Source organism: Idiomarina aquatica, assembly GCF_004362895.1.
Classification (GTDB): Bacteria; Pseudomonadota; Gammaproteobacteria; order Enterobacterales; family Alteromonadaceae; genus Idiomarina.
This window is the reverse complement of the sequence record NZ_SNXI01000020.1, coordinates 1-43,955: the sequence shown is the minus strand read 5'-3', so window position 1 is coordinate 43,955 and position 43,955 is coordinate 1. Positions and strand designations below refer to the sequence as shown.

Genomic DNA, 43,955 nt, shown 5'->3' with positions numbered 1-43,955 from the left:
GTGACCCCGTTCTTTAACTGGGTGCACCTATGGAACACCGGTGCCGCATTCAGTCTTTTTGCGAATGGTGGAGGCTGGCAGCGCTACTTTTTTATTGGGGTTGCTCTGCTAATGTCTGTGGCTTTAACGAGGTTGATCTTTAATAAAGTAAGTAAACGGGATGGCATTAGCTACGGGCTGATTCTTGGGGGGGCGGTTGGGAACCTCATTGACCGACTGTTTCGTGGCTATGTTGTCGACTCCCTTCATCTAGGTTGGCAAACGTGGCAATTGCCAGTTTTTAATATTGCCGATATTGCAATTACCCTAGGAGTTATCCTATTACTGTTAAGCAACTTGCAGGTCTCAATGATACCGAATCTACCGGGTTCTAAGTAAATAGTAAGTATAATAATTAATATGGCCGAGCTTATTTTGGATGGATTAGGAATTTATATTGAGTGGGGTAATTGAATGAAAATATCTTGGTTTTTAATACTGACTGTGCTCATTCATAGCTCTTTTGCCTGTGCTCCTGTGGCTGGTACTTTCAGTCAGTCTTCAATAAAGAGTGCAGGAGTTGCGTATGACTTAGTCTTAGAAATTGAGCGTGAAAATCAAGACTTAAATAAATCAATATATGATAGTAAACAACAAACACAACCTCATATTAGTTGCATTACTGGTTATAACCTCTTAATTTCAGCCGTGCCTGTTATTTTGGCACCCAACTCAAACTCGGTAGGTTTTGACCAAAGCCTGACTCACCAACCCCCTGTACCTCCACCAAACGCGTAACCGTTAACTTAGACTTTTTAAAACCTATAAGTTAATGGAGAAGCAACATGAAGTATTTATACTTCGTGGCAGCCTTTTGCTTAGGTGCGCTAGTGCCTGTGGCGACGGCTGCGACGACAGATTTAAAGCTGAAAGAAGCGTTACAAAAAACGATCAAGAATAACCCTGAGTTACTGGAGTATGATTATAAAATACGAGCTGCAGGAGCACTGATAGAGCAGGCTGAGTTTTCAGCGAACCCAAGGGTATCTGCGGAAATAGAAAACTTTGCCGGCTCAGGACGGCTAGAAGGTATCAGTAACTCACAATTGACCGTATCCTTTTCTCAGCTCATAGAGTTAGGGGACAAACGGCAGTTACGAGTTAAAGCTGCAACCGAAAAAGAGAAAGCTCAGCGAGCAGAGTTTGAGTATCGTCAAATTGAGGTTTTGGCAGAAACCACACAGCGTTTCTATGACATTTTAAAACTTCAGCAAGTCGCGCATACCAGCGAGCGTCAAATTCAGCGAACTGAGCGACTGATAAAAGTGGCACAGGAGCGTGTAGAAGCTGGCGCGGTGCCTAAATCCGAGGTTATTCGCATTAAATTACAGTTAGAGCGCCAATACGCTTTCTCTGACGAGTTGAACGGTAAACTGAAAAAGCAACAAGCTGAACTGGCTTCAATGTGGGCAGGCGAGCTCAATTTTACGCGCGTCTCTGGAGACTTTACTTTTCCGCTAAGCCTCCCGGAAAAAGCCAACGTGTTATCGGCTGTTAATCGGGCGCCGGAGTATTTGCGTTTACTGGACTCTGAGCAACTTCTACAAGCGCAAGCCAGAGCGTTAGCAGCGGACTCAAAGTCGGATATTACCGTTGGTGTCGGGGCTCGCTACAATAATGAGTTCGATGATGTAGGTTTAATCGTCCAGGCATCGATGCCATTGCAGTTCACTGACCCTAACGTCGGTCGCATAAAACAAAGCCGATTACTGCATCAGTCTATCCTGGCGCAGCAAAAACAGGTTCGGCAGCAACTAAAATCACTGGCTTTATCGCTAGTGCACAGTTTGCAAACTCACCAAAGTTATCTGCAAAAGATAAATCAGCGACTGATGCCATTATCTGAGCAATTACTTGAAAAAACTCAACAGGGTTACGCACGCGGAACGCACTCTTTGTTGCAAGTGTTAGACGCGCAAACAGAGTTAGCAAAAATCGAGTATGAAAAAATCTCCCGTCAACATGCGATTTACAGCGACATCATCGAATTAGAGCGCATGACCGGACAGCCGTTTTTAGGAGTACAACAATGAAACTCAACACATTGATTACAATTATCTGCATTGCCAGTTTTTCACTGCCCGTATTGGCTTATGAGAAAAAACACGAAGAGCATGAAGCACCCCATACCAATTTAAGTGATGCAGCAATAGAAAACGCGAAATTAACGTTGGCAACAGCGAGCGCTCAAAGCATTCGAGTAAAGCAAACAATTTTCGGTGTAATAGCCCCCAATAATAACAATATTGTGCATATCGGAGCGAAGTACAAAGGTATTGTTACGTCACTAAAGGCCAATATCGGCGATGCCATAAAAGCCGGGCAAACTCTGGCTGTTGTTGAGAATGTTACGACAGGCACGGCATTTGAAGTCATCAGCCCAATTAGCGGAGAGGTAACTGCACGTTTTACCAATGTTGGTGAAGTGGTTGAGCAAAAGCCATTATTTGAAGTCCTGGATCCATCATCGGTCTGGGTAGAGCTTTCAGCGTTCCCGGAGAACATTGAGTCGTTAGAAGAAGAGCAAACGACCTATGTGTACGACTTGCATCATCATAAAACCGTCGAAGGAACTGTGTCTTATATCTCGCCACAAATGACTGGCGGACATATTGCACGCGCACTTATCGAGTTGCCCAATCAGTCGGGGCATTGGCGACCGGGAATGCACGTAAAAGCGGATGTCGTTACAGACAGCTTTAACGCGAGCTTGGCGATAAACAATGATGCTGTTCAACGTTTAGAAGATAACCCCGTTGTTTTTATTAAAGAGGGTAATCGTTTCGAAGCCAGGGAAGTTGAGTTAGGCCGAACTGACGGTGAATACACCGAGGTGTTATCGGGTATTGAGAATGGCGAAAGTTATGTCGTTGAAAACAGCTACTTGATAAAGGCTGACATTCTAAAACAAGGCGCAGGCCACAGCCATTAGGGAGAGTAAACAATGATAGATGCACTCATTCGCTTTGCTGTTGATCGTCGATGGCTGGTGCTTGCCGCAACCTTGTTAGTAGCAGCTGCGGGCGTTTATAGCACATTAAAGCTACCCATCGATGCTGTGCCGGATATTACCAATGTTCAGGTACAGATAAATTCAGAAGCGCCAGGCTATTCGCCATTAGAAACCGAACAACGTATTTCTTATCCGGTGGAAACCGCGATGGCAGGTTTACCAAAGCTGGACTACACCCGCTCGATCTCACGCTATGGGTTGTCGCAAGTTACCGTGGTGTTTGAAGAGGGCACCGATATTTACTGGGCTAGACAGCAAATCAGTGAGCGATTGCAAAAGGTAAGGGGAGAAGTACCCGACGGTATCGAGCCGACGATGGGGCCAATAGCCTCCGGCCTTGGTGAAATTGTTAATTATGTAGTACGCGCGAAAGAGGGGGCTACCAATGCCGATGGCGAGGCGTATACGCCCGAGCAGTTGCGTACCATCCAGGATTGGATCATTAAGCCGCAACTGGTCAAGGTGCCCGGTGTTACCGAGATTAATAGTGTGGGGGGTTATGAAAAGCAATACCAGGTGGCTCCCATCCCCGGTCGTATGCTGGCCTATAAAGTGACCATGCAGGACCTTTTGGCAGCATTGGATCTTAACAATAGAAACGCTGGTGCCGGTTATATCGAGAAAAATGGTGAGCAATGGTTGGTGCGTTCGCCTGGACAGCTTAAGACACTTGACGATATTCGTGATGTGGTCGTGACAAAACGTGATGATGCACCGGTGCGCGTGAGTGACGTGGCTGAGGTCAAACTGGGAGAACAATTACGCACTGGCGCTTCAACCTCGGGCGAGAGCGAGGTGGTATTGGGCACGGCCATGATGCTTATTGGCGAAAACAGTCGCATCGTTGCACAGAATGTCGCCAATAAAATTGAGGAGGTGCAACGAAGCTTGCCAGACGGGGTGGTGATTGAAACGGTGTATAACCGTACTTCTCTCGTTGATAAAACTATTGCAACGGTCGAGAAAAACCTGTTTGAAGGTGCGGTGCTGGTTATTGTGGTGCTTTTCATTCTGCTTGGAAATGTCCGTGCAGCACTGATTACGGCGTGCGTTATTCCCTTGAGTATGCTGTTTGCGGTAAGCGGCATGGTCGCCAACAAGGTGTCTGGTAATTTAATGAGCCTGGGCGCAATTGATTTTGGTATTATCGTCGATGGTGCGGTCATTGTGGTTGAAAACGCTTTGCGACGGCTTGGAATTGCACAGCAACGCTTAGGCCGGGTACTTACCACTAAAGAGCGCTTAATTGAAGTAACCCATAGTACTCGTGAGGTATTTAACCCTGCGGTATTTGGTGTGCTTATCATTATGCTGGTGTACTTGCCCATATTTGCGTTAAGTGGTGTTGAAGGCAAAATGTTTCATCCCATGGCGTTTACTGTCGTAGCCGCGCTTTTAGGGGCTCTGATTTTCAGCGTTACCTTTGTACCCGCTGCTATTGCAATATTTGTCCGTGGCAATATTAAGCACGGTGAAAACCGAATAATGCGAGCCGCCCGCAAAGTGTATCAGCCGGTTTTACGGCAAACACTGAAGCTTCCAGTTGTCATTATTTTGCTTGGCTTTGGGCTGTTTGCGGTATCAATGTTTCAGGCGAGTCGCATGGGAACTGAGTTTTTGCCACAGCTTGATGAAGGCGATATTGCCATGCAAGCCTTGCGCATTCCGGGGACTGGCTTGCAGCAGTCTATAGCAATGCAAAAAGATGTCGAGTCTGTGGTGTCACGCTTTGACGAAGTTAAACTGGTATTCTCAAAAATTGGTACCCCGGATGTTGCGACCGACCCTATGCCACCGAGCGTCGCTGATACCATTATTATTTTAAAGGAGCGTGAGGACTGGCTAAACCCAGAAAAAACCAAAGAGCAACTGGTTGCTGAAATACGAACTGCTGTGCAAGAGCTTCCCGGTAATAAGTACGAGTTCACTCAACCGATTGAAATGCGGTTTAACGAACTTATTGCAGGCGTTCGAGCTGACTTGGGGGTTCGTATTTATGGCGATGACTTGCAAACGCTTAAACGGTTAGGCGACTCAGCCGCGGTAGTCATTCGCACCGTTGATGGCGCTGCTGATGTTCGGGTTGAACAAATGACCGGTTTATCGACACTCTCAGTGATACCTAAGCGTGATCATTTAGCGTTATTAGGCCTAACAGTGGCTGATGTGCAACGGGCAGTTCAAGCAGCGGTTGGCGGCGTTCAGTCAGGGATTATTTACGAGGGGGATAAACGCTTCAAACTCATGGTACGTCTCGACAAAGAATGGCGTAAGAGTATTGAGCAGCTTAAATCACTGCCGATAGACGTCTCAGCTAGTAACCCAGAGCTAAGCTATGTGCCGTTAGGCGAGGTCGCCGAATTAAGCTTGAATAGCGGACCAAACCAAATCAATCGGGAAAGCAGCAAACGCAATGTTATTGTGAGTGCGAATGTTGAAGATCGTGATTTGGGCTCTTTTGTGGCAGATGTTCAGGATGCGCTAACGACTGACGTTGATTTGCCAGCAGGTTATTGGGTTAACTACGACGGTACCTTTGAACAGCTGCAATCAGCTTCCCAACGGTTGAGTTTGGTTGTGCCATTAGCGCTGCTATTAATTATTGGCCTGCTATACAGTGCGTTTAATTCGCTGAGCAGTGCACTCGTCATATTCACAGGCGTTCCCTTAGGGCTGACCGGCGGGATATTCGCATTAGCGCTGCGTGATATGCCGCTATCAATTTCCGCTGCAGTCGGCTTCATTGCACTGTCGGGCGTGGCGGTTTTGAACGGCGTGGTCATGCTGACATTCATACGGCAACTGCTGCGCGACGGACTGCCGTTGAAAGATGCGGTGTTTGAAGGCGCGCAACAACGGTTAAGACCTGTACTGATGACTGCTCTTGTAGCTAGCCTGGGCTTTGTCCCTATGGCATTTAATACCGGTGTCGGCGCTGAGGTACAGCGACCACTGGCTACTGTGGTAATCGGCGGCATTGTCTCGTCGACATTATTGACTTTGGTGGTGCTGCCAGCGTTGTACTACACAGTGCAGCGCTTTAAGAGACCCCGTGTAGAATAAGTTGAAAATTTAAGCACGCTCTTTATTGGGCGTGCTTGTTAATTTTTACATTGGTAGAGATTTGATTGGCACGCATCGGATACGTGCAAAAAAACCGCATAAAGTGCAGGGCTTTTTCTGAATAGTGGTGCGGAGGCGGAATCGAACCACCGACACGAGGATTTTCAAATAGGCAAGTAGCCGCACTTATAATAGTCAAATAGACGCTGTCAAAACCGGTATTTGGTCGACACACCCGTCGTCTGTGTGTTAGGACCGCGCCAGGTGGGGAAGTCGACTTTATGCCATCAGGTCGCGTCGGATCGTCACTACTTGACGTTTGACGACCATGCCATCCTAACAGCTGCTCAACAAGACCCAACCGGCTTTATTCAAAGCCTGCCAGAACAGGTAACGCTTGATGAAATTCAAAGGGTGCCGGAATTGATACTGGCGATAAAAGCTGAAGTCGATCGCAACCGACAACCAGGGAGGTTTCTTCTCACTGGCTCTGCGAACCTATTGCTACTACCTAAGGTGAAAGAGTCGCTAGCAGGCCGTGTGGAGATCTTACATTTACACCCACTGGCCGAATTAGAGAAAGAGCAAAACAAGCCCGCCTTTTTAGAGGCATTGTTCAGTGGCAAACTCAAGCCCAGAATCACTCAAGCTCAGCAGGAACTCTTGGGGTAGCAGAGCGTGTATGTCAGGGCGGTTACCCAGAACCGTTAACTCGCTCTGCTTCACGAGCACGGCAATGGTACCGGCAATACCTGCAAACTATTATTCAGAACGATGTGAAAGACATTGCCAATATACGCGACGAGGACGAGCTACTGCGCTTAGCCGAATTGCTAGCTTTACGTACAGGTAATTTACTTAATACCAGCAGCATCGCAACTGATCTTAAAATGCGTCGCGAAACGGCTGAAAAATACATTAGTATATTGGAGCATTTGTTCTTGGTTTATCGCTTACCTGCATGGCATAGCAATCAAGCCAAACGGTTGGTAAAAGCCCCCAAACTGCATTTAATTGATAGTGGCTTGGCCGCCTTTATGAATAATTTAAAACCTGCCGAATGGCATGATTATTCTTCCGACTTTGGCCCATTGCTGGAAAGCTTTACCATTCAACAAATTCGCACTCAAGCGGAATGGTTAGAGGAGCCTATTCGACTCAGCCATTACCGAGATAAAGACAAGATCGAAGTCGACTTGGTGCTTGAACAAGGCCGCGATATTTATGGCATTGAAGTAAAAAAAGCAGCCAGCATTCAAGCCAAAGATGGTGAAGGACTAAAACGGTTGGCTGCGCAAGCCGGTAAAAGCTTTAAAGGGGGCGTATTGCTCTATTGCGGCAATAACGCACTGCCACTAAAGACTGAAAACTGCATCGCGGCTCCAATGACGTGGCTTTGGCAAAACGATTTTTTATGAGGGTAGAGGTAATGCCAAGTTACTGAACTGTGTGACTAAGTGTGTTACATCCGATGTTCAGAAACTAAAAAAGCCCCGCACAAAGTGCAGGGCTTTTTCTGAATAGTGGTGCCCGGAGGCGGAATCGAACCACCGACACGAGGATTTTCAATCCTCTGCTCTACCGACTGAGCTATCCGGGCGACGAGGCGTATTAAACGTTTTTTTGCGTTCCGAGTCAACCGCTTTTCTAAGGTTTTTTACTGTTTGCTCAGTAAATCACCACTTTGCGGTTAATCGACGCTCAAATAGGTACTACCTGCCAAACATTTCTCGTAAAAGTTGGTCCAGCGCACGCCTTCGCGCGGTGCCAGGCTGCCTTTACGAACTTGGCGATCAATTTGTTTCTTTATCGTTTTAGCCATCGATTCGGTGTTGTATTGCATGGTTGTCAGCACTTTTTCTGCCGATGTGCCCGGAACAACTTCTTCGATGTAGAAGTCTCCCGGTTCGTCGTCATGGCAATAGACGTGTACTTCGGTTAAGCGGCCGAATAAATTGTGCATATCCCCCATCACGTCCTGATAGGCGCCGGTCAAAAACATACCCACATGATAGTCTTCGCCTTTGCGCAGCGCGTGCATAGGAATATTATCGCTAATTTCGGTGCCTTCAATGTATTTGCTGAGCTTGCCGTCGCTGTCACAGGTAATGTCGGCAATAGAACAACGCACCTCGGGTTGCTCGTCCAGTCGTGAAATCGGCACGATAGGTAGCACCTGCCCAATGGCCCAGGTATCCGCCGCTGATTGGAATATCGAGAAGTTACACAGGTACTGGCTGGCGAGCATGTCCTCCAGCTCTTCCAGCTCCTGAATAAATTGATTCTCTTCGTCCAGCGACTGGTGGATTTCGGTCAAAATGCGCCAGTACATGGTATCCAGTTTAGCCATTTCCGGTAATGACAAAATGCCCAGTTTAAATGCCTCATAGGCGTTTTGCTTATAACCGGCGGCGTCATTGTAGCGCTCCTGCGGATGGTACTGATCGCCCGACTGATAAAGCTCGCGCATGTTTTTGACCAAAATGTGCTCGTCATCGCTGGCACTGACATCAAACTCGGTACCGGCGGGCTTAATTTCACCGACGATGTTGGTTACCACACAGCTATGGTGTGCTGTCATGGCACGACCGCTTTCGCTGACAATATTCGGGTGTGCGACTTTCTCTAAATCACAAATTTGCTTAACGCCCCATACCACGTCGGCAACATATTCTTCGGTCGAGTAGTTACGTGACGAATCGGTGGTAGAACTAGTGCCGTCATAATCGATGCCCAGGCCGCCGCCAATATCAAGGTATTCCAGCGGCACGCCTTCTTGTACTAACTTAGCGTACAGACGCGCACCTTCGGTTACCGCCTCTTTGATTTTACGAATATCAGAGAGCTGGCTACCGATATGAAAATGCAGTAGCTTCGCGCAATGCAGCATGTCTTCGTCACGCAGGCGCTGCACAACGTTAAGAATTTCGGCAATACTTAAGCCAAATTTTGCCCGATCGCCACTCGAACCTGCCCACTTACCGGAGCTACGCACCATCATCTTCGATCGCAAGCCGATCATTGGCTCTACGCCCAGCTTCTTAGCCAGCGGAATGAGCATTTCCAGCTCCGAGTATTTCTCGATAACGATGATTATTTTGCGACGCAATTGACGTCCTAACAATGCCAGTGTCAGGTAATCTTTGTCTTTGTAACCATTTAAAATGGTCAGTGCGTTGGGGTTATCGTTGTACGCCAAAACAGCCATCAATTCCGGCTTGGAGCCGGCTTCGAGGCCATAGTCGTAGGGTTCGCCGGCGTCCATGATCTCTTCGACCACTTCGCGCATTTGGTTAACTTTGATCGGGAACACGCCGCAGTACTTGCCATGGTAGTCTGCATCGCTAATGACCTGGGCAAAGGTCTCGTTAATAATCTCCACTTGTGAGCGCAGAATATCGTGAAAACGAATAACTGCCGGAAACTCTATCCCCTCGGCTTTTATTTCGTCGACCACGTCATTCATATCAATGGTGATATCGGGGTAGCGGTGGTTAGGCGCAATTTTAATGTTACCGTTGTCGCCGATCGAAAAATAACCAGCGCCCCAACGGTTAACCCCGTAAAGTTCTTCAGCGTGTTCGATTGTCCAATCTGACATTAAGCCTTTGCTCCTGACTGCTCTAGCGTCAATAAAATTTCGCGTACGATTTTAGCGGCAAACACATCGGAATTACCGGTGGGATCAATTTTGGGCGATAGCTCGACCACGTCCGCGCCAACGAAGTTCTTATCACGCAGTATTTTCATCAAACTAACAAACGAGTGGAAGTCTTCACCGCCGGGCTCGGGTGTTCCCGTGCCGGGCAAAAATGACGGGTCAAAATAATCTAAGTCGAGCGTTAAATAGATCGGTCGCTCGCAGGCGATTGCGCGCACGCTGTCTAAAAACTCCTGCCGTGACTGACGGATGGTGCCGTGTTGCTTCATCCATTGATATTCGTCGCGGGTGCCTGAGCGAATGCCATACTGAATTAATTGATGGTCGTCACCAAAATGGTCGTAGGCGCGGCGAATAATCGACGCATGCGAATAATGATAGCCTAAAAAGCCGTCGCGCAGGTCGGCATGCGCATCCAGGTGCAGTAACACGAGATCAGGGAATTCATTTAAATGCTTAACGATAGGCGCATACGAAATCGAGTGCTCGCCGCCCAGGGTTAAAATTTTGGTTTTTGTGCCGTTAAGCGCCAACGGTTCAAAAATCGCATTAAAATCGCCAACGGCATGGTGCCACTGTGCTTCAACGTCTTCATCGAAGCCGAGGCGCAGGTTGCCAAGGTCAAAAAATTCATAGTCTTCCAGGTCGGCGTCTAAATAGGGCGAGTAAGATTCTATGTCTTCAGAGACGGCGCGCAGGCCATCGGGACCTTCTTTGGTGCCTTTACGAAAGCAGGCAGTTCCATCAAAGCCGAAGCCGATGATATGGGTATTGCCCGGGCGAATTGTAAACGAACGTTCGGCGCCAAAAAATGGTCGACTGGGATCGTTAGTCGGAACCGGTAATGGGATCTGAGACATATACTCACTCACCTCAAAGTTATTACTGTACTGCCTTATGGCGCTCTTTTTTGACCGGGTTAAACAGTTTTGTCTGAATATCGATCAATTCCTGGCTTAATTGCTTGCGTTGCATCCAGGTATCCTGCAACGGTGTTGTGCATAATTCATTGCGCGATATACCGGCCATTACGCCAGTTTCGCCGCTACGGATTAACTCCACCGCGTGTACGCCCAGCCGAGTGGCCAGGATACGATCCATGGCAGTGGGGCGACCGCCCCGTTGTACGTGACCTAGCAGGCAAGGACGGCAAGGGAAGTTTAACCGATCTTCTAATTGCTCTGCCAGACGTACAGCACCGCCGGGCCATTGATTTTCGCATAGCACCATGACGTAACTTGAATCACCGCGAACCCGGTGCACGCCCTCGATGTGCTTAACCAAAGCGTCGACGGTCAATGGTTTATCTTTTTGCAGTTCCGGCAGGATCATACGTTCCGAGCCACAAGCCATGGCGCTGCTGATGCCTATGTAACCGGCGTTACGGCCCATAACCTCTACGATAAAGACGCGGTCCATGGCCTCGGCGGTGTCACGGATCTTATCCAGCGCATCCATCGCGGTTTCTACGGCGGTGTCGTAGCCGATGGTATTGTCGGTGCCATACAAGTCGTTATCAATAGTGCCGGGGACGCCAATAATAGGGCCTTGCCAAAATTTAGCAAGATGATCGGCACCGCGAAATGAACCGTCGCCACCAATAACGATAAAGCCGTCAATTTGATGCGCATCAAGGTTCTCAGCCGCTTCACGGCCGCCATCGTCGGTTTTAAAACGCTCGCTACGGGCACTTTTAATGATGGTGCCCGAATATTGCAAGATATGCTCCACGCTCTCGCGGCCTAATTTAATGTAGTCGTTGGTCAGCACTCCCTCGTAACCATGGCGAAAACCAACCACTTCAATTCCATAATTTTCGGCTGTTAATACCACGGCGCGAACAGCGGCATTCATGCCAGGTGCGTCACCACCACTGGTGATAACGGCAATACGATTAATAGCGTCAGAAGATGACACGATCTCTACTCCTTGATACTGTCTTAGTGATAGCTTACCTATAGAGCCATGGCATACCAAGAGGAAATTTGATGTCGACTGAAGTTACTCGCTTTGATTATCAGCAAATGCTGCAATGGGCCGACGACTGCTTGCAACAATCGGGCGCTTCGGGTGAGATTGCACGCAATGTCGCTTTTTATTTATTAGAGGGTGATTTACTGGGCTATTCCACTCATGGGTTGATTCGGTTGCTGAATAATTGTCAGTGGCTGCAACGCGGTGACAGCTTAAGCAAGGGCCAGCCACTGACGTTAAGCGAGCGCGCCGCGGTAGCGCATTGGGACGCACAGCATTTGCCCGGGCCTTACGTGGTGCCGCAGGCAATAGAAGCCGCGGTGACTATGGCCAAAAATGCCGGCACGGGTACTATTGTGATACGTCGCAGTCAGCACATTGCGGCATTAGCGTCTTATTTAAGTCTGGCGACAGAGCAGGGCATGGTTGTCAGTTTGATGTGTTCGACTCCCGGACAGCGGGCCGTCGCACCGTTTGGCAGTAAACAAGCGGTGTTTTCGCCCAATCCGTTTGCGGTGGGCGTGCCGAGTTCTACGACACCGCTGTTATTAGATATGAGTTTTTCGATGACGGCTGCGGGCAAAGTTCGCCAGGCAAAGGCTAATGGCGAGAAGCTACCCTACCAAGCGTTGGTGACAGCGGATGGCGAATGGACTGACGATCCGGCCACGTTTTTTGCCGAACCTGCTAGTGCTATTGCGCCGTTGGGTGGCGAAAAATTAGGTTATAAAGGCTATGGGCTGACGCTTTACAGCGAGATCTTAACGATGGCGCTGAGTCAGTATGGTCGTCGGCAGGGCAGCGATGACGGTGATGCCAACTCGGTTTGGGTGCAGGTTATTGACCCCAGTGCTTTTGGTGAGCAAAAAGCCTTTATTGAGCAGGTAGACGATTTGATTAACGATTGTCGCGGGGCGGCGCCGATCAGCGCGCAACAACCGGTGCGTATTCCTGGTGAACGTGGCTTAGGATTAAAACAACAGCAATTAAAATCAGGGCTTGAATATAGCGACGCAACCTTAAAAGTATTGCGCCGCTGCAGCGAATTTACCGGTGTGGCAATGCCGGGGTCAAAAGCCTAAGGCTGTAGACGCTGTATTTGCCAACTACCGCCGACCGGCTTATAGATAAATCGGTCGTGCAGACGGTTGCGGCCGCCTTGCCAAAACTCGAATAAGCTGGGCTTAATCAAATAACCACCCCAGTGTTGCGGACGCGGCACTGGCTGGTCTTTGTATTGCTCCATCAATTGCTCAAACTGCTGGTCTAAGCTGTCGCGTGAGTCGATCGGTTGGCTTTGTTGCGACACCAGCGCGCCAATTTGGCTGCTTTTAGGGCGAGAGTGAAAATAACGATCGTTTTGCTCGTCCGATAAGGGTTCGACATGACCCTGAATATGCACCTGGCGCTCTAGCGGTAACCACGAAAAATGTGCCGAAATATGCGGGTTTAACGCCAGATCACGGCTTTTGTTAGAGTTTTTATTGGTGTAAAAACGCAAGCCATTCTCGTCGTGGCCTTTTAACAGCACCACGCGTTGGCTGGCGCAGCCGCCACCATCAACGGTTGCGATGGTCATTGCCGTGGGATCAGCGCTAAGCTCCGCCTCAATGGCCTGTTGCAGCCATAACTCGAATTGCTGGTGAGGGTTCTGCTTTAGTTGTTCCTGCAGCAATTGACCCAGTCCATAATCACGACGAATCTGTTCAAGATCCATGGTGTACCTCTTAGTAGCAGTTAGCGTTTATCAGGATAACGCTGACGAATTTTCTCAATAGCGTCCAGGTTGTCCAGCATTAGCCCGACCAGTTCGGGGTCAAAAAATTTACCGCTGTGCTGCAATAAATAATCCGCAGCCGATTCCATACACTGTGCTTCGCGGTAACTTCGGTCCGTGCGAATGGCGTCGTATTGGCTGGTAATGGCCAGAATACGTGCATTAATATTAATATCTTGTCCGCGTTTTTGCGACGGAAAGCCAGTGCCATCCCAGCGCTCATGAATATCCTGGGCAACCTGTGCAGCTATATGGGCAATCTCAGTGTCCGTCTGGCTAAGATAATCGTGGCCCTTAATCACTTTTTGCATGATCTCTTCGTAATCATGAATAGTCAGCGCATCGGCTCGCTGAGCTAACTCCATTTGAACCGATACTTTGCCGATATCATAGACAGAAGATGCCAGCTTTAACTTCTCTGCATCATCAATGGTGGCGCCGGTTAATATCGCCAACTGACCAGCCATTTCGGCTGACCGTTTAACGTGATGACTAATATGCTCAACCGAGTGTTTGTCGATGGCTTCACCGACGGAGTACAGCAACTCGCGTTGCTGTGCGCGTTCGATATCACGGCTGTGTAAATTATCGATAGCGATGGAGCTATTATTAACAAATAGGCCGAGCAGGTTTTGATCTAACTCAGAGAGTTCGCGAACACCTTTAATAAACAGCAGGTACTGACGCTCACCTTTGGTTTTGTAAAGCCCGTAATAGTTATTGTGGTGAATGCGAAACTCGACATGGTTGCTACTGTCCTGCAATTGTTGCACTAAGTGCCAGTCTATATCTTCTTCCACCGACTGGCCGATGGCGCGCTCGTAGTCACCGGTACCGCCAATTATTTCGAACAGGCTGCCACTTTCAGTTGCTGCCGTCAGGCCTTCTGTTTTGCTACTCTCGGCACGGCAATACATGGCGTCATCGGAGTGCGTGATTAAGGCAACCAGTTGTTCAAGAATGCCCTGACATAAGCCATGCATTGACTGCGCACTGAATACTTCGGCGGAGGCATTAATGACTTTTTCTAAACCACGTTTATTGCGTTCTATCGCATTTAAATCCCGAAACGCGCGCAGGCAGGAGTACATCAGGGTGACCAGCTTGCGGTAAGTTAGCTCGGTTTTCTCTTTGTAATCATCAATATCGTAGCGCGCAATGACATCTTCTTCAGGCGCTTGTCCGGGCTGCCCGGTGCGTAGCACGATGCGGATCAATTTGTTTTTTAAATCCTGGCGGATCCAGCGTGCCACTTCGAGTCCGGCGTGATCGGTTTCCATCACCACGTCGAGCAGGGTCATGGCAATATCATCGCGGTCACGCAAAAAAGCCTTGGCTTCGCTACCGGAGTAGACCGAGTTAAATTGCAGCCGGCGACCGTCCAGTTTAAAGTCGCTCAGCGCCATTTTAGTGATAGTGTGAATTTCCTCATCGTCATCGACGATGAGGATTTGAAAGGGCTCTTCGTCTTCCGTGACCTCAACTTCTGGTTCGTCTTCAGAAAACAGAAAGTCGTCATTCATGGCTGTTTATCTCCGTCAGCGTTTATCACATCGTTATTTAGTGTAGACGTTGTTGCCACCAATATACGTCTGTTCGACCTCTATTTTCCACAAATCGCTGCTATCAATAGCAAAAGGGTCGCGGTCGACAATAATAAAGTCAGCCCATTTACCGGGCTCTAACGAACCTAAATCCTGCTCTTGCCATGCCGCATAGGCTGCATCGATAGTAAAGGCACGTAATGCTTGCTCGGTTGACATGGCCTCTTCCGAATACCAGCCGCCCTGGGGCTGATTTTGACGATCCTGGCGTGTGACTGCGGCGTGCAAACCATAAAACGGATTGGCAAGTTCGACCGGGAAGTCGGAGCCTGCCGCAATCATGGTGCCCTGGTCCAGCAGTGTTTGCCAGGCATAAGCGCCTTGCATACGGTCTTTGCCGAGCCGGTCTTCTGCCATATTTTTGTCACTGGTAGCATGGGTCGGCTGCATCGAGGCAATGATATTGAGCTCTTTAAAGCGCTTTAGGTCGTCCGGGTGCACAACTTGTGAGTGTTCGATACGGTTACGCAAGTTTCTGCCGCCAATACTGGCAAATTTGTCTTCAAATGCATCCAGTGCTATCCGGTTAGCCCGGTCACCAATGGCATGCGTATTGATCTGAAAGCCGTGCGGAATAATTAGCTCATAAAGGGCGTCGATATTTTCCGGCGAGGTAACCAGTAAACCATGATTGTCATGATCATCACTATAGGGTTCGATCAGTGCTGCACCACGACTGCCCAATGCCCCGTCGGCATAGATTTTTACGCTGCGAATGGTCAATTTGTCGTCGTTGGTGGTAAACGGACCTTCGGCCAGTAGCTGTGGTAACTGTGGTTCTGTTGCCGCTATCATGGCGTAAATACGCAACGGCAGTTGGCCCTGGTGTTGTAAGCCTTTGTATATAGAGAGGTCGGTCGCGGGTACTCCTGCATCGTGCACACTGGTAATGCCGAGAGCAAGCAGGTGGTCGAAAGCCAGCTTAAATGCTTGCCGTTTATCTTCTGCACTGGGTTCAGGAATAATGTTTTCCACTAATCCCATGGCGTTGTCGATTAATATCCCGGTTGGATTGCCTTGTGCATCTTTGACGATTTCACCGCCGTCAGGCGCTACCGTGCCAGCGTCAATACCGGCCATTTGCAATGCTTTTTGGTTAGCCCAGCCGGCATGACCGTCAACTCGGGTAAGATAAACGGGGCGGTCATTGACGACTTCGTCAAGTTGACTGGCGTTGGGGAATTCACGACTTGGCCATTGCTCCTGGTTCCATCCGCGTCCGGTAATCCAGGATAAATTCGGCTGCTGTTTAGCGTAGTCGCCGACCAGGCCGACTGCATCATTAACCGAATCAGCATCGCGCAAATCGACCTGCAACAAACTCATCCCTAAGCCCAGCACGTGACCGTGGGCATCAGTCAACCCCGGCAATACGGTTTTGCCGTTTAGGTCGACTTGCTCAAAATCAGGGTATTTGTCGGCTAGCTCGTGGCCTCCCATCGCTAATACCCGGCCATTCTGTACAACCAGTGTATTAAACTGAGTTAGCACCGCATCTTGACCGGCCGGACTGGTAAGCGTGTAGCCATTGGCATCGGTATAAACCGTTTGTGCCAGGACTGACGTACTAGAGAAAGATAACAACGCACCGATAAACGCAAACGCTGTAACTTTTGACGGTATTAGTTTTGTTAGCATACGAACCTCTGCATGATAGTTTTGCAGTCACTATAAAACGGATAAGCCTAAATTAATATCCAGAGATGTTATTACAAGTTGTTATTTTTTTTAACGTTTACAGTGAATTTGTTCGATTTATTGGTCTTGATACTTGCTCAAAAAGCGAATTAAGGTATGCTAAAAGTTAGACTGGCTGTCGCAAGATTTGGGAATTCAACATGAAAATATTGATCATTGACTCGTCGTTTTTTATGCGTGCGGGACTTATACAAGTATTAACGAATTATGCGACGCAACCGTCAATTTTTGAGGCGGATTCATTTAGTGTTGCAGAAACCTATCTTAATGCCGACGAATTTAATCTGATTTTTATCGAGATGGATCTGCCAGACGAAGAAATTCGACCGGCGTTACAACGTTTGAAACGGCTTGCTCCGCGTGCTCATTTGGTACTTTTTACCAAGGCTCGTGCGATGAGTGATGTGCGCCAGGTGATGTCAGCCGGCATTCGCAGCTTTTTACCAAAGGACTCCAGCGCTGAGCAGGCAAAACTGGCAGTTAAGAGCTTGTTAAACGGTGACCGCTATCTTCCCGATGATCCATCGCTTAACGAACCGCGTCAGCGCACCAGTGGTGCTGAAACGTTTTTGTCACCCCGCCAGCTGGAGATTATGCAGTTGTTGGCTCAGGGGTTGTCGAACAAGGAAATCGCCAATATTTTGGGTATTACCGAGGGCACTATTCGTGTGCATCTGTCGGCGATCTTTAAAGCGATTAAAGTGTCTAACCGCACCGAAGCAACGCTTTGGTATTTGTTACGGCAAAAGAAGTTGGTTGATTAAATCGGCCTGATGGGTAAGCCATGAGTCTGGAAAAATTATTTGAACAGCTTGAGTCGACCCAGCACGCACCTACCGAAAAGTGGGACCCACCCTACTGCGGCGAAATACCTCTGCGCATAAAAGCCAACGGTGACTGGGAGTACCAAGGCAGTAAAATTAACCGTCAACGCTTGGTCAATTTGTTCGCCTCGGTACTAACACGAGAAAACGAAGACTATTTTTTAGTAACGCCGGTCGAAAAGGTAAAAATTCAGGTTGATGATGCTCCTTTTATTGTTACTGAATGGCAGCAGGTCGAATCGTCTGGTGAAAAGGCAATTCAGGTTGTCACAAACATCGGGGAGCGATATATTCTTTGTGAGCGAACCCCGTTAAAAATTTATGACGACGTTCCATATGTTTGCCTGCCCAGAGGTATGACCGCAAAAGTTCATCGAAATGTGTACTATCAATGGGCACAACAAGCTGAGTTAACGGCTGACAATCAATTTGTTATTAGCAGTGCGGGCCAGCTGTTTTCGCTTGGTCAGGCCTAATAGAGTAGGAAAACGCGGTCAGGTATGATGAACAGCCCTCAAGTCATATATTTATGCGAACAGAATAATGAACGGCGTCAGCGATTTGAGACCGTGTTAACCTTTATTGGTGAGCGAGTTACAGTGCTGCCGGCGATTGACGAACTGGCTGATCACGATGACGTGCTTTGTGTTATTGCCGGTTCAGGGGTAAATGACTTAAGCGAGCATGCCAAAAGCAAGCCGGCTATTCCTTTTATCGCCGCTGCAGAGAGCCATCAGCCAGCCCTTAATCGCGCTAATGTTATTGGTCCCATCGATGCTAATGTTGATTATCAGGAATTGTCACGCTGGTTGCATTATTGTCACTCTTACCACCGTAACCTTGCCGAACGTCATGGCTCGCAGAATCATAAAACCGGCAAACTGGAGTCACTGCTAATAGGCCAGGGCAGTGCAATTCAGAGTATTCGCAAGATGATTGCACAGGTCGCCAGTAGCGACGCCAATGTTTTGGTTTTGGGTGAGTCCGGCACCGGTAAAGAAGTGGTAGCGCGCGGAATTCATAGTCTCTCTAACCGTAAAGATGGTCCTTTTGTGCCGGTAAACTGTGGCGCAATACCAGGGGATTTACTCGAAAGCGAGCTCTTTGGACACGAAAAAGGCGCGTTTACCGGCGCAATTGGCACTCGTAAAGGGCGATTTGAGTTAGCTCAGGGCGGCACATTATTCCTCGACGAAATTGGCGACATGCCGTTAGCCATGCAGGTAAAATTACTGCGCGTTTTGCAGGAACGCACCTTTGAGCGTGTTGGTGGCGCAAAAAGTATTAAAGCCGACGTACGCGTTGTTGCTGCAACCCATCGCCAACTTGAGTCGATGATTAACGAAGGCAAATTCCGCGAAGACTTATTCTATCGGTTAAATGTATTCCCCATTGATGTACCGGCATTGCGTGAGCGCCAGGAAGACGTGCCGTTATTGTTGCAAGAGCTAACCGCGCGCTTTAAAAAAGAGCGCGGAGTCGGTGTGCGGTTTACCGGTAAAGCATTGGAGTCGTTGTCATTGCATCGCTGGCCCGGTAACGTTCGTGAGCTGAGTAATTTAATTGAACGGTTAACCATCATGCATCCCGATCAATTAGTGGATGTCAGTGACCTGCCGCCAAAGTATCAACATATTGACCACCCTCGGGTAGAGCCTGAGTATCCTGACGAACTGCTTGAGCGCGAGGCGCTTAACTCCATTTTTGCTGACGACGAGGACGAGCCCGACGCGGATACTGCGGCTATTAACTCCGAGTTACCAGATGACGGCGTTAACCTAAAAGACATGCTGAGTGAGCTGGAAACAGCCATGATAAAGCAGGCGCTGGATAAAGCCGATGGTGTGGTCGCAAAAGCAGCTGAATTATTAGGTATGCGGCGGACAACGCTGGTCGAGAAAATGAAAAAATACCAAATAAAGTAACCTCATGTTACAGGTAGCCGAAAAATTGACACCCCTGCCTTTAAATATTTACAAAATAACCCATTGAAATGAAACAAAAAAATATAGGCACAGTCTTTGCATAGTCTCTAGCATAGTTGCGCAGGCAAACAGAGAGAGAACTATGCAGGATCACCGAATGCTGATCGATGCGATGCCCAATGGCGTTATTTTGGTCGATAGTGCGGGAACCGTAGAACATTGTAACCATAATGCGATCGTGTTAGTGGACGCGCCACTGGTGGGGCGTTTATGGCGTGATTGTGTTGCTGAGTACTTCAAACCTCAGGCCGATGACTGGCACGAAGTGTCGTTGCACAATAGTCGTCGCGTTAAAGTCGATATTTCGGCTATTCCTGATCAGTCAGGGCAGTTAGTGGTGTTGACTGACTTGACTGAAACGCGTCGCCTACAACAAAAAATTAGCCATCTACAACGCTTGTCATCGATGGGGCGAATGGTTGCTTCTCTGGCGCATCAAATCAGAACACCGCTTTCTGCAGCCTTACTTTATGCCCAAAACCTGGCAACCCCGAACCTTGACCACAACCGCCAGCAGCGCTTTTCGGATAAGCTACTATCCCGACTTAAATCACTTGAACAGCAAGTCAATGACATGCTGTTGTTTGCAAAAAGCGGTGACCAGCAAGTTCTGGAACCGTTGTCATCGGCAACCTTAATCGACTCAGTTGTGCAGTCGGTCAGTCCCTACGCGCAAGCAAAAAAGGTTAGGTTAAGCGTGCAAAACAACGCTGACGACGCGATCTTAAAAGGCAACTTAACCGCGCTTAGTGGAGCGATTCAGAATCTGTTAACCAATGCGATTGATGTCACGGATAAAGGCCAGGTGGTAACGGTGTCAACCGATTACAGCGCCAATGATTGGTGCTGTACGGTAAGCGATACCGGCTCCGGCATTCCTGCAGAAATCCAGTCGCAGTTATTCACGCCTTTTGTTACCAGCAAGCCAAACGGTACCGGACTCGGTCTGGCGGTGGTTAATACCGTAGTAAAAGCCCACCAGGGCCAGTTGAATTGGCAAACCGAGGCTGGCCAGGGAACCGAGTTCAGTATTCGTCTGCCGATTGAAGTCGTTCAATCTAAGCCACAGGAGATTTGTTATGGTTGATGCCCGTGTTTTGATTGTCGAGGATGATGCAGCACTGCGAGAGGCTATCGTTGATACGCTGGAATTGGCAGATTATTGCTGTATAGAAGCAGAGTCAGGTGAAGATGCGCTGGTACAACTAAAATCGGCGCCGATAGATTTGATTATCAGCGACGTACAAATGCCGGGCATTGATGGCCTGCAGTTACTGCGTAGTTTGCGCAATCAAAACTATGATACGCCGGTGATCATGATGACTGCCTTCGCTAAAGTCGATGATGCCGTTATCGCAATGCGCGAGGGTGCGATTGATTACCTGAGTAAACCGTTTTCTACTGAAAAGCTGCTGCAACTGGTGCAACGACATTTGCCTTTGCAGGAACACGAAGTCAGCAATGTAGTTGCTGAAGATCCCAGTAGTTTAGCCTTGTTAGAAATGGCCAAAAAAGTGGCGGGGACTGACGCGACAGTCATGATTACCGGGCCCAGCGGTACCGGCAAAGAGGTGTTGGCGCGTTATATTCATGAACAGTCAGCACGGCAAGCCGCGCCTTTTGTTGCGATTAATTGCGCTGCAATCCCGGAAAACATGCTGGAATCACTTCTGTTTGGTTACGAAAAAGGCGCATTTACCGGAGCTAGTCAGGCGACGCCGGGTAAATTCGAACTGGCGCAGGGCGGCACCTTGTTGCTGGACGAAATTACAGAAATGGATATTAACCTGCAGGCCAAGTTATTGCGGGTACTGCAAGAACGGCAGGTAGAGCGCCTGGGGGCGCGCAAAGCGATCAATCTGGATGTTCGGGTTATCGCGACCTCTAACCGTGATTTGCAGCAAGCGGTAAAAGCAGGCCAGTTCCGTGAAGATTTGATGTATCGGCTGAATGTTTTCCCGCTGCAGTGGAAAGCTCTGGCTGAGCGCCCTGGCGACATCGTGCCAATTGCTAATGCGTTATTACAACGCCACAAACAACGGTTGGGAATTAAGCAGCCGGTACATTACGGCCGCGCGGCAGAAAATGCACTGATGAGCTATAGCTGGCCGGGTAATATTCGTGAACTGGAAAACGTCATCCAGCGCGCGTTGGTATTACAGAACGGTGGAGAAATTCAGCCTGCTGACCTGATGTTAGAGCTGGAGCAACAGTCGGTATTTCCCGAGCAAGTTGAATCAGTCGAGCCTGCAGTGGCCGCTGAGAGCGCTGAAGGACTGGGCGAATCGATGTTTTATCGTGAATACCAGATCATAAAAAAGGCATTGCAAAAGCACCAGGGTAAGCGCAAGCCGGTGGCTGATGAATTGGGCATTTCGCCAAGAACACTGCGCTACAAGTTAGCCAAAATTCGTGAAAATGGGCTGGCTATTTAGTCCTCTGTAAACTTCCTTAGATTAACTAATTTAGTTGGCATCAACTTTGCATTAATACCGTTAGAAGAACCATCTGTGGAATTTTTGACGGAGAATATTATGAAAGTCGATGCCAACGCAGCCTACCAACAATGGCAAGCTTTATCGGGCGTAAATGCAAGCCAGGATAAGGCAGCAAACGTCAACGCTTTGCCGGGTAACAACGCCCAAGCCGACTTTTCTAACATGCTTAAAAATGCCATTGATAACGTCAATGAACTACAGCAAACGTCCGGGGACTTAAAAACTCGGATGGAGTTGGGTGATCCCAATGTAACGCTCGAGCAAACCATGATCGCCAGTCAAAAATCCAGCATTGCGTTTGAAGCAACTGTTCAGGTACGGAACAAAGTTGTGGAAGCGTATAAAGAAATCATGTCAATGCCGGTTTAACCGAGCGACTAAGGGAGTTAAATCGTGGCTGAATCTACAGACCTGATGGTAACCGAAACAAACATCAACAATGCTAACGACGGTGCAAAAAGCAACGACAAAAAATCGGGCTTTATGGACATGGTTGGTAATTTTGACATGTTGCGCCAAGTGGTGGTGGTGCTGGCCCTCGCAATTTGTGTTGCTATTGCCGTATTTATCATGCTGTGGGCGCAAGAATCGACTTACCGTCCGCTGGGTAAGCTGCAAACCGAACAGTTGGTCAGCACGCTGGACTATCTTGACGCAAACGGTATCGAATATCAGGTATCAGGTAACACAGTTTCAGTGCCCGAAGAAAAGTACGACCAAATAAAGCTACAGTTAACTCGTGCTGGCGTGGACTATGGGCAAACCGAAAGCAATGGCTCGGAAATCCTAATGAGCGAGCCTGGTTTTGGTGTAAGCCAGCGACTAGAGCGTGAACGCCTGATACATTCACGCGAAGTGCAGCTAGCGCGTGCGATTGAAGAAATGAAGTCGGTTTCAGCTGCGCGTGTTTTGTTAGCTGTGCCCAAAGAAAATGTATTTGCCCGCCGCGAGAAGCAACCCAAAGCCTCTGTTATGCTAAATGTGCGTGGTAGCCAATCAATGAGCGAAGAAGAAGTTGCTTCGATCGTTGATATGGTGGCGTCCTCTGTAACCGGCCTGCAAACTGAGCATGTAACAGTTACCGATCAAAATGGGCGTCTACTTAATTCCGGCTCTCAAAGCGCATTGGCAGCCCAAAGCAGCCGAGAGTATCAATTAGAACTAAAACGCGAACAAGAACTGCGCCAGAAAATTGACAGCATTCTGATCCCTGTACTGGGGTATGATAATTACACGGCTCAGGTTGATGTCAGTATGGACTTTACCCGTAAAGAGACAACTCAACGTCAATATAACCCGGATATGCCAGCCATTCGCAGTGAAATGACGGTAGAAAACCGTTCGTCTGGCAGCGCTATTGGTGGTATCCCAGGCGCATTAAGTAACCAGCCGCCAATGGAATCCGATATTCCTGAAGAGGCGACCGGTGGCGCAAGTAGTAGAGACAGCAATGGCAGTATGCACCGTGAAGCGACTCGCAATTATGAATTAGACAATACAGTAAGCTACACCCAAAGCCAGACCGGGGTTATCGATCGTTTAAGCGTATCGGTTGCGGTTAATCACAGTAATGCGCAGAATGCGGAAGGGGAGTCAGTTCAGGAACCTCGCTCAGCTGCGGAATTGGATAACATTCGACGGTTGCTGCAGGGCGGTCTTGGTTTTAGTTTGTCGCGCGGCGATACGTTGGAAGTCGTTTCAGTACCTTTTGCGCAACTACCGGACTTGGCCGAAGGTGAGCAAGCACTTTGGGAGCAACCATGGTTCTGGCGTGCTTTCCGCCTGGTTATGGGGGCATTGGTGATCATCGTGCTGATTATGGCGGTGGTTCGTCCTATGCTTAAGAAGTTAATGAACCCTACTCAGGAATTCGAGGACGACGCGCATGCCTTGCTTGATGAAGACGAGCACATGGGCGATGAGACCATTGATTTGCTATCCTCACAATTTGATGAAAACTCGGTGGGCTTTGGCCCTGACGGTAGCTTACAGCTGCCAGACTTACACAAAGATGAAGACTTGCTGAAAGCCGTGCGTGCATTGGTTGCAAACGAGCCGGAACTGTCTTCTCAAGTTGTTAAGGCGTGGTTAAATGAAGATGCCTAGTACAGATTTACAAACTAAAAAGCGCGAATCAAACTTCGATGTTGATACGTTGGAAGGGGTAGAAAAAGCCGCTATTTTGCTGCTGAGCCTCTCCGAAGAAGACGCTGCACAAATCCTGAAGCACTTAGAGCCAAAACAGGTTCAAAAAGTGGGGATGGCAATGTCCAGTTTGCAGGATTTTAACCAAGACAAGGTTAACGCGGTTCATAATCTGTTCCTGGAAGAAATCCAGAAATTCACCAACATCGGCTTCAAGAGCGAAGAGTTTGTGCGCAAAGCTCTTACCTCTGCGCTGGGTGAAGACAAAGCAGGCAATCTCATTGAACAGATTGTTATGGGTGGCGGTTCGAAAGGCCTTGATTCACTTAAATGGATGGACTCTAAGCAGGTCGCAACGATTATTCGTAATGAGCACCCGCAAATACAAACTATTGTCATGTCATATTTGGACGCTGATCAGAGTGCCGAAATTATGTCGCAGTTCCCGGAAAAAGTGCGTCTTGATCTTATGATGCGTATCGCCAACCTGGAAGAAGTCCAGCCGGCGGCATTGCAGGAACTGAACGAGATCATGGAGAAACAGTTTGCTGGTCAGGCGGGTGCGCAGGCAGCGAAGATGGGCGGCCTGAAAGCTGCCGCAGATATCATGAACTATCTGGATACCAATATCGAAGGTCAGTTGATGGATGCCATCCGCGAGCAAGACGAAGAAATGAGTCAGCAAATTCAGGATCTGATGTTCGTCTTCGAAAACTTAGTCGAAGTGGACGACAGGGGTATCCAGAGCTTGCTGCGTGAAGTCGAAGGCGATGTTTTACAAAAAGCACTGAAAGGTGCAGATGACAATGTTAAAGAAAAAATCTTTAAAAATATGTCCAAACGCGCAGGCGAAATGCTTAAAGATGATTTAGAAGCGATGGGTCCTGTACGCATAAGTGACGTAGAAGCAGCGCAAAAAGACATTCTTGCTGTTGCACGTCGTCTTGCCGACGCCGGTGAAATTATGCTCGGTGGCGGCGGTAGTGACGAATTCTTGTAAACAAGACCTATAACTGAGGTAACGAAACACTATGAGTGACGGTCAGGGCTCGACAGAAAAGTGGCAGTTTCCGGATATTACCTCGGAGGAGTTTCTGCAAGGCGAGAAGACTAACGCGCTGAATAAGCCCAGACGTTGGCAATACGAGCCGCCGGAAGCTGATGAAGAAGAGCAGGAATTGCAACCGCTGACGGCAGAAGAGCTTGAAGAAATTCGTGCTGCTGCTCGCGAAGAGGGCTTTAAAGAAGGTTATAACCAGGGCCACGCAGAAGGTAAAGAGGCTGGCCACGAAGAAGGTATTAAATCAGGTCAGGAAGAGGGCTTTGGCAAAGGCTTCGAACAAGGTTTGGCTGACGGCAAAGCAAAAATGGAAACGCAGGCAGTTGCATTGAATAATGTGCTCGACAGCCTGAGCTATCCGGATCGTAAACTGACGACTGATGTACAAAATGAATTGATCGAGATGGTGATGGAGCTTACCCGCGCAATTTGTCTAGATGCGCCCTATCACCAGCCCGAAATTGTGCAACAAGCCGTTCGCGAGGCGCTCGAAGTGTTGCCGGTGACCGATCAAAAGGTTGTTATTCATTTAAACTCTGATGATCTTGAGCTAATCCAGCAGTTGTATTCCGAGGACGATCTTAAACAACATGGCTGGTTATTGAGTAAAGATGATTTACTTGAGCGTGGTGGGTGTCGTGTTACAACCGAAAGCTCTACGGTAGACCATACCTTGGCAAGCCGCATTAACAGTGTGTTCGAGAAGCTAAAAGGCTAACCATGTCTGAACCCATCATTGCAGGATTAAAAAAAGCACGTAAACGTATCCACAAACCGCAGGTGTTGGTCTCCGGCTACTTAACGCGTGTGGTCGGGCTGATGTTCGAAGCTGTTGGTGTGCGTGCTCCCATTGGCTCCAGTTGTTCGGTCGAGTCAGCCAATGGTGATATCGAAGCAGAAGTGGTTGGTTTCGAGAACAATATCAGCTATTTGATGCCGACTCAGGATGCTGACGGTGTAGTACCGGGCGCAAGAGTAAAACCGCGGTCGGCTAAAACAGCTATTCCCTTTGGCATGGAGTTATTGGGGCGCGTTATTGATGCCCGGGGTAACCCATTGGATGATCGTGGTCCGATCCATGCTGATCAACAACAACGCTATCGAAGTCAACGAGTTAACCCCTTAAACAGACGTCCTGTTAAACAACCATTGGATGTGGGGGTTACCGCAATCAATGCTTGCTTGACGGTTGGACAAGGACAGCGGATGGGATTATTTGCCGGTAGTGGTGTGGGTAAAAGTGTGTTGTTAGGGATGATGACAAGGGGTACCGATGCAGACGTTATTGTCGTCGGCCTGATTGGTGAGCGGGGCCGCGAGGTCAAAGAATTTATTCAGGAAATTCTTGGCGAAGAGGGTTTGGAGAAGTCAGTGGTCGTTGCCGCGCCCGCTGATCAGTCACCGTTAATTCGCTTACGTGGCTGCGAAACAGCAGCAGAAATAGCCGAGTATTTTCGTGACCAGGGTCTTAACGTGTTGCTGTTAATGGATTCGTTAACACGCTATGCCATGGCACAGCGTGAGATAGCATTGGCAGTTGGCGAGCCACCGGCAACTAAGGGTTACCCACCTTCAGTATTCGCCAAATTACCGGCGCTGGTTGAGCGGGCTGGTAACGGGGGCGACGGACAAGGCTCAGTTACCGCCTTTTATACGGTGTTAACCGAGGGTGATGATCTTCAGGATCCTATTGCGGACTCGTCGCGGGCTATTTTGGATGGTCACATTGTGTTAAGTCGTGAACTTGCTGACTCGGGTCATTATCCGGCCATTGATATTGAGGCCTCGATTAGTCGGGTTATGCCGCAAGTGGTATCCGATGAGCATATGAAGCAAGCAGTTCAGGTTAGAAAATGGTACTCCAACTTCCGTCGCAACCGCGACCTCATTGCGATTGGCGCTTACAGTGAGGGCTCAGATCCTGCTATTGATCAGGCCATTGCGATGCAACCACGAGTCGAAAAATTTTTGCAGCAACCGATGCGGCAGGTGGTTAGCTATGACGAAAGCTTGCTGTTACTGCAACAAGTGATTAACCCGCAGCAACGTTAACAGGAATTACCATGGCTGATTTGAAGCAAATGCACATGTTGCTGGAACTGGAACAACGTCGTGAAGACGAAGCCGCTGGTAACTATGCGCAGGTACAGCAACAGGTTAATGACGAAAAAATGCGTTTGGAAGGGTTGTCACAATATCGGCTGGACTACTTGACCCAACTGCAACAGCGGGGTAACCAAGGCATTGTTTCGCAGCAATTCGGACAGTACCACGCTTTTGTTGGCAAGCTTGATGAGGGTGTTGAGCAACTCCATCACTCGGTCATCAGGCTGCAAAAGGTAGCCGACCAGCGTAAGCAACAATGGTTAGCACAACGCCGTAAAAAAGAGTCGATCCAACACTTGATTACCGAACAGCAAAAACGTGAAGCTACGGCTAGAGCAAGAAAAGAGCAAAAAAATCTGGATGACTTTTCCAGTCAGCGTTTTATCCGTGAAGCAAAAAGACGAGCACGGAAGTTAAGTTCACCGTAAATGATGGAATAGTTGGCACAGCAATTGCTTGCTTTAAACCACTGAGTCATCATTTAACCTTGTAAAAAGAGACGGCGTCATGCAACAACTGTTATCACTTAATGGACAATCAGAACTCTTTACTAAGCTTGCTGATGAAGTCTCGCTTTCATCGGGGCAATCGGCAGCTAAAGAAGGCTCGACAGAATTTTCACGTGCCCTGTTAGCAGGGCTGGACGCCGTTCAAAAGGAAATTGCTGCGACTACGACCAAGGCAAAAGGTGAGCAAAGCGAACAGCGTATGCAAAGAATTGCCCTTGATGACGAGGTGGTTGGTGAGCCTGTTGAAAGCCCTATGCTGGAGATGCTTGAAGAAATGCGGGCATTGTTGCAGCCAGGCAAAACAGAAGCTGATGCAGAGAGCGACGCTGAGCTTGAATCAATCACGGTGGCGGATGGCTCAACCGATATCGAGCTGATGCCCGGTACTAACACTGAAAATGAATCAGACAGCGATGCGGCTATCAGCAAACTATCGGATATTATCGCTAAGTTAGGTACCAATAAATTAACGGACGAACAGCGGCAAAACCTTGCCGAGGAGCTCAGTAACGGCTTATCAGAAAGCGAGAAAGAAGCTTTAATGGCCTTAGACACTGACGCGCTTACTGCAGCATCAGACGAACAGTACGCGTTGCTGCAAAAACTGCAGAGTGTCAGCGAATTGGCGGAGTTGGCTATACAGTCAACACAGCAAAAACAAGCGGATACCGCTATCGCACCGTTAGACAACGAGGCGCAGCAGTGGCTGCGTGATCAATTACAGCAGCTGCAACAGACTGCGCAGTCGCAAAACAATCAGGTTAGTGATGAGGGTGAGTCCGGCAATATATTGCAGTTACTGCAACAAAAAGTGAGCGCTGCTAAAGAGCTGGATCAACAGCAAAAACAACAGTTACAACAATGGTTAACTGCGGCGGAAACTAAGTTAGCGGTAGCCGCGGAAGGTCAGCAACAAGCGTCACAAGAGCTCAAATCATTACAGTGGGTACAGGATTTACAAAAACTGCTGGCCGATGGCCAACGCGAAACGACTAGTCGTGCGCGTGTAGCTGAGGCAGCTGCGCTCAGTGAGCAGCGCCAGGTTACAGATAGACAGGCCAATGCTGAACGATTTGCGGAGGCGTTGTCACGGCAGGAGAAAAGTAGTGATGGTCAACGTCGACCGATCCTGAGTGCAACAGAAATCGAAACGACGGAGCAGAAAGTGGCTAACGCTGCTACTGACGCGGACGGTAAAACAAAGCCACGCGACGAACTAAGCGGACTGGCTGAGTTGGGTAGTAAAGTTAAGCCATCAGCGACGCAGCAAGATGGCGCGAGTGTGGCTCAGCTGTTGGAAGGGGCAACCAAAGCTGCGCCGGTAACCGCATCGGACACAGCGACCAGTTTTAGTGAAAACCTTATTAACCAACAAACAGCGTCGGTGTCTACGCAAAGCGGAACGGTAAAAGCATCTGAGCTATCATCAACACTACAAAGTACGATGCAGGCCGTGCAGAAACCGTTAGATCCGCAGCAGTCGGAAGCTTCACAGAAATTGCAGGAACGTATTAACATCATGTTGAGCAAGAATATTCAACGTGCTGATATTCGCCTGGATCCGCCTGAGTTAGGTCAACTGAACGTGCGCATTAATATGAACGCGGAACAAGCCACCGTGCAGTTTCAGGTGCAATCAGCGCAGGCACGTGATGCAGTAGAACAAGCCCTGCCACGGTTAAGAGAAATGCTGGAACAACAGGGCGTTGCGTTGGCTGACACCGATGTTCAGGAGCAGCAACAGCAAATGGCGGGCGACGCTGAACAGCAGCAAGGTGGCGGTAGTCGTTCAGAAGCATCGGTTGAACAGCCCGGTGAACACGAGATTTTATTAAACGAAGGACGACCACTGGCAGCCGGTGGTGTGGATTTCTATGTTTAAGCACTGCAATGACGGTTACAATCGCGATATAGTGTGACGATATCAACAACCATTAACCGTATTGTGTATGGTTGCATAGAGGAAAACTTATGGCAGACGAAAACGAAGAACAGCAGGAACAGCAAGCCGACGGTGGCGCTAAAAAGAAAAAGCTGCTGTTGTTTGGTGGCCTGGGTGCGGGCGTAATCATCATTATTGCCGTTGTTGTGTGGCTGTTTACCGGTGACGGGTATACTACCGCAAAAGCGACTGACAGTAGCAATAGTAGCAACGTGGTAGAGGCTGATACAAGCGAGGCGCCTCAGGTTGGAAACGCATTATATGTAGGCATGCCCCGGCCGTTTGTTTTTATTGTACCGGGTGACGCCCGCGAGCGTACGGTGCAGATAAAAGTACAGTTAATGGTGCGAGGCGAAGACAACGAAGAATTGACTAAACGCCATATTCCTTTAATCGAAGGCACCCTGCACCAGGTATTTAGCTCGTCTACAGCTGAAGAGCTAAAAACTGCTAATGGCAAAGAGAAATTACGCGAACTTGCTTTAAGGGAGTTGCAATCGGCATTAACCAAAGTGGCCGGTAAAGGACTCGTAGAGCAAGTGTTATTCACCAGCATGGTCATGCAATAACAGAGCGAATTAGATTGTGAGCGATTTATTATCACAAGACGAAATTGATGCGCTACTGCACGGCGTTGATGACGTAGAGGAAGAGGATACGGAATCCTCCGCGAGCGCCTCTGAGGCGCTCGACTACGACTTCTCGTCACAGGACCGTATTGTGCGTGGGCGCATGCCGACGCTGGAAATTGTCAATGAGCGTTTTGCACGACACATGCGCGTTAGTTTATTTAACATGATGCGCCGCACCGCCGAGGTGTCGATAAACGGCGTTCAAATGCTGAAGTTTGGCGAATACGTGCATACGCTTTTTGTACCAACCAGTTTAAATATGGTGCGTTTCAGACCGCTAAAAGGTACAGCTTTGATTACCATGGAAGCCCGCCTGGTTTTTATTTTGGTGGATAACTTTTTTGGTGGCGACGGGCGTTATCACGCAAAAATCGAAGGGCGTGAATTTACGCCGACGGAGCGTCGTATTATTCAGATGCTACTCAAGCTCATATTTGAAGATTATAAAGAAGCTTGGGCGCCGGTGATGGATGTTGGCTTTGAGTATCTTGACTCAGAAGTTAACCCGGCTATGGCAAACATCGTGTCGCCGACTGAGGTGATCGTCATTAGTTCGTTCCATATCGAGCTTGACGGCGGTGGCGGTGATTTTCATATTGCGCTGCCATACTCGATGCTGGAGCCGATTAGAGAGTTGCTGGACGCCGGTGTGCAGTCGGATAAAGAAGACACCGACATGCGCTGGAGTAAAGCGTTGCGGGATGAAATTATGGATGTGCCGGTAGAAATGATTGCTAAGCTGGCCAATCTTGATTTGTCGCTGCGCGAGGTTATGGACTTGCAAGCCGGTGATATTATTCCTTTAGAAGTACCGGATAATTTAACCGTATTGATCGAAGATTTGCCGACGTTCCATGCCAAGCTGGGTCGCTCGCGCGAGAATGTCGCGCTGAAAATTACCGACAAAATTAAACGTCCGGAAACGGTTAAATCAGATATCCATATGTTAACTCGCGGTGGACGTCGTATTGGCGGCGATGCAGAGCTACGCCAGCTAGAAGAAGACATTGACCTGTAAATTGTATTTGTAACAGCTTGCGCTGATGAATGAGGTTACCAAATGAGTAATGATGATAAAGATATGGACGACTGGGAAGCAGCAATGGCTGAGCAGGCCGCTGCCGAAGACGGTGAGTCAGAAGGTGAGTCAAAAAGCCAAGGCGCAAGTCACTCGGGTATGGAAGGCGTGCAGACAGCCGAGCTTGAAGAGTTAAATGAAGACACCGATGTCAGTGATGACGACAAGCGCAAACTTGATGCGATACTGGATATTCCGGTCACCATTTCGATGGAAGTTGGCCGCAGCCAGATAAGCATTCGTAACTTGTTGCAGCTGAATCAGGGCTCGGTGGTTGAGCTTGAACGTGTTGCCGGTGAACCGTTGGACGTGTTAGTTAATGGAACGCTGATAGCGCATGGCGAAGTGGTCGTTGTTAATGATAAATTTGGGATTCGCTTAACTGATGTTATTAGCCAAATCGAGCGTATACGCAAGCTGCGTTAGCGCGGTGCTGGGGCTGCTCAGCTTTAGTGCGGCCGCGCAGCAGACCGAAACAAGTTCGCCAATTGGCGGAGCCGACATAGGCGCCATGTTATTGGCGCTTATTGTCGTTTTAGCGGTTATCGTTGGCTTGGCAATGATCGCGAAACGGTTTAACTTAAGAATACAAAGCAATGCCGACATGAAAGTGCTAAGCGCAATGTCGCTGGGTACCAAAGAGCGTTTAATGATTGTCGAAGTTGCGGGCAAAAAGCTGTTATTGGGAGTTACTGCAGAACGCATTGAGTGTTTGAAGGAGCTTCCTGACTCGGTCGAATTAAAAGGACAACAAAAACCATGAACCGGGGACTTATACTGCTGTTAGTTGGCTTATTGCTGTTGGTTCCTGATAGCGCCTTTGCAATTCAGGATATTAGTGCAGTTACGGTAAAGACCAACCCTGATGGCTCCGAGGAGTACTCGGTAACACTGCAAATCCTTGCCATCATGACGGCGCTGACCTTTATCCCGGCGATGGTCATCATGATGACCTCGTTTACCCGGATTATCGTGGTGCTAGCGATACTGAGGCAGGCGATTGGTTTGCAGCAATCACCGTCAAACCAGATCTTAATCGGTATTTCGTTGTTTTTGACCTTTTTTATCATGAGCCCGGTGTTAAACGAGATAAATGATAAGGCTTTGCAGCCCTATCTTGATGAGCAAGTGACCTCAATGGAAGCGCTGGATAGAGCTAAGGCGCCGGTGAAAGCGTTTATGCTGTCGCAAACTCGTTTGACCGATTTAGAAACCTTTATCGATATCTCCGGCGAAGAGAACATTGCTGAACCTGATGATGTTCCGATGTCAATTTTGATTCCGTCATTTATCACCTCCGAGCTGAAAACGGCGTTCCAGATAGGGTTTATGATTTTTATTCCCTTTTTAATTATCGACTTGGTAGTGGCTAGTGTGTTGATGGCGATGGGTATGATGATGCTATCACCCATGATTGTCTCATTACCCTTTAAATTAATGCTGTTTGTACTGGTTGATGGCTGGAGTTTAACCATGAGCACCCTCGCGGGTAGCTTTGGGGTTTAGGAGGGCTTATGAGTCCTGAAGTGTTCCTGGATGTATTTTCTGAAGCGCTAAAAGTCATTGTCATAATGGTTGCTTTTATCATTGTGCCGGGCTTGTTAGTAGGCTTGGTGGTAGCCGTATTCCAGGCCGCCACATCAATTAACGAACAAACTTTAAGTTTTTTGCCACGCTTGCTGGTTACGCTTGCTGTGATTGGTCTGGGCGGGCACTTTTTAACCGAGATGGTAATGGATTTTACCATCGAAATGTATAACCGAATTCCTGAAGTTGTTGGCTAATGGATCTGGTAACCGCAACGGTTATTGGCTGGCTGGAACAACACCTATGGCCGCTAACCCGCGTCTCTTCAATGCTGATGAGTATGGCGCTGTTTTCCGGCACGTTGATCAATCCACGCATTAAAACCTTGTTGTCGCTCGCTATTATTTTTGCCGTAGCGCCGGCGTTGCCCGAGATCAATACGCCCTACGAGATGATGTCAGTGGGCGGCTTTGTGGTGACTGCACAGCAAATAGTGATTGGCGTGGGCCTGGGTTTACTGTCGGTTATATTCCTGCAAACCTTTGTCTTAGGTGGTCAAATTATCGCCATGCAAATTGGTTTGGGTTTTGCCTCAATGGTCGATCCTTCTAACGGCCAACAAGTTCCCGTGGTGGCGCAGTTCTTCCTGATGTTAGCAAGTTTAATATTTTTAGCCCTGGACGGCCATTTACTGATGATTCAGATGGTTGTGGCTAGTTTTGATTCCGTTCCAGTCGGTTTTAGTGGCTTAGATGCTGATGCTTTTAAAATGATCGCCGACTGGGGCAGTTACATGTTTTCCACGGCATTAACCGCCATGTTATCGGGAATAATCGCGCTACTGTTAATCAACCTGAGTTTTGGTGTAATGACGCGTGCGGCACCGCAACTGAATATTTTTGCCATTGGCTTCCCCATTACTATGGTTAGTGGGCTGGTGGTTATGTGGCTAACTCTGGGCGGCTTTATTTATCATTTCGAAAATCAGTGGGCTCGGGTCGTACAGACCATGTGTGAACTGATTGGCAGCCAGTGCTAAGGGGGTAGGCAGTGGCTGAAACGGATCAGGAACGCACAGAAGACCCCACAGAGAAACGAAAACAGCAGGCCCGCGAAAAGGGCCAGGTAGCCCGTTCTAAAGAAATGGGAACGGCGTTTGTTTTAGTGAGCGCAGCGGTTGCCTTTATGTGGTTTGGCGGCGCTTTATTTGATGGCCTGCGCTCGGTATTTCAACAATTTTTTGTACTGGATAGAGCGCAGGCGTTTGATACCAGCAAGATGTTTGAGGCGTTTGCTATCGCATTTGGCGAAATTATTTGGCCGGTGCTGATTATTTTTGCGTTCATTACGGTTTTTACATTTTTCGGCAATAGCTGGTTGGGTGGGATTAATTTTGCCTGGAAGGCGATGGCACCTAAATTTTCGCGCATGAATCCGCTAAATGGTTTTAAGCGCATGTTTGGTGTGCAGGCGTTGGTGGAGCTGGTAAAAGGTATCGCCAAGTTTTTGGTAGTTGCCGTTAGCGCCTTTTTATTGCTGGCCTGGCAGCACGATAACATTTTACAAATATCCATGGGTCAGATGCCCAATATGATGGCGAATGCGTTGGATATCTTGCTATGGATGTTTTTGCTGATGTGCTGCTCAATCTTTTTGATTGTGGTTATTGATGCACCATTTCAGCTCTGGAAGCATCAAAAAGACTTAAAAATGACCAAGCAAGAGGTCAAGGACGAACATAAAGACAGCGAGGGTAGCCCCGAAGTCAAAGGCCGTATCCGTCGTTTACAAATGGAAATGGCCAATCGCCGCATGATGCAGGAAGTGCCAAAAGCCGATGTTGTCGTTACCAACCCGACCCATTATGCGGTAGCCATTAAATATGACGATAAAGGCGGAAAAGCCCCGGTACTGTTGGCTAAGGGAACCGACGAAACGGCGGCGAAAATCCGTGAAATTGCATTAGAATATGATATTCCGCTGGTGCAATCACCCGCGCTGGCGCGCTCTGTTTACCACACCACAGAACTCGAGCAGGAAATTCCGCAAGGGCTGTTTGTGGCTGTAGCGCAGGTGCTTGCCTATGTTTACCAGTTAAAAATGCACCGCAAAGGTAAAGCTAAGCGGCCCAATAAACCGGCTTCTGACTTACCCATACCTGATGACCTGAAATATTAGTTGTTGCTGTAAACTTGCCTGCTGTTTGCGCAACTTAAGCAGCTGCTATATTATTCGCCTCCATTATTTTACTGAATTAGCGGAAAGTCGTTATGTCGCAGCTGTCGATTTGTTTAGCACAATTAGATTTTACGGTGGGTGCCATCGACGGCAATACAGCCGTCATTTTAAAAACCATACGCGAACAAAGTGCTGCGCACGATATTATTGTTTTTCCTGAGTTGGCTATAACTGGCTATCCACCGGAAGACTTACTATTGCGCGAAGATCATCAGCGCGCTGTCGACAACGCAGTGGAACAAATCAGCGCGGCGGCTTCCGACTGTGTGGTCATGGTCGGTCATCCCAGCCGGGTGGGTGAGCAACTGTTTAATTCGCTGTCGGTGTTGCACCGCGGCGAGTGTCTGCAGCGCTACCATAAACAGCGTTTACCCAATAACGGCGTTTTTGACGAGCAACGTTATTTTGTGCCGGGGCATAAATCGGAAGTGTTCGAGTGGCAGGGAAAACGAATTGGTTTAATGATCTGCGAAGATTTATGGCACCCGCAGCCGCTTCAACAACTGTTGGACGACGAGGTTGATGCGATCTTGTCGGTGAACGCGTCACCCTACCAAATTGATAAGCACCAACAGCGGCTTGGTGTTTTGCGACAGCGCGTTGCTGAAATTGGTAAACCAATCATTTACCTTAACAACTGCGGCGCCCAGGATGAGTTAATTTTTGATGGCCATTCGCTGGTGCTCAGTGCGGCCGGAGAATTGGTTGCCGAACTACCTCATTGTAAACCGGCAGTTGCGACTGTTTTGCTGGCTGATGAGCCTGTTTGCACGGATTTTAAACCACGCCCGGCAGCGACAGAAGAACTGCAAACCGATATGAGTGAAGTTTATGATGCGCTGGTGCTCGCGCTGCGTGACTATGTTAATAAAAACGGTTTTAACAACGTGATTCTGGGTTTATCAGGAGGCATTGATTCGGCATTAACCCTGGCTCTTGCAGTTGACGCACTTGGCGCGGAAAGAGTGCAGGCGGTGATGATGCCGTTTAAATATACCTCAAGTATGAGCCTTGAAGATGCTGAGCAGCAGGCAACCGATGCGGGCGTGCGCTATGACGTGGTACCGATTGAACCCATGTTTGATGCCTTTATGGGCCAGTTGCAACCGTTTTTTGAGAACACGGCGACTGATACGACAGAAGAGAACTTGCAGTCACGTTGTCGCGGCGTGTTGTTAATGGCGTTGTCGAACAAGTCCGGTGCGCTGGTGCTGACTACCGGTAATAAAAGTGAAGTCGCTGTCGGCTATGCCACGCTTTACGGTGATATGTGTGGCGGCTTTGCGCCAATCAAAGATGTGCCTAAACAATTGGTGTTCGAGCTGGCTAAGTTCCGCAATAGCCGTTCGCCGGCGATTCCGGAACGGGTTATTACGCGTCCCCCTTCAGCGGAATTGGCGCCTGATCAAGTAGACACCGATTCATTGCCGGACTATAGCGATTTAGATCGCATTCTGGCATTGTATGTAGAGCAGGACTGGTCATTGCCAGAAATTGTTGCAGCAGGTTTTGCTGAGGCGGACGTACGGCGGGTGGTTAAACTGGTCGATCTTAACGAGTATAAACGCCGTCAATCAGCTGTTGGACCTAAAATCACTTCGCGCAACTTCGGTAAAGATCGACGGTACCCAATAACCAGTCATTATCGCCACGAAATTCAGCGTCAATTGTAGACGGGAGCTGTTAAATGAAAAAAGTTGAAGCCATTATAAAGCCCTTCAAACTGGATGATGTACGCGAAGCGTTGTCGGAAGTTGGTATTGCGGGTATGACAGTTTCTGAAGTAAAAGGTTTTGGTCGCCAGAAGGGACACACTGAACTATACCGTGGTGCGGAATACATGGTGGACTTCCTGCCCAAGGTAAAACTTGAAGTGGTGGTCGCTGACGATGACGTTGAGCGGTGTATTGAAGCCATCATGGAAACAGCGCAAACTGGCAAAATTGGCGATGGAAAGATTTTTATTTCGGATATAGAGCGTGTTATCCGGATCCGCACTGGCGAGGAAAACGAGCAGGCGGTATAAATAGCGGTCGTGCCTTGGCACGACCGCCCTGTCATTAATCGATCAGGTTGTTATTGGGGTAATTAGCCCGCAACACGGCAAGCGCATCAGCTTTTAATTCTTCTAAACCTAATTGTTCGTAGCTTTCAACCATAACCGCCAGCGCATTCTCGGCTTCCGGGGTATCACTAAAATGCTCTACCACATAACGGCCGCGGTTGGCGGCGGCTAAGTAGGCCTGACGTTCCATATAATATTGTGCAACAGCCAGCTCTTTTTTGGCCAGGCGACTTTTCAAACCTATCATCCGTTGCTTGGCGTCCGCAGCGTATTTGCTATCGGGGAATTTGCGCAGGAGTTCGGCAAAGTCTTTAAAGGCTTCCTTAGCCATGGTCGAATCACGATCGGAACGATCAATGCCGGCTAGCTCGTGAATGGCATTATATTCTGCACGTTGGTTGACCAGACCACGCATGTACAATGCATAGTCAACGTCTTTGTGGTTGGGGTTCAAACTAATAAACCGGTCAATAGCCGCCAACGCTTCGTCAGTGTTATCAAGTTTGTAGTGCACATAGATTAGATCTAATTGCACCTGATCAGCGAAAGGCCCAAATGGATACCGAGAGTTCAGTGTACTCAGTTGTTCCTGAGCCAGGTTGAGGTTACCCATCTCGAGTTGTTCTTGCGCTTGCTCATACATTAACTCTACCTGCGAATATTTTAAATCTTCGCTGGATTGCTCTGAATTACTTGAACAGCCTGCTAATGATAGACTTAACAGTGCAGACGCTAAAAAAATACGACCTTTCATAAAACCTCAAAATGTTACATTACAGTGCATTTGACCGCTTGAGCGGTTACACTAGCACAGAATTTACTTGTTAGGCATTCTAACGCAGCACAAAGGGCTTTCACAGCAAAAACCAAATTTATGAGCGAAACCATTCAACTTGAAGCCATCGTCCCGGAAAAACTTGCTGGAAAACGATTAGACCAGGCACTTGCTGAGTTGTTCCCGGACTATTCACGTTCGCGAATGAAAAGCTGGATTACAGCTGGACAGGTATCTGTTGATGCCGAGATAGTGACTAAACCGCGTGAAAAACTCGAACTCGGGGCATTGGTGGCAATTGACGCCGAACTTGAATCAGAAGAACGTCATCAGGCGCAACCTATTGAATTGTCGATTGTCTATGAAGACGATGACATTATCGTTATTAATAAACCCGCTGGACTCGTTGTTCACCCCGGTGCGGGTGCGCCCGATAGCACGTTGCTCAATGGTTTATTGCATCACTACCCGAAAATCGACCAAGTACCGCGAGCCGGCATTATTCACCGCCTCGATAAAGATACAACAGGCTTGATGGTTGTGGCTAAAACAGTGCCTGCTCAGACTCAGCTTGTTGATATGATGCAAAAGCGTGAAATCCGTCGTGAATACGAAGCTATTTGTAACGGCGTTATGACCGCAGGTGGTATGGTGGACGAGCCGATTGGTCGTCACCCGACCAAGCGTACACACATGGCCGTGGTCGCCAGCGGTAAACCGGCCGTTACCCATTATCGTGTAATGGAACGGTTGCGTGCCCACACGCTGTTGCGGCTAAGGTTAGAAACGGGCCGAACTCATCAAATTCGCGTGCATATGGCGCATATCCGCCATCCGCTTGTTGGTGATTTGACTTATGGCGGACGTCCAAGGCCGCCAAAACAAGCGTCTGACGAGTTTCTAGCTGCGCTGCGAGGCTTTAGTCGTCAGGCGCTGCATGCCGCGCAGCTGTCGTTGCACCACCCGGTAAACGGTGAGTGGATGACCTTTGAGGCGCCACGACCCAAAGATTTTGAACTGTTGCTGGATGCCATGCGTGATGATGCCCGGCTCCATAATAACGCCTGATTGGTTATTGCCCGATAACGTCGGGGTGGCGATTACCACCCGGGCGTGGGGTAATTTAGCCGCACACGTTGGTGATGATCCGGCGCAGGTGTTATTGCGTCGGCGTCGATTGCACCGACAGTTGCAGCTCCCGGTTGCGATAAATTTTTTAACTCAGCAACACACCGCTACGGTAAGCAAATATCCAAAAATCCACAGACCCAGCGACGGCGTTTACGCTAATCGAATCGCTAGTTGTGCCGTGTTGACCGCTGATTGCCTGCCCTTATTGATATGCTCAGAGGACGGCCTGCAGATTGCTGCTGTGCATGCCGGCTGAAGAGGACTGGCCGCAGGCATTCTGACTCATGCGATACGACAGTTCAGTGCGCCACCGGAAAGTTTACGCTTGTTTATTGGTCCGGCGATATGCCAACGATGCTTTGAAGTTGGTGCTGATGTAGTTAACGCGTTTAGTGCGTCGGGCAAGGTTGCAGCCGATCATTTTACGGAAGGAGCTGCTGCAGACGATGGTTCGCCGCGGTGGCTATGTGACTTAGCGGGACTAGCACAACAACAAGCGCAACTGGCTGGTATTAATCACGTACAGCAAAGCGGTCAATGCACCGCCTGTTCGGCTGATCTGTTCTATTCCCACCGAAAATGTAAAGACAAAGGACGGTTTGCGTCAATTATTTGGCGAAAACGTTAACTGTTGACTTGAAATAGTTTAAAAAGTACCCACATTTCTGTTAACGCAACAGATTTTAAGGAAGTACTTATGCGACACGATAAATTCACTAGCAAATTTCAGATGGCAATTGCGGATGCGCAATCGTTGGCCGTTGGTCGTGATCATCAGTTTATTGAACCTGTGCATTTGATGCAGGCAATGTTGGATCAGGATGGTGGTGCTGTACGCCCCCTGTTTACCATGATCGGCGCAGATATCCCGCAATTCCGCTCGAGTCTGGCAAAAGCGCTGGATACATTACCGCAAGTCGAAGGGACCAGCGGTGACGTACAGATCTCACAAAGCACCGTGCGGCTGCTAAACCTATGTGATAAATACGCACAAAAACGCAACGATAGTTATATTTCTTCAGAGTTGTTTTTGTTAGCAGCGACCGAAGACAAAGGGGCGCTGGGCGAGCTTTTCAAAAAACAGGGCATCACGCAACAAAAGCTGGAAAAAGCGATTAATGATGTGCGCGATGGTCAAAGTGTTGATGACCCTAATGCTGAAGAGAAGCGTCAGGCGCTCGACAAATATACCATCGACCTGACTGAACGCGCAGAGCAGGGCAAACTTGATCCGGTCATTGGCCGTGACGAAGAGATTCGCCGGACGATTCAGGTGTTACAACGTCGTACCAAAAACAACCCGGTGCTGATTGGTGATCCCGGCGTCGGTAAAACTGCCATCGTTGAAGGACTGGCGCAACGTATTATCAATGGTGAAGTACCTGAGGGACTTAAACACAAACGTGTCTTATCGCTGGACTTAGGTGCGCTGCTGGCCGGCGCAAAATATCGCGGTGAATTCGAAGAACGATTAAAAGCGGTGTTAACTGAGCTATCCAAAGAAGAAGGCCGTATCATTCTGTTCATCGATGAACTACATACTATGGTTGGTGCGGGCAAAGCAGACGGTGCGATGGATGCAGGAAACATGCTTAAGCCTGCGCTCGCTCGCGGTGAGCTTCATTGTGTTGGCGCTACCACACTGGATGAATACCGCCAGTACATCGAAAAGGACGCTGCACTTGAACGTCGCTTCCAAAAGGTTTTGGTGGATGAGCCTACGGTAGAAGACACCATCGCTATTTTGCGTGGTTTGAAAGAACGTTACGAAATTCATCATTCGGTGGAGATTACTGACCCGGCTATCGTCGCGGCGGCGTCTTTGTCGCACCGTTATATTAGCGATCGTAAACTGCCGGACAAGGCTATTGACTTGATTGACGAAGCGGCCTCAAGTATCCGCATGCAAATTGACTCTAAGCCGGAAGAGCTGGATCGACTGGAGCGCCGCATTATCCAGTTAAAACTGGAGCGTCAGGCGTTGCAGAAGGAAAAAGACGACGCCTCTAAGAAACGGTTAGATACCTTGCATGAGGAGCTGGACGAGCTAGAGCGTAAATACCAAGAGCTGGAAGAAGTCTGGAACTCAGAAAAAGCTGCTGTGCAGGGAACTCAACATATTAAGGCGCAATTGGATCAGGCTCGAACTGATATTGATATTGCCCGTCGCGCTGGCGATCTTAATCGTATGTCGGAACTCCAGTACGGTCGTATTCCTGAATTAGAGCGGCAGCTGGATCTTGCGTTGCAGGCGGAAATGCAGGACATGAGTCTGCTGAAAAACCGTGTCAGTGACGAGGAAATTGCTGACGTACTGTCGCGCTGGACTGGCATTCCGGTAAGTAAGATGCTGGAAGGCGAACGCGAGAAACTGGTCAAAATGGAAGAGAATCTACACAAACGTGTAGTAGGCCAGAACGAAGCTGTGGATGCAGTAGCTAATGCGATTCGACGCTCTCGCGCAGGCTTAGGCGATCCGAATCGGCCGATTGGCTCATTCTTGTTCCTTGGGCCAACAGGGGTTGGTAAGACTGAGCTTTCTAAAGCCCTGGCAAACTTCTTGTTCGACACGGATGATGCCATGGTACGCATTGATATGTCGGAGTTCATGGAGAAACACTCGGTATCACGATTAGTCGGCGCACCTCCGGGTTACGTTGGTTATGAAGAGGGCGGCTATTTGACCGAAGCGGTGCGGCGTAAACCGTACTCGGTTATTTTGCTGGACGAGGTCGAAAAGGCGCACCCGGATGTTTTCAATATTCTGTTACAGGTATTAGATGACGGACGCTTAACTGACGGCCAGGGTCGCACGGTCGACTTTAAAAATACGGTTATTATTATGACATCTAACCTGGGCTCGGATTTGATTCAGGAGCACGCGAAGGATAATAGTTACGAGCAAATGAAGGCGATGGTGATGGACGTGCTGGCGCATCACTTCCGGCCTGAGTTCATTAACCGGGTCGATGAGACTGTGGTGTTCCACCCACTCGGACAAAGCGAAATCCGCTCCATTGCTCAGGCACAGTTACAGTTATTATATAAACGACTGGAAGAGCGTGATTATGCTATTGAACTGTCAGAAGAAGCGCTTGACCATCTGGCGAAAACTGGTTTTGACCCTGTGTTCGGGGCGCGACCACTTAAACGAGCGATACAGCACGAGCTTGAAAATCCGTTGGCACAGAAAATTCTGGCTGGTGATTTGAAACCTGGGCAGACCATCCATGTGTCGATGCAAGGTGACCAATTAGTCATAGCGTAAATGCTGCTAAACTGTTACTAACAAACCCGCACTTGTTGCGGGTTTTCTTTTATCAGGCAATTTTCAAGCGCGCTGTTTTCCAACTGAATGACTGTGCTAGACTTATTCTGGTAAGCACTATTATCTATTCAACACGAAGGACACCTCTGCATGGCTACAGACAGTAATAAACGCCGCGGTATTTATTTATTGCCAAACTTATTTACCACCGCAGGCTTGTTTTCGGGCTTTTATGCGATCGTAGCGTCTATGAATGAACGTTATATCGAGGCTGCCGTCGCCATTTTTATTGCGATGGTATTTGATGGTGTCGACGGCCGGGTTGCTCGTATGACCAACACCGAAAGTGATTTTGGTGCTGAATATGACAGCATGGCGGATATTGTTTCCTTTGGTATGGCACCGGCGCTGGTTATGTATAACTACGCCCTGGCTGATTTGGGTAAATTGGGCTGGTTAGCTGCGTTTATCTTTGTTGCCGGTGGCGCATTAAGGCTAGCTCGGTTTAATACTAACCTGGGTAGTGCAGATAAGCGTTACTTTCAGGGACTGGCTATTCCAAGTGCTGCGGCAGTTGTTGCCGGATTGGTATGGGTAGGGACTGAGTACGGCATTGACGGTGCCGATATTGGTAGCTTTGCTGCCTTAGTCACTATTGCGGCCGGCTTATTGATGGTAACTAACTTTCGTTACCATTCTTTTAAAGATGTCGATTGGAAAGGCCGCGTGTCGTTTGTCGTTATACTGGTTATCGTACTGGCCTTTGTTATTGTGGCGACCCAACCGTCGTTGGTATTGTTTGCCATCTTCTTCCTGTATGCGTTGTCCGGGCCGGTATTAACGATTAAAAATGTGAAGCGGTTAAAGCTGGAACATGTGGTCGGCGACAACGATGCCGATGATGCTGACTTTGATGCCAAAGAGGAAAAGCGGGAAGAAAACCAGCAAAGCGATGAAAAAAGCAGCAAAAACGACTGACTTGGTTAGTAACTGACCAGTTAGTTGTTTTTTATTAAAAAGATCTTGCAAGGGCAAATAAGATCGCTATAATTCGCCGCCGTTGTCAGGGAGAAAAGGCAAGCGCCAAACGCTGACAACGGCGTTATCAAAAAGCTGAAAAAAGCACTTGACGATAACGAAAAGGGATGTAAAATACGCCTCCCTGCTTCGGAAAGAAGCAACGCTCTTTAACAATATATCAAGCCAAGCAAACTGTGTGGGCACTTGCAGAAGTTAAGCAAAACGAAATATGTATTGCAACTTTTGAATGAGTGTTCAGCAAGGTTTCGAAAGAAGCCAAGCAAAAACGCGTAATTCATTGAGTTGATTGAACTACTTTTAAT

General features: G+C 48.6%; 40 protein-coding genes, 1 tRNA gene and 1 pseudogene. 34 read left to right on the top strand and 8 right to left on the bottom strand.

Features of this window, described 5'->3' with window-relative positions:
• The 7 genes from lspA to DEU29_RS14070 all read left to right on the top strand — a co-directional run.
• Positions 1-378 (top strand): signal peptidase II (lspA, locus tag DEU29_RS11970; RefSeq protein WP_133540590.1); only part of this gene is annotated, 378 nt, incomplete at its 5' end.
• 75 nt (positions 379-453) lie between these two features.
• The gene (locus DEU29_RS11965) at positions 454-777 is read left to right on the top strand and encodes a hypothetical protein (protein ID WP_006955685.1); all 324 of its coding nucleotides are present in this window, start codon (positions 454-456) and stop codon (positions 775-777) included.
• A 47-nt stretch (positions 778-824) separates the two neighbouring features.
• Positions 825-2,072, top strand: coding sequence for a TolC family protein (locus DEU29_RS11960; protein WP_133540589.1), 1,248 nt, complete (start codon positions 825-827; stop codon positions 2,070-2,072).
• Positions 2,069-2,971 carry an efflux RND transporter periplasmic adaptor subunit gene (locus tag DEU29_RS11955; protein ID WP_133540588.1) on the top strand — a complete coding sequence of 301 codons (903 nt, stop codon included), beginning with the start codon at positions 2,069-2,071 and terminating at the stop codon, positions 2,969-2,971. The genes DEU29_RS11960 and DEU29_RS11955 overlap by 4 nt, the downstream gene beginning before the upstream one ends.
• A gap of 12 nt (positions 2,972-2,983) precedes the next feature.
• A complete protein-coding gene (locus tag DEU29_RS11950) occupies positions 2,984-6,115 on the top strand; it encodes an efflux RND transporter permease subunit (protein ID WP_133540587.1) in 3,132 nt (1,043 codons plus the stop codon).
• 222 nt (positions 6,116-6,337) lie between these two features.
• On the top strand, positions 6,338-6,787 hold the full coding sequence (locus DEU29_RS14075; protein WP_222842995.1) for an ATP-binding protein: 450 nt from the start codon (positions 6,338-6,340) through the stop codon (positions 6,785-6,787).
• 104 nt (positions 6,788-6,891) lie between these two features.
• Positions 6,892-7,533 (top strand): ATP-binding protein, encoded by a 642-nt coding sequence (locus DEU29_RS14070; RefSeq protein WP_208107641.1) that lies wholly within the window; start codon positions 6,892-6,894, stop codon positions 7,531-7,533.
• 106 nt (positions 7,534-7,639) lie between these two features.
• On the opposite strand, the gene DEU29_RS11940 is transcribed toward DEU29_RS14070, so the two are convergent.
• From DEU29_RS11940 to DEU29_RS11925, 4 genes are all read right to left on the bottom strand, one after another.
• Positions 7,640-7,715 (bottom strand) — tRNA-Phe (locus DEU29_RS11940).
• A 90-nt stretch (positions 7,716-7,805) separates the two neighbouring features.
• A complete protein-coding gene (gene speA / locus DEU29_RS11935; RefSeq protein WP_133540586.1) occupies positions 7,806-9,716 on the bottom strand; it encodes a biosynthetic arginine decarboxylase in 1,911 nt (636 codons plus the stop codon).
• On the bottom strand, positions 9,716-10,636 hold the full coding sequence (gene speB, locus DEU29_RS11930; RefSeq protein WP_133540585.1) for an agmatinase: 921 nt from the start codon (positions 10,634-10,636) through the stop codon (positions 9,716-9,718). Before speB ends, speA begins: the two co-directional genes overlap by 1 nt.
• Positions 10,637-10,658: 22 nt before the next feature.
• The gene (locus tag DEU29_RS11925; RefSeq protein ID WP_133540584.1) at positions 10,659-11,693 is read right to left on the bottom strand and encodes a 6-phosphofructokinase; all 1,035 of its coding nucleotides are present in this window, start codon (positions 11,691-11,693) and stop codon (positions 10,659-10,661) included.
• Between the two features lie 71 nt (positions 11,694-11,764).
• Between DEU29_RS11925 and DEU29_RS11920 the strand changes: the two genes are divergently transcribed.
• The gene (locus tag DEU29_RS11920; protein ID WP_133540583.1) at positions 11,765-12,832 is read left to right on the top strand and encodes an Ldh family oxidoreductase; all 1,068 of its coding nucleotides are present in this window, start codon (positions 11,765-11,767) and stop codon (positions 12,830-12,832) included.
• Here the strand turns inward: DEU29_RS11920 and pdxH are convergent.
• The 3 genes from pdxH to DEU29_RS11905 are packed head-to-tail and all read right to left on the bottom strand — an operon-like array spanning position 12,829 to position 16,769.
• Positions 12,829-13,467, bottom strand: a complete 639-nt coding sequence (gene pdxH, locus DEU29_RS11915; RefSeq protein ID WP_133540582.1) for a pyridoxamine 5'-phosphate oxidase — start codon at positions 13,465-13,467, stop codon at positions 12,829-12,831. The genes DEU29_RS11920 and pdxH overlap by 4 nt on opposite strands.
• 20 nt (positions 13,468-13,487) lie before the next feature.
• On the bottom strand, positions 13,488-15,050 hold the full coding sequence (locus tag DEU29_RS11910; protein WP_133540581.1) for a response regulator: 1,563 nt from the start codon (positions 15,048-15,050) through the stop codon (positions 13,488-13,490).
• 33 nt (positions 15,051-15,083) lie between these two features.
• The gene (locus tag DEU29_RS11905) at positions 15,084-16,769 is read right to left on the bottom strand and encodes an amidohydrolase (RefSeq protein WP_133540580.1); all 1,686 of its coding nucleotides are present in this window, start codon (positions 16,767-16,769) and stop codon (positions 15,084-15,086) included.
• 200 nt (positions 16,770-16,969) lie between these two features.
• Here DEU29_RS11905 and DEU29_RS11900 point away from each other — a divergent pair, with 200 nt between their 5' ends.
• The 22 genes from DEU29_RS11900 (at position 16,970) to glnB (ending at position 37,399) form a co-directional block, all read left to right on the top strand.
• The gene (locus DEU29_RS11900; protein ID WP_133540579.1) at positions 16,970-17,593 is read left to right on the top strand and encodes a LuxR C-terminal-related transcriptional regulator; all 624 of its coding nucleotides are present in this window, start codon (positions 16,970-16,972) and stop codon (positions 17,591-17,593) included.
• Positions 17,594-17,613: 20 nt separating this feature from the next.
• Positions 17,614-18,129 carry a DUF1285 domain-containing protein gene (locus DEU29_RS11895; RefSeq protein WP_133540578.1) on the top strand — a complete coding sequence of 172 codons (516 nt, stop codon included), beginning with the start codon at positions 17,614-17,616 and terminating at the stop codon, positions 18,127-18,129.
• A 27-nt stretch (positions 18,130-18,156) separates the two neighbouring features.
• On the top strand, positions 18,157-19,578 hold the full coding sequence (locus tag DEU29_RS11890) for a sigma-54 dependent transcriptional regulator (protein ID WP_133540593.1): 1,422 nt from the start codon (positions 18,157-18,159) through the stop codon (positions 19,576-19,578).
• Positions 19,579-19,720: 142 nt separating this feature from the next.
• Positions 19,721-20,725, top strand: a complete 1,005-nt coding sequence (locus tag DEU29_RS11885; protein ID WP_133540577.1) for a sensor histidine kinase — start codon at positions 19,721-19,723, stop codon at positions 20,723-20,725.
• Positions 20,718-22,073, top strand: coding sequence for a sigma-54-dependent transcriptional regulator (locus DEU29_RS11880; RefSeq protein WP_133540576.1), 1,356 nt, complete (start codon positions 20,718-20,720; stop codon positions 22,071-22,073). The genes DEU29_RS11885 and DEU29_RS11880 overlap by 8 nt, the downstream gene beginning before the upstream one ends.
• Before the next feature lie 99 nt (positions 22,074-22,172).
• A complete protein-coding gene (fliE, locus tag DEU29_RS11875) occupies positions 22,173-22,505 on the top strand; it encodes a flagellar hook-basal body complex protein FliE (protein ID WP_133540575.1) in 333 nt (110 codons plus the stop codon).
• Between the two features lie 45 nt (positions 22,506-22,550).
• Positions 22,551-24,242, top strand: coding sequence for a flagellar basal-body MS-ring/collar protein FliF (gene fliF, locus DEU29_RS11870; protein ID WP_208107643.1), 1,692 nt, complete (start codon positions 22,551-22,553; stop codon positions 24,240-24,242).
• The gene (fliG, locus tag DEU29_RS11865) at positions 24,235-25,281 is read left to right on the top strand and encodes a flagellar motor switch protein FliG (RefSeq protein WP_133540592.1); all 1,047 of its coding nucleotides are present in this window, start codon (positions 24,235-24,237) and stop codon (positions 25,279-25,281) included. Before fliF ends, fliG begins: the two co-directional genes overlap by 8 nt.
• 31 nt (positions 25,282-25,312) lie before the next feature.
• Entirely contained in the window at positions 25,313-26,059 is a 747-nt protein-coding gene (gene fliH, locus DEU29_RS11860) for a flagellar assembly protein FliH (RefSeq protein WP_133540573.1), read from the top strand.
• A gap of 2 nt (positions 26,060-26,061) precedes the next feature.
• Positions 26,062-27,393, top strand: coding sequence for a flagellar protein export ATPase FliI (gene fliI / locus DEU29_RS11855; RefSeq protein ID WP_133540572.1), 1,332 nt, complete (start codon positions 26,062-26,064; stop codon positions 27,391-27,393).
• Between the two features lie 11 nt (positions 27,394-27,404).
• Positions 27,405-27,875: a flagellar export protein FliJ gene (fliJ, locus tag DEU29_RS11850; RefSeq protein WP_133540571.1), complete on the top strand. Its 471-nt coding sequence runs from the start codon at positions 27,405-27,407 to the stop codon at positions 27,873-27,875.
• Between the two features lie 79 nt (positions 27,876-27,954).
• Positions 27,955-29,838, top strand: a complete 1,884-nt coding sequence (locus DEU29_RS11845) for a flagellar hook-length control protein FliK (protein WP_133540570.1) — start codon at positions 27,955-27,957, stop codon at positions 29,836-29,838.
• An 89-nt stretch (positions 29,839-29,927) separates the two neighbouring features.
• On the top strand, positions 29,928-30,467 hold the full coding sequence (fliL, locus tag DEU29_RS11840) for a flagellar basal body-associated protein FliL (protein WP_133540569.1): 540 nt from the start codon (positions 29,928-29,930) through the stop codon (positions 30,465-30,467).
• 16 nt (positions 30,468-30,483) lie between these two features.
• A complete protein-coding gene (gene fliM, locus DEU29_RS11835; protein ID WP_133540568.1) occupies positions 30,484-31,548 on the top strand; it encodes a flagellar motor switch protein FliM in 1,065 nt (354 codons plus the stop codon).
• 42 nt (positions 31,549-31,590) lie between these two features.
• The gene (gene fliN / locus DEU29_RS11830) at positions 31,591-32,034 is read left to right on the top strand and encodes a flagellar motor switch protein FliN (RefSeq protein ID WP_133540567.1); all 444 of its coding nucleotides are present in this window, start codon (positions 31,591-31,593) and stop codon (positions 32,032-32,034) included.
• Positions 31,994-32,371 (top strand): flagellar biosynthetic protein FliO, encoded by a 378-nt coding sequence (gene fliO, locus DEU29_RS11825; protein ID WP_243734589.1) that lies wholly within the window; start codon positions 31,994-31,996, stop codon positions 32,369-32,371. Before fliN ends, fliO begins: the two co-directional genes overlap by 41 nt.
• Positions 32,368-33,114, top strand: a complete 747-nt coding sequence (gene fliP, locus DEU29_RS11820) for a flagellar type III secretion system pore protein FliP (RefSeq protein ID WP_133540566.1) — start codon at positions 32,368-32,370, stop codon at positions 33,112-33,114. The genes fliO and fliP overlap by 4 nt, the downstream gene beginning before the upstream one ends.
• An 8-nt stretch (positions 33,115-33,122) precedes the next feature.
• Complete coding sequence (gene fliQ / locus DEU29_RS11815) at positions 33,123-33,392, top strand: flagellar biosynthesis protein FliQ (protein ID WP_133540565.1); 270 nt, start codon at positions 33,123-33,125, stop codon at positions 33,390-33,392.
• Positions 33,392-34,174: a flagellar biosynthetic protein FliR gene (gene fliR, locus DEU29_RS11810; protein ID WP_133540564.1), complete on the top strand. Its 783-nt coding sequence runs from the start codon at positions 33,392-33,394 to the stop codon at positions 34,172-34,174. The genes fliQ and fliR overlap by 1 nt, the downstream gene beginning before the upstream one ends.
• A gap of 11 nt (positions 34,175-34,185) precedes the next feature.
• Complete coding sequence (flhB, locus tag DEU29_RS11805; RefSeq protein ID WP_133540563.1) at positions 34,186-35,313, top strand: flagellar biosynthesis protein FlhB; 1,128 nt, start codon at positions 34,186-34,188, stop codon at positions 35,311-35,313.
• A 92-nt stretch (positions 35,314-35,405) separates the two neighbouring features.
• Positions 35,406-37,046, top strand: a complete 1,641-nt coding sequence (locus DEU29_RS11800) for an NAD+ synthase (protein WP_133540562.1) — start codon at positions 35,406-35,408, stop codon at positions 37,044-37,046.
• Positions 37,047-37,060: 14 nt separating this feature from the next.
• Complete coding sequence (gene glnB / locus DEU29_RS11795; protein ID WP_133540561.1) at positions 37,061-37,399, top strand: nitrogen regulatory protein P-II; 339 nt, start codon at positions 37,061-37,063, stop codon at positions 37,397-37,399.
• 34 nt (positions 37,400-37,433) lie between these two features.
• Here the strand turns inward: glnB and DEU29_RS11790 are convergent, their stop codons facing one another.
• A complete protein-coding gene (locus DEU29_RS11790; RefSeq protein ID WP_133540560.1) occupies positions 37,434-38,192 on the bottom strand; it encodes an outer membrane protein assembly factor BamD in 759 nt (252 codons plus the stop codon).
• 120 nt (positions 38,193-38,312) lie between these two features.
• Here DEU29_RS11790 and rluD point away from each other — a divergent pair, with 120 nt between their 5' ends.
• From rluD to pssA, 4 genes and pseudogenes are all read left to right on the top strand, one after another.
• Positions 38,313-39,281, top strand: coding sequence for a 23S rRNA pseudouridine(1911/1915/1917) synthase RluD (gene rluD / locus DEU29_RS11785; RefSeq protein ID WP_133540559.1), 969 nt, complete (start codon positions 38,313-38,315; stop codon positions 39,279-39,281).
• A pseudogene (gene pgeF, locus DEU29_RS11780) lies at positions 39,241-39,972 on the top strand (peptidoglycan editing factor PgeF). The gene rluD and the pseudogene pgeF overlap by 41 nt, the downstream one beginning before the upstream one ends.
• 69 nt (positions 39,973-40,041) lie before the next feature.
• A complete protein-coding gene (clpB, locus tag DEU29_RS11775) occupies positions 40,042-42,612 on the top strand; it encodes an ATP-dependent chaperone ClpB (protein WP_133540558.1) in 2,571 nt (856 codons plus the stop codon).
• Positions 42,613-42,762: 150 nt separating this feature from the next.
• Positions 42,763-43,590 carry a CDP-diacylglycerol--serine O-phosphatidyltransferase gene (pssA, locus tag DEU29_RS11770; RefSeq protein WP_133540557.1) on the top strand — a complete coding sequence of 276 codons (828 nt, stop codon included), beginning with the start codon at positions 42,763-42,765 and terminating at the stop codon, positions 43,588-43,590.
• The last annotated feature ends 365 nt before the right edge of the window (positions 43,591-43,955 follow it).

Bases quoted from the DNA above. Each gene is read 5' to 3' on its own strand.
- DEU29_RS11965 (WP_006955685.1), top strand. From the start codon at position 454: ATGAAAATATCTTGGTTTTTAATACTGACTGTGCTCATTCATAGCTCT.
- DEU29_RS11960 (WP_133540589.1), top strand. From the start codon at position 825: ATGAAGTATTTATACTTCGTGGCAGCCTTTTGCTTAGGTGCGCTAGTG.
- DEU29_RS11955 (WP_133540588.1), top strand. From the start codon at position 2,069: ATGAAACTCAACACATTGATTACAATTATCTGCATTGCCAGTTTTTCA.
- DEU29_RS11950 (WP_133540587.1), top strand. From the start codon at position 2,984: ATGATAGATGCACTCATTCGCTTTGCTGTTGATCGTCGATGGCTGGTG.
- speA (WP_133540586.1), bottom strand. From the start codon at position 9,716: ATGTCAGATTGGACAATCGAACACGCTGAAGAACTTTACGGGGTTAAC.
- speB (WP_133540585.1), bottom strand. From the start codon at position 10,636: ATGTCTCAGATCCCATTACCGGTTCCGACTAACGATCCCAGTCGACCA.
- DEU29_RS11920 (WP_133540583.1), top strand. From the start codon at position 11,765: ATGTCGACTGAAGTTACTCGCTTTGATTATCAGCAAATGCTGCAATGG.
- pdxH (WP_133540582.1), bottom strand. From the start codon at position 13,467: ATGGATCTTGAACAGATTCGTCGTGATTATGGACTGGGTCAATTGCTG.
- DEU29_RS11910 (WP_133540581.1), bottom strand. From the start codon at position 15,050: ATGAATGACGACTTTCTGTTTTCTGAAGACGAACCAGAAGTTGAGGTC.
- DEU29_RS11905 (WP_133540580.1), bottom strand. From the start codon at position 16,769: ATGCTAACAAAACTAATACCGTCAAAAGTTACAGCGTTTGCGTTTATC.
- DEU29_RS11900 (WP_133540579.1), top strand. From the start codon at position 16,970: ATGAAAATATTGATCATTGACTCGTCGTTTTTTATGCGTGCGGGACTT.
- DEU29_RS11895 (WP_133540578.1), top strand. From the start codon at position 17,614: ATGAGTCTGGAAAAATTATTTGAACAGCTTGAGTCGACCCAGCACGCA.
- DEU29_RS11890 (WP_133540593.1), top strand. From the start codon at position 18,157: ATGAACAGCCCTCAAGTCATATATTTATGCGAACAGAATAATGAACGG.
- DEU29_RS11885 (WP_133540577.1), top strand. From the start codon at position 19,721: ATGCAGGATCACCGAATGCTGATCGATGCGATGCCCAATGGCGTTATT.
- DEU29_RS11880 (WP_133540576.1), top strand. From the start codon at position 20,718: ATGGTTGATGCCCGTGTTTTGATTGTCGAGGATGATGCAGCACTGCGA.
- fliE (WP_133540575.1), top strand. From the start codon at position 22,173: ATGAAAGTCGATGCCAACGCAGCCTACCAACAATGGCAAGCTTTATCG.
- fliF (WP_208107643.1), top strand. From the start codon at position 22,551: ATGGTAACCGAAACAAACATCAACAATGCTAACGACGGTGCAAAAAGC.
- fliG (WP_133540592.1), top strand. From the start codon at position 24,235: ATGCCTAGTACAGATTTACAAACTAAAAAGCGCGAATCAAACTTCGAT.
- fliH (WP_133540573.1), top strand. From the start codon at position 25,313: ATGAGTGACGGTCAGGGCTCGACAGAAAAGTGGCAGTTTCCGGATATT.
- fliI (WP_133540572.1), top strand. From the start codon at position 26,062: ATGTCTGAACCCATCATTGCAGGATTAAAAAAAGCACGTAAACGTATC.
- fliJ (WP_133540571.1), top strand. From the start codon at position 27,405: ATGGCTGATTTGAAGCAAATGCACATGTTGCTGGAACTGGAACAACGT.
- DEU29_RS11845 (WP_133540570.1), top strand. From the start codon at position 27,955: ATGCAACAACTGTTATCACTTAATGGACAATCAGAACTCTTTACTAAG.
- fliL (WP_133540569.1), top strand. From the start codon at position 29,928: ATGGCAGACGAAAACGAAGAACAGCAGGAACAGCAAGCCGACGGTGGC.
- fliN (WP_133540567.1), top strand. From the start codon at position 31,591: ATGAGTAATGATGATAAAGATATGGACGACTGGGAAGCAGCAATGGCT.
- fliO (WP_243734589.1), top strand. From the start codon at position 31,994: ATGTTATTAGCCAAATCGAGCGTATACGCAAGCTGCGTTAGCGCGGTG.
- fliP (WP_133540566.1), top strand. From the start codon at position 32,368: ATGAACCGGGGACTTATACTGCTGTTAGTTGGCTTATTGCTGTTGGTT.
- fliQ (WP_133540565.1), top strand. From the start codon at position 33,123: ATGAGTCCTGAAGTGTTCCTGGATGTATTTTCTGAAGCGCTAAAAGTC.
- fliR (WP_133540564.1), top strand. From the start codon at position 33,392: ATGGATCTGGTAACCGCAACGGTTATTGGCTGGCTGGAACAACACCTA.
- DEU29_RS11800 (WP_133540562.1), top strand. From the start codon at position 35,406: ATGTCGCAGCTGTCGATTTGTTTAGCACAATTAGATTTTACGGTGGGT.
- glnB (WP_133540561.1), top strand. From the start codon at position 37,061: ATGAAAAAAGTTGAAGCCATTATAAAGCCCTTCAAACTGGATGATGTA.
- DEU29_RS11790 (WP_133540560.1), bottom strand. From the start codon at position 38,192: ATGAAAGGTCGTATTTTTTTAGCGTCTGCACTGTTAAGTCTATCATTA.
- rluD (WP_133540559.1), top strand. From the start codon at position 38,313: ATGAGCGAAACCATTCAACTTGAAGCCATCGTCCCGGAAAAACTTGCT.
- clpB (WP_133540558.1), top strand. From the start codon at position 40,042: ATGCGACACGATAAATTCACTAGCAAATTTCAGATGGCAATTGCGGAT.
- pssA (WP_133540557.1), top strand. From the start codon at position 42,763: ATGGCTACAGACAGTAATAAACGCCGCGGTATTTATTTATTGCCAAAC.